This window comes from Murimonas intestini (genome assembly GCF_024622195.1).
GTDB classification, from domain to species: domain Bacteria; phylum Bacillota; class Clostridia; order Lachnospirales; family Lachnospiraceae; genus Murimonas; species Murimonas intestini.
Genome location: NZ_JANKBI010000007.1, coordinates 1 through 57,671 on the forward strand (window position 1 = coordinate 1; position 57,671 = coordinate 57,671).

The 57,671-nt window shown below is 47.1% G+C and carries 43 protein-coding genes and 2 tRNA genes (1 of these 45 running past the window's edge); 5 read left to right on the forward strand and 40 right to left on the reverse strand.

What is annotated here, in order from left to right; translation table 11 throughout:
• Nucleotides 1-243: 243 nt before the first annotated feature.
• Nucleotides 244-3,714: a hypothetical protein gene (locus NSB28_RS11885; protein ID WP_109626687.1), complete on the reverse strand. Its 3,471-nt coding sequence runs from the start codon at nucleotides 3,712-3,714 to the stop codon at nucleotides 244-246.
• 115 nt (nucleotides 3,715-3,829) lie between these two features.
• Nucleotides 3,830-5,629, reverse strand: coding sequence for a hypothetical protein (locus tag NSB28_RS11890; RefSeq protein WP_109626688.1), 1,800 nt, complete (start codon nucleotides 5,627-5,629; stop codon nucleotides 3,830-3,832).
• 261 nt (nucleotides 5,630-5,890) lie between these two features.
• On the opposite strand from NSB28_RS11890, the gene NSB28_RS11895 reads away from it, so the two are divergent.
• Together NSB28_RS11895 and NSB28_RS11900 are read left to right on the forward strand one after the other, a co-directional pair.
• A complete protein-coding gene (locus tag NSB28_RS11895) occupies nucleotides 5,891-7,930 on the forward strand; it encodes a type 1 glutamine amidotransferase family protein (RefSeq protein ID WP_109626689.1) in 2,040 nt (679 codons plus the stop codon).
• Nucleotides 7,931-8,018: 88 nt separating this feature from the next.
• Nucleotides 8,019-9,083: a hypothetical protein gene (locus NSB28_RS11900; RefSeq protein ID WP_109626690.1), complete on the forward strand. Its 1,065-nt coding sequence runs from the start codon at nucleotides 8,019-8,021 to the stop codon at nucleotides 9,081-9,083.
• Nucleotides 9,084-9,222: 139 nt separating this feature from the next.
• On the opposite strand, the gene NSB28_RS11905 is transcribed toward NSB28_RS11900, so the two are convergent.
• On the reverse strand, nucleotides 9,223-9,666 hold the full coding sequence (locus NSB28_RS11905; RefSeq protein WP_257497725.1) for a hypothetical protein: 444 nt from the start codon (nucleotides 9,664-9,666) through the stop codon (nucleotides 9,223-9,225).
• Nucleotides 9,667-9,738: 72 nt separating this feature from the next.
• Here NSB28_RS11905 and NSB28_RS11910 point away from each other — a divergent pair, with 72 nt between their 5' ends.
• Nucleotides 9,739-12,090, forward strand: coding sequence for a heavy metal translocating P-type ATPase (locus NSB28_RS11910; RefSeq protein WP_330665371.1), 2,352 nt, complete (start codon nucleotides 9,739-9,741; stop codon nucleotides 12,088-12,090).
• 189 nt (nucleotides 12,091-12,279) lie between these two features.
• On the opposite strand, the gene feoB is transcribed toward NSB28_RS11910, so the two are convergent.
• The 33 genes from feoB to NSB28_RS12075 all read right to left on the reverse strand — a co-directional run bounded on the left by feoB (nucleotide 12,280) and on the right by NSB28_RS12075 (nucleotide 47,750).
• Nucleotides 12,280-14,613 carry a ferrous iron transport protein B gene (gene feoB, locus NSB28_RS11915; RefSeq protein WP_257497688.1) on the reverse strand — a complete coding sequence of 778 codons (2,334 nt, stop codon included), beginning with the start codon at nucleotides 14,611-14,613 and terminating at the stop codon, nucleotides 12,280-12,282.
• Between the two features lie 176 nt (nucleotides 14,614-14,789).
• Nucleotides 14,790-15,419 carry an MBL fold metallo-hydrolase gene (locus NSB28_RS11920; protein ID WP_109626694.1) on the reverse strand — a complete coding sequence of 210 codons (630 nt, stop codon included), beginning with the start codon at nucleotides 15,417-15,419 and terminating at the stop codon, nucleotides 14,790-14,792.
• Nucleotides 15,420-15,567: 148 nt separating this feature from the next.
• On the reverse strand, nucleotides 15,568-17,847 hold the full coding sequence (locus tag NSB28_RS11925; protein ID WP_109626696.1) for an adenosylcobalamin-dependent ribonucleoside-diphosphate reductase: 2,280 nt from the start codon (nucleotides 17,845-17,847) through the stop codon (nucleotides 15,568-15,570).
• A 117-nt stretch (nucleotides 17,848-17,964) separates the two neighbouring features.
• Nucleotides 17,965-18,858, reverse strand: a complete 894-nt coding sequence (locus NSB28_RS11930) for a hypothetical protein (RefSeq protein WP_257497689.1) — start codon at nucleotides 18,856-18,858, stop codon at nucleotides 17,965-17,967.
• Entirely contained in the window at nucleotides 18,839-21,085 is a 2,247-nt protein-coding gene (locus NSB28_RS11935) for a hypothetical protein (protein ID WP_109626701.1), read from the reverse strand. Before NSB28_RS11935 ends, NSB28_RS11930 begins: the two co-directional genes overlap by 20 nt.
• Nucleotides 21,054-21,746 carry an ABC transporter ATP-binding protein gene (locus NSB28_RS11940; protein ID WP_109626703.1) on the reverse strand — a complete coding sequence of 231 codons (693 nt, stop codon included), beginning with the start codon at nucleotides 21,744-21,746 and terminating at the stop codon, nucleotides 21,054-21,056. Before NSB28_RS11940 ends, NSB28_RS11935 begins: the two co-directional genes overlap by 32 nt.
• Before the next feature lie 23 nt (nucleotides 21,747-21,769).
• Entirely contained in the window at nucleotides 21,770-22,675 is a 906-nt protein-coding gene (locus NSB28_RS11945) for a hypothetical protein (protein WP_243134816.1), read from the reverse strand.
• The gene (locus NSB28_RS11950; protein WP_109626705.1) at nucleotides 22,668-23,384 is read right to left on the reverse strand and encodes a hypothetical protein; all 717 of its coding nucleotides are present in this window, start codon (nucleotides 23,382-23,384) and stop codon (nucleotides 22,668-22,670) included. The genes NSB28_RS11945 and NSB28_RS11950 overlap by 8 nt, the downstream gene beginning before the upstream one ends.
• Before the next feature lie 21 nt (nucleotides 23,385-23,405).
• Nucleotides 23,406-24,884, reverse strand: coding sequence for a DUF6034 family protein (locus NSB28_RS11955; RefSeq protein ID WP_109626707.1), 1,479 nt, complete (start codon nucleotides 24,882-24,884; stop codon nucleotides 23,406-23,408).
• A 25-nt stretch (nucleotides 24,885-24,909) separates the two neighbouring features.
• Complete coding sequence (locus tag NSB28_RS11960; RefSeq protein WP_109626709.1) at nucleotides 24,910-26,583, reverse strand: DUF6034 family protein; 1,674 nt, start codon at nucleotides 26,581-26,583, stop codon at nucleotides 24,910-24,912.
• Nucleotides 26,584-26,622: 39 nt separating this feature from the next.
• Nucleotides 26,623-28,158, reverse strand: coding sequence for a DUF6034 family protein (locus NSB28_RS11965; protein ID WP_109626711.1), 1,536 nt, complete (start codon nucleotides 28,156-28,158; stop codon nucleotides 26,623-26,625).
• Nucleotides 28,159-28,326: 168 nt separating this feature from the next.
• A complete protein-coding gene (locus tag NSB28_RS11970) occupies nucleotides 28,327-29,745 on the reverse strand; it encodes a HAMP domain-containing sensor histidine kinase (protein WP_109626713.1) in 1,419 nt (472 codons plus the stop codon).
• Nucleotide 29,746: 1 nt separating this feature from the next.
• A complete protein-coding gene (locus NSB28_RS11975) occupies nucleotides 29,747-30,406 on the reverse strand; it encodes a response regulator transcription factor (RefSeq protein WP_109626715.1) in 660 nt (219 codons plus the stop codon).
• Between the two features lie 121 nt (nucleotides 30,407-30,527).
• Entirely contained in the window at nucleotides 30,528-30,701 is a 174-nt protein-coding gene (locus tag NSB28_RS11980; protein ID WP_257497690.1) for a hypothetical protein, read from the reverse strand.
• Between the two features lie 97 nt (nucleotides 30,702-30,798).
• Nucleotides 30,799-31,413, reverse strand: coding sequence for a Maf family protein (locus tag NSB28_RS11985; RefSeq protein ID WP_109626717.1), 615 nt, complete (start codon nucleotides 31,411-31,413; stop codon nucleotides 30,799-30,801).
• A 56-nt stretch (nucleotides 31,414-31,469) separates the two neighbouring features.
• On the reverse strand, nucleotides 31,470-31,943 hold the full coding sequence (locus NSB28_RS11990; RefSeq protein ID WP_109626719.1) for an acyl-CoA thioesterase: 474 nt from the start codon (nucleotides 31,941-31,943) through the stop codon (nucleotides 31,470-31,472).
• A gap of 72 nt (nucleotides 31,944-32,015) precedes the next feature.
• Nucleotides 32,016-32,097, reverse strand: a tRNA-Tyr gene (locus NSB28_RS11995).
• A 74-nt stretch (nucleotides 32,098-32,171) separates the two neighbouring features.
• Complete coding sequence (locus NSB28_RS12000; RefSeq protein ID WP_257497722.1) at nucleotides 32,172-34,223, reverse strand: glycoside hydrolase family 13 protein; 2,052 nt, start codon at nucleotides 34,221-34,223, stop codon at nucleotides 32,172-32,174.
• 324 nt (nucleotides 34,224-34,547) lie between these two features.
• Nucleotides 34,548-36,341, reverse strand: coding sequence for an ATP-dependent zinc metalloprotease FtsH (gene ftsH, locus NSB28_RS12005; RefSeq protein ID WP_257517593.1), 1,794 nt, complete (start codon nucleotides 36,339-36,341; stop codon nucleotides 34,548-34,550).
• A 52-nt stretch (nucleotides 36,342-36,393) separates the two neighbouring features.
• Nucleotides 36,394-36,915, reverse strand: coding sequence for a hypoxanthine phosphoribosyltransferase (hpt, locus tag NSB28_RS12010; protein WP_109626723.1), 522 nt, complete (start codon nucleotides 36,913-36,915; stop codon nucleotides 36,394-36,396).
• Nucleotides 36,916-36,918: 3 nt separating this feature from the next.
• On the reverse strand, nucleotides 36,919-38,361 hold the full coding sequence (gene tilS / locus NSB28_RS12015; protein ID WP_257497691.1) for a tRNA lysidine(34) synthetase TilS: 1,443 nt from the start codon (nucleotides 38,359-38,361) through the stop codon (nucleotides 36,919-36,921).
• A gap of 14 nt (nucleotides 38,362-38,375) precedes the next feature.
• Entirely contained in the window at nucleotides 38,376-39,863 is a 1,488-nt protein-coding gene (locus NSB28_RS12020; protein WP_109626727.1) for a SpoIIE family protein phosphatase, read from the reverse strand.
• Nucleotides 39,864-40,086: 223 nt separating this feature from the next.
• A tRNA-Met gene (locus tag NSB28_RS12025) sits at nucleotides 40,087-40,160 on the reverse strand.
• A 44-nt stretch (nucleotides 40,161-40,204) separates the two neighbouring features.
• Nucleotides 40,205-40,507: an FtsB family cell division protein gene (locus NSB28_RS12030; RefSeq protein WP_243134818.1), complete on the reverse strand. Its 303-nt coding sequence runs from the start codon at nucleotides 40,505-40,507 to the stop codon at nucleotides 40,205-40,207.
• 32 nt (nucleotides 40,508-40,539) lie between these two features.
• Entirely contained in the window at nucleotides 40,540-40,986 is a 447-nt protein-coding gene (gene yabQ / locus NSB28_RS12035) for a spore cortex biosynthesis protein YabQ (RefSeq protein WP_109626730.1), read from the reverse strand.
• 3 nt (nucleotides 40,987-40,989) lie between these two features.
• On the reverse strand, nucleotides 40,990-41,274 hold the full coding sequence (gene yabP, locus NSB28_RS12040) for a sporulation protein YabP (RefSeq protein WP_109626732.1): 285 nt from the start codon (nucleotides 41,272-41,274) through the stop codon (nucleotides 40,990-40,992).
• Nucleotides 41,275-41,372: 98 nt separating this feature from the next.
• Nucleotides 41,373-41,612 carry an RNA-binding S4 domain-containing protein gene (locus NSB28_RS12045; RefSeq protein ID WP_109626739.1) on the reverse strand — a complete coding sequence of 80 codons (240 nt, stop codon included), beginning with the start codon at nucleotides 41,610-41,612 and terminating at the stop codon, nucleotides 41,373-41,375.
• A gap of 137 nt (nucleotides 41,613-41,749) precedes the next feature.
• Nucleotides 41,750-42,025 (reverse strand): HU family DNA-binding protein, encoded by a 276-nt coding sequence (locus NSB28_RS12050; RefSeq protein ID WP_109626741.1) that lies wholly within the window; start codon nucleotides 42,023-42,025, stop codon nucleotides 41,750-41,752.
• A 167-nt stretch (nucleotides 42,026-42,192) separates the two neighbouring features.
• Complete coding sequence (locus tag NSB28_RS12055; RefSeq protein ID WP_109626743.1) at nucleotides 42,193-42,672, reverse strand: MazG nucleotide pyrophosphohydrolase domain-containing protein; 480 nt, start codon at nucleotides 42,670-42,672, stop codon at nucleotides 42,193-42,195.
• 1 nt (nucleotide 42,673) lies between these two features.
• Nucleotides 42,674-44,407 (reverse strand): phospho-sugar mutase, encoded by a 1,734-nt coding sequence (locus NSB28_RS12060; RefSeq protein ID WP_109626745.1) that lies wholly within the window; start codon nucleotides 44,405-44,407, stop codon nucleotides 42,674-42,676.
• 68 nt (nucleotides 44,408-44,475) lie between these two features.
• The gene (locus NSB28_RS12065) at nucleotides 44,476-45,459 is read right to left on the reverse strand and encodes a CotS family spore coat protein (RefSeq protein ID WP_187374241.1); all 984 of its coding nucleotides are present in this window, start codon (nucleotides 45,457-45,459) and stop codon (nucleotides 44,476-44,478) included.
• 93 nt (nucleotides 45,460-45,552) lie between these two features.
• Nucleotides 45,553-46,911 (reverse strand): CCA tRNA nucleotidyltransferase, encoded by a 1,359-nt coding sequence (locus NSB28_RS12070; RefSeq protein ID WP_257497692.1) that lies wholly within the window; start codon nucleotides 46,909-46,911, stop codon nucleotides 45,553-45,555.
• Nucleotides 46,912-46,925: 14 nt separating this feature from the next.
• A complete protein-coding gene (locus tag NSB28_RS12075) occupies nucleotides 46,926-47,750 on the reverse strand; it encodes an undecaprenyl-diphosphate phosphatase (protein WP_109626751.1) in 825 nt (274 codons plus the stop codon).
• 332 nt (nucleotides 47,751-48,082) lie between these two features.
• On the opposite strand from NSB28_RS12075, the gene NSB28_RS12080 reads away from it, so the two are divergent.
• Nucleotides 48,083-48,283, forward strand: a complete 201-nt coding sequence (locus NSB28_RS12080; protein WP_109626754.1) for a cold-shock protein — start codon at nucleotides 48,083-48,085, stop codon at nucleotides 48,281-48,283.
• 91 nt (nucleotides 48,284-48,374) lie between these two features.
• Here NSB28_RS12080 and NSB28_RS12085 read toward each other — a convergent pair whose 3' ends face one another.
• On the reverse strand, nucleotides 48,375-49,547 hold the full coding sequence (locus NSB28_RS12085) for a uroporphyrinogen decarboxylase family protein (RefSeq protein ID WP_109626756.1): 1,173 nt from the start codon (nucleotides 49,545-49,547) through the stop codon (nucleotides 48,375-48,377).
• 308 nt (nucleotides 49,548-49,855) lie between these two features.
• Here NSB28_RS12085 and NSB28_RS12090 point away from each other — a divergent pair, with 308 nt between their 5' ends.
• Nucleotides 49,856-50,740 carry an AraC family transcriptional regulator gene (locus tag NSB28_RS12090; RefSeq protein WP_109626758.1) on the forward strand — a complete coding sequence of 295 codons (885 nt, stop codon included), beginning with the start codon at nucleotides 49,856-49,858 and terminating at the stop codon, nucleotides 50,738-50,740.
• On the opposite strand, the gene NSB28_RS12095 is transcribed toward NSB28_RS12090, so the two are convergent.
• The 3 genes from NSB28_RS12095 to NSB28_RS12105 form a co-directional block, all read right to left on the reverse strand.
• The gene (locus NSB28_RS12095) at nucleotides 50,714-52,114 is read right to left on the reverse strand and encodes a subtype B tannase (protein WP_109626760.1); all 1,401 of its coding nucleotides are present in this window, start codon (nucleotides 52,112-52,114) and stop codon (nucleotides 50,714-50,716) included. The two genes, NSB28_RS12090 and NSB28_RS12095, sit on opposite strands and share 27 nt — an antisense overlap.
• Before the next feature lie 193 nt (nucleotides 52,115-52,307).
• Complete coding sequence (locus NSB28_RS12100; RefSeq protein WP_257497693.1) at nucleotides 52,308-56,978, reverse strand: PAS domain-containing protein; 4,671 nt, start codon at nucleotides 56,976-56,978, stop codon at nucleotides 52,308-52,310.
• Between the two features lie 271 nt (nucleotides 56,979-57,249).
• Nucleotides 57,250-57,671: the final stretch of a ribonucleoside triphosphate reductase gene (locus NSB28_RS12105; RefSeq protein ID WP_109626764.1), read on the reverse strand. Its footprint extends 1,960 nt past the window's final position; 422 of the gene's 2,382 nt are visible here — the last part of the coding sequence; its start codon lies beyond the right edge, outside the window — the gene reads right to left on this strand; it ends in the stop codon at nucleotides 57,250-57,252.

Consider the following 57,671-nt stretch of genomic DNA (forward strand, 5'->3'; position numbering starts at 1 on the left):
TTGCATCGGCAAACGCACCGAGTTTCCGGCCGCTTTTTGCGGTTCGAGCGGGGCACGGAGCCTTAGATTTTCACTCCACAGCGGTCGGACAGAACAACGAACCCCACTGCTCCCCTTCCTGATGGCTCACTGCCTCCCGCACAAAGCGTCCTGTTACTCCCCTAAACAGCAATTTACCTGACTCAAGATAAAAACGGAATCTCAGCAGTAACCTCCCATGCTTCCTTCAGCTCACTCTTTTCTTTAATCGTAATCTTCTAAGAATCCATATGATACAAACTGGGCGATTGCTCCCCCTGCCCCAACCAGGGTTCTGCCAATAATGATCCCTCCCCATAAATATCCCTGAAAGTCTACACCGCATTCGGCCAGAAATGTAATCACTGCATCTGTAATGCTTTTCAAATCGTCGAGTATGTAGCCAGCCGCTTCTGTCAAATATATCTTTTTGTCTGTGAGCTGTTCATCTCCATTTACTTTGAAATTCCTGGCCTTATCCAGTCCCATACTTTCAAACACCAGCGCTGTCAGGCAAAGAGCTGCTGAGATTCCGCTGAAAGTCAATTTAAACACTTTTGCTGCCGTAATACCCTTTCCTGGCTTGTCACCTGAAGTCTCTTCTTCTGTCTCCCCTTCTACTACACTTTTTTGCATCCATTCTGAAACAAACGTGGTAGCAGAGCCGGCAGCCATGGAACAAGTTTTCGCATACCACAAATCTGTATATATTGTGGTCTCCGTGAATTCATCATTCATAGGGGAGTATAAATTTCCACTAACCATTGAACATACAAAACCAACTAAAGTAAAACAAAAAGAACATCCTGAACTTACCATATTTTGTTTATGGTTTGTGCTGCCTGCCATGCCATAGGCGCCATAAAAATATGCCTGTGCGATTACCTCTCCCACCGAGAAAAGTCCCAGCAGCCATTTCATTGCTTTCACTGTGCGGCCGGTTTTACCCCTGGGCAGTATTTTATCTGAAGCTTCTAAACAGGCTTGGCCGGCAGACACCAAACTGTTGTACTCAAAATTCTCCACGCCCTGTAAATAATTTATAACACTTTGAATAGAATCCGCATTCTCAATAGCATTGTAAAGATCCTCATCGATCAGTGGAGCATCGGAAACTAATTTATAGATCAGGTTTCCTGCAAAAGCCGGCACCATCAGTATAACATCTAATATTGAAAACTCTTCAATGCCAAACAATGCGAATACCTGTGAAACAAAAGGTATATGCAGGGGAGTATCAATTAATCTTGCCATATATGCAATGGCATCTTTTAAAAAGTCCATAATAGCATCTATAAGCGTTTTTGCTATATTAAGGCCTTTGACCGCAAAGATTCCCACAAGCTTTTTTAACAGATCCAGCAGATTTCCTGCTGTACTGCCTGATATTTCAGCTATCTCCTCTGCCAATTCAGTAAAGAGATCCTGAAAATTGTCAAATCCTGGAGTTACAGCTATGCAGTCAGAAAGTTTTTTCATTGAAAGCCGTAATTCATCCGGAGGGGCTATATCAGGCAAAACTGCTGAAAAAACTGCCCCGTTTTTAAAAATCAGGTCTGATAAATACATGTTAGCCGGATTCTGAAACATTTTGTATTTTTCCATGCCTGTTGTTCCCGGTTCAGGCAAATCTCCGCTGATACCCGCCCAGTCTTCTACTTTCCCAATCGCATCATCCAGGCCGGCTATCATCTTCTGTTTCCAGCCATCGATTGAATTTTCTATTTCCTTTTCACCCAGCATTACCAGATTCTTGCATGCATTCTTAATCCTTACTGCCCCGTCAATGTCTAAAAACGCCTTTAACCAATCCAGCAGCTTGTGGACAGGAATCCCAATAAATTCCAAAAGTTTTACTGCGCAGGCAACAATTTTCCCTATCGTATCCAAAACAAAAGAAAAAATATCTTCACCGATTCTCACAATAAACTTCCAGACTTCCCCAACAATTGTAATTGTAAAGCTTACAAGTTCTTCGATTCCCTTCTTAATAAGATTGAATACATCCTCTATACTGTAAAGAATATCATCAAATATGCCATTTATCTGCATGGGATGTTCTAACTGAGTTATAATAACACCTTCTGCTGTAAACTGTACCGTTACTCCGTTTGGAAAAGCCGATGCAGATGACGCCCGCAGTCCGTTTAAAGAATTTCTGGAGTTCTGCAGGGCTGCTATACCTGCCGCAGCCGCTTCTATCTTCTGGGGATTCCCGTTTGGCAAAAGCAGCGTTTCCTCTCCGTGTATGTCCTTTATCTTGGCTGTATTGATTTTTTCTGCCGTATCCAGGCTCAGGACCTTCTCCCGCTTCTCCTCCGCAGGATTGACATGAACAGTCTCGTCCCCCGCTGTCACATCAAATTCCACAGGATTCATATCATCAGCCTGTTGGACTATATTCACACATCCCATATAATCAGCCTCAGCTGTAATTGTATGGAACCTGTGGAAAATCCCCTGCACATACAATCCGGCACGGTCCTTACAGGATAATTCTATCTTAACTTTCGTCCCTGCTCCTTTCTCAATATAGATCTTTGTACAGTATGAAAAAACTGAATCCACTTCTTCCAGCCCCGTGTCAATCCGGATTTCACTCAGCTTCCACAATCCCGTATCAGCGTCCTTCTCTCCTTCCATAAAAGTATCTTTTGTGCACAGAAACATTTTGTCGTTTAGAATTGTAAAATCATAGACCCCTTCTCTGAAAGGAATCGGTTCCGTAAATTCTCCCGGCTCCCCATCGGCCAATTCCGCAAACGTGTAACTAAGGACACCGCTGCCATTTAGCGCCCAGACATAAAGCCGGTTTCCTTCAATATAAGAAATCATCTGTCTGACTTCTTCCAAAAGCTCATCTGTACATAATAGAACAGGTACTCCTCCCCCCGTTTTAATCACATCTGTCTGACTGCGATATGGATAATAATAAAGCTTTTGTGCGCTGCATATAAAAAGATGGGTTCCTTCCCTTTTCTCTAACATACATGTGCATATACGATCCACATTTCCGTCAGGTGCCTGAAACCTGACAGGAGCCGGCGGCGTGCTGCCAAAAACGTTCATGACAGGCGTGTACAGCAATGTATCTGTATCTCCATAAGTTCCATATGTATACATACCATCTACATACTGACCTGCCGCTCTCCCCAGAATAGCCTGTCTGACTTCTGAATAGTTGGCCGCAAGAGGAAAATACTCCAGCCTCTCCATCTTTCCGCTGCTTACCATTGCTGTAAATTGTTCGATCCTGCCTGAAGCATCCTTCATCTCAATACCTATCGTGACTGTCTCATCCAGGGCATTTAATATCACTCTGTTTGGAATCAGAGTCTTTCCTCCCAACACTCCGCTGAAATCTATTTCTAAAAAACCGTCCTCATCAAGGCTTTCTGGCTTTTCTGTCACTGCATAACGGACCTTTCCTGCGGAAATCAGCGCTATTATAAAGCTGTCAGAGGTTCCTACACGGACAGCCTGAAAATGATCCACCTGTTCAAATATCTTTACTCTTTTCCAGCGCACAGCTTCTTCTGTACATTCATATGTGAGATACATATTTTTGTCATCTCCGATACTGAAAACCCCCATAAAGCTGTCTGAATAAACAAATTCGATATCCTGCTCCGGCGTCAGTACAGACATTGGTACATAATAGTCTAACAACTCTGTGGATATGCTGATATTTTCCATCTCTATTTCCTCCTTCTGTGTAAGGTAGCCTCTTCTCAATGCCAAATCGGCACAATTCACAGCCCGGCAGTACTGTGGCTGTGAATTGCAACCTTTTAACTTTCAGGCTCTAAGATTATTCCTGTATATAGTTTACATAACTGTAAAAATCCTTTCCAGTTGAAAATCCTTCTCCTGTATATGTAAAAGTCCTGTTGCCAGGCATAACCCACTGCGTTGATGTGTTGTAAGAAGCTGCAAAATTATCGACTGCATCATCTTTAAAACTATCCAGGATATTATTCATCTCAGATTTCATGTCATCTACTACATCAGCAATGGAGCCTACTGTACAAAATTTTGACCAGCCGCTCACATCAATACCAGCCGGTTTATTATCCGTTACTGAGGAGTCAGTAAGGAACTCAATCCCTCCGTCTGACTTAATTTTTATACCTACTTTGAAATCAACGGTTTTATTAAAATAGATGCCATCCGAATGACCACTGTCATAGATAAAATCCGCCCCGGATCCGATACACGTTTTGAAGTTAATCGATGGATACGATACTCCATTTTCGACTAATGTTCCCAAATTTGCTATACACATTAATTTATAACAAAGTTTAAACTGGGCATCAGCCCCAAGGAACGGAGGTATATAAAAACTTTTTTTTCCCGTATCAGAATTATGCTCATAATTATAATAATACGTCTTATCATCCAATGTCCTAAATTGTTCTTGCTCACTTTCATCAATTGGGAAGCTTGCCGAATACTCACATTTTGCTACTCCTACATTTAGTTCAGCAAGTATTTTAATACGAAGATACCTTAATACATTTGTTCTAAATACTTCCATCACTATCTTTAATAATTTTTCGCTGCTGATACACATTACCCCATTGCGTACATCCGACTGTTCCATCCAGTTCCATGAAAATTTCCTGATTTCCGGAAATTCTCCGTCATCAAACATAATGATGTAGTTTAAAGTATTTTTTGAAACAGTAAACGTATACCTCTTTGGTGTGAATAAATATCTCGTATTGACGGGTGAAGGCTTTGGGATTATTACGTGTCCGAAAATAGTCTCGCCAGCTTTTTCTAGTCTGTCAAAGTATCCCGTTATAATATCTGTCTGGATAATTTCTCTCGCTTTATTTGATACGTTTTCAATAACCGGAACAACTACTGTGGACAGAGTCTGCATATCAAGAACAAGCTGTGAGATTTCAAAAAGCGTATCTGGATCCTGTACCATGGACATCTGTCTGATCCTCTCCTTGATCTCATCCGGAAGATTGCTGTATGAGCCTCCAAAAAAGTTCATCTGAATATCAAATTTAAAACTCCAGGATTCATCCTGCGGCTGGCAGACTTTATTAAAATGAAGGCCCCTGTTTTCGTATAACTCCACAATCACGAGATTTTTAAAGAACTGGTTAAAATTGACCCTGTCACCATTTTCCTGGAACTCGACCACTTTAAAAAGGGTATCCGGGTTAAAGTCAGGATTTTTTATTTTCTCACTTATCATCTTGTCGGTCATATATTGTGGAATTCCATCTTCAATCAGAAATGCATAGCCTAAATATAAATCATAATAGGCCTCTTTTACCTCATCTGTGATATCCCCCTCTTTTATTTCAAAAAGCTTTAATTTTTCAAATTCCTTAAAAAGAGAAGATCCGGTGCTTTTTATCTGCCGTACCCGTTCCCGGAATTCAGCAGGAAATGAATCAGGAATATCTTCTTCCCTAGTCTCTGAATCTACTTTAAAATAAGTATTATTACCATCATTTAAATAGTAAACACTATTCTTTACCGTGGTTTTAGAAAGAAACTGCCTTAACTGTGAATTACACGCCGCCTGTGTTATTGCCGTCACCATATGATACCCATATTCTGATAAGTTTGATTCTGTTACCGACATAATAGACTTCCTCCTTATTGTATAAATTGTTATTTTTCATTATAACATTTCGAAAATTTCATTCAATAGTTTATGGTGAATGACATTTTATATGAGGTGAATAACGAAAATTGTCATATAGTGGGAATTTATCTGACTGTAAATGGACAAAACAAATCCCATCAGCTATACTAAAAATTAATCAAAAGTAAACAAATTACTTGACACCATCCCCACCTTCCGTCATTAGTATACGGAAGCCAACTAAAGAAAGAGGCCTTTATGCTATATCCAAACAATCAAACTGCCAGTCTCCAAAAGGAGTTGTTTCAAACCCCCACCAGTGAATACAGAGGCACCCCTTTTTGGGCCTGGAATGGGAAACTGGATCCTGAAAAACTAATAAGCCAGATCCATATCTTCAAGGAAATGGGGCTGGGCGGCTTTCATATGCATGTGCGTACAGGCATGGACAGCCCCTACCTCAATGAAGAATTCATGTCATATATCAGGCTTTGTATCGAAAAAGCCAGGGAGGAACAAATGCTCGCCTGGCTGTACGACGAAGACCGCTGGCCCTCCGGAACTGCCGGGGGGCGTGTCACTGCCGGAAAACCAGAAAATGCAAGAAAATCGCTGCTTTTTACCACAGAGCCCTATCCTCAGCCTCCCATTTTTCGTTCTGGACAGCCGGAGCCAGGCCGGGGCCAGGAAAACATCAGACAGGAAAATGGTATTCTGCTGGCTGTGTATGATATTGTTCTAAATGAAGACGGCACTTTAAAACAGGCTGACCGCATAAAAGGGGAAACACCCCTTAGTGAAGGTGCCATCCGCTGGTACGCTTATATGGAACACACCTCGGAGGACCCCTGGTTTAATAACAGTTCATATTCAGATACTCTGAATCCTGATGCTGTTTCAGAATTTATAAACCTTACACACGAGGCCTACTACAGAAATGCAGGAGAGTTTTTTGGAAACACGGTACCTGCCATTTTTACTGATGAGCCGCAGTTTACTCCAAAGCAGCCCCTGGGATTTTCACTTGAGAAAAAAGATGTCTTTTTTCCGTGGACTGCTGAATTTGCCCGGTTATATCAGCAATCATACGGCGAGGATATTCTGGATAGTCTGCCTGAGCTTTTGTGGGAACTCCCGGGCGGTCAGCTCTCCCATGTCCGCTGGCGCTTTCAAAATCTGCTCACAGATCTTTTCGTGGAAAATTACTGTATGCAGATCGGCGGCTGGTGCAGAAATCACGGTATATCGCTCACAGGCCATGTAATGGGGGAAGGCTCCCTCTACGACCAGACCCAGGCTGTGGGGGACGCCATGCGCTGTTATCGTGCTTTTGGCATACCAGGCATTGACATGCTCTGTGATTTCCACGAATATACTACAGTTAAACAGGCACAATCCATTGTCCGCCAGACCGGCGGTGAAGGATTGCTCAGTGAATTGTACGGTGTCACAGGCTGGGATTATGATTTCCGGGGATATAAGCTCCAGGGTGACTGGCAGGCAGCGCTGGGAGTCACTGTACGTGTTCCCCATCTGGCCTGGATGACTATGAAGGGGGAAGCTAAACGCGATTATCCAGCTTCAATCGGATACCAGTCTCCCTGGTGGAAAGAATACCGCATGGTAGAGGATCATTTTGCCCGCCTGAATACCGCCCTTACCCGCGGGAAAGCCGTTGTCCGGGTAGCTGTCATCCATCCCATTGAGAGCTACTGGCTTTATTGGGGGCCCAACGACAAGACTGCGTTAAAGAGAGCGGAGCTGGACCGGCAATTTTCTCATCTGGCAGAAACACTGCTGTTTGGCTGCATTGACTTTGACTATCTGTGTGAGGCAGAACTGCCCGCTCTGTGCAAAAAAGGAGGATATCCTTTACAGGTGGGACATATGGCTTATCACACCATCCTTGTGCCTCCTGTATGCACCCTGCGTTCAACTACTCTTGTACTTTTGCAGGAGTTTGTCAACGAGGGAGGAAGATTGGTTTTTCTGGGTGACTGCCCAGCTTATGTGAATGCCATGCCTTCTCAGGCTGTAAATGAACTGTACAGTTCTGCAATACATACGGGGCTGCTCGATTCCTCCATTTTGTCAGCTGTGGAAAATGAACGCTTCATAGATATACGCAGAGAAGACGGTGTCATGGAAAACAATCTGCTGCACCAGCTGCGCCGGGAGAAAAACGGAGATCTCTGGCTTTTTATATGTAATGGCCGGAATCCTGAATCACCTGACGTAGATCCTTCCCCCCCTTCTGCGTTTTGCCCTGAAGGGCTGCTATCATGCGGCCTTATATGACACTATCACAGGAGATATCCGGGAATTTCCTGTCCATTATCAGGGCAGCAGCACTGTATTTGAGCGGCGGTGGTACATCCATGACAGCTTGCTCCTTCTTCTGCATCCAATTACAGAGATACCAGACAGGCCGCACCTCGGCTCTGTATCATGCCCTTCTGACCCTGAAAATGACTGGGATATTCTTCTGGGCAAGGTCCCTGTCACGCTCAGCGATCCGAATATGCTGCTTCTGGACATGGCCGAATATTCTTTTAATGGAGGCGAATTTTTTTCTGAAGAAGAACTTCTCCGGATTGATAATCATGTGCGCCAGCAGCTGGGTATCCCTGTCCGCAGAAAAGAGGTCGTGCAGTCGTATCTTCTGGAACAGGAAACTCCGGCTGATTTTCTCAGGCTCCGTTTTCGCATTACAAGTGAAAGCGCACTCCATGGCCTGGAGCTGGCCCTGGAAGAGCCGGATACGGCTTTAGTCTGGCTGAACGGGAAAGCTGTTCCCAGGATAGTGAGTGGCTATTACACAGACAGAGATATCCAGACGGTTCCACTGCCGTATCTCACAGCCGGTGAAAATATTTTAGAGATCCAGGTGCCGGTTGGCAAACGCACTAATCTTGAATATTTTTATCTGCTCGGCAGCTTTGGTGTACGCATCAGCGGCACCAGAAAGATTCTGACTTCACCGGTGTCCAGTCTTGGATGGGGCGACATAGTCCCGCAGGAACTGCCTTTTTATACAGGAGAGCTGACTTACCATATGCGTATCCTTTCGCAGGGAGATTTTACTGTGAGGGTTCCCCAATACCGGGGAGGTCTTGTGAAAGTTCTGTTGGACGGTCATGACTGCGGAAATATCGCTTTCTCTCCCTATTCGCTCACAGTCCATGCCAAGCCCGGAGAGCACCAGCTGTCCTTAAGACTCTATACTACACGCTACAATGGATTCGGGCAGCTGCATCACACCCAGGGAGTTTATTTTTATCAAAGTCCCAACTCCTGGCGAAGCGCCGGGGACTTATGGAACTATGAATACCGTTTCAGACCTTCCGGCATACTGACATCTCCGTGTCTTAAGGGCGCCGTTTTTCTGGATGAAGCCGGGAAAAGCCGCAGGAGCGGCTTAAAAGCATTCCATATCACAGACAGAAGTTAATTTATATTACCTTTCTCTTGACAAATGCTTTATAATGTGTTTATATTTATATATGAACAATAATTCATATGTTTGAATAATATATATCATATCAAAAGTATTACAGGAGGGTTAATGTATGAAAAATCAAGATCATGATTCATGTTCCTGCGGCTGCGGACATGAACACAATCATGAAGAACCTAACAATGAACAAGAAGTTCACCTTCATGAACACTGCCACGATGACAATTGCTCCTGCGGACATGAGCACGGCCACGAACACTCTCATAACGATCATGAGGCTCCCGGCCATGAACACTGCCACGATGACAATTGCTCCTGCGGACATGAGCATGGCCACGAACACTCTCATAACGATCATGAGGCTCACAGCCATGAACACCGCCACGGTGATGATTGCTCCTGCGGACATGAGCATCACCATGAACATCACCACGAACATCACCATGAGCATCACCATGAACACTCTCATCCTTCTTCTGAGGTTTCTGTTAATTCTGAACCTCAGCCTGATGAGCTTTATATAAGCAGCTATCACGTCCCCGGACATCCGGAAGGATGCCAGTGTGAACGCTGTCATCCTCATTCTCAATATTGTGATGTCTGCGGTGAGAGTCTGGCTAACTGCGTCTGCAGAATGCCGGACGACGGTGTGGAGAAGCACGTATATATCCTTGAAAATCTGGGATGTGCCAACTGTGCCGCCAAAATGGAAACTAAGATCAGGGATATCCCGGCAGTCAAGTATGCCACAATTACTTATGCTACCAAACAGCTGAGGGTGGCTGCTGATGACCAGAAATCCCTGCTGCCTGTGTTCCAGGAAATCTGTGCCTCCATAGAACCTGATGTGCGTGTATTGCCGCGTCGGCGCTCTCCTGGTCCTGTGAGGACTATTATCTACACAGTAGAGAATCTGGACTGTGCTAACTGCGGCGCTAAGATAGAACGCCGCATGAATGAAGTACTCCAGGGACGCGCCTCTGTTACCCTCACATATGCCACTAAACAGCTGAGGGTGACAGGCGGAAGTCCTGAAAGGCTGCTGCCCGAGCTTCAGGATATCTGTACAGCCCTGGAGCCGGACGTCCGTCTTATACCCCGCAGCGCTTCCGCTCCCCAGGAAAAAGCAAGCGCTGGCGAAAAGCCTGAAAAGAAGCTGTCAGATAATGCAAAATCCGGGATCAGCATAGGCGCGGGAGCTGTGCTTTTTATAGCCGGAGAGGTTCTTGAGAAGTACTTTCCCACTGCATCCATGATTATTTTCCTGGCAGCCTATGTGGTGCTCGGATGGAAGATCGTCTGGACCGCTCTTAAAAATATCCGCAGGGGACAGATCTTTGATGAAAACTTTCTCATGAGCCTTGCAACCATAGCCGCCATCTGTATCCAGGATTACGGCGAAGCTGTCGGCGTCATGCTGTTTTACAGAATTGGTGAACTCTTCGAAGCTGTTGCTGTAGAGCGCAGCAGAAACCAGATCATGAGTGCCGTGGATATGAGGCCTGAGACAGTCAATCTGGTAATCGGGGAGGATGTCCGTGTCATACCTGCCGGCGAGGCACAGATCGGTGATATTCTCCAGGTACGCCCCGGTGACAGGATTCCTCTGGACGGCGTTATCCTGGAAGGCGAGAGCAGGATCGATACAAGTCCTATAACAGGAGAACCTGTTCCTGTGAAGGCAGGCTTCGGGGACAACGTGACATCCGGCTGTGTAAATACCTCAGGACTTTTAAAGATACGTGTTGAGAAGATACTGGAAGAATCCATGGTAACCAGAATCCTGGATTCTGTTGAAAATGCTGCTGCAAGCAAACCAAAGATTGACCGTTTTATCACGAAATTTGCCAGGATCTACACTCCTTTTGTAGTCCTTCTGGCACTGGGAACCGCAATTATACCTTCACTTGTAACCGGAGACTGGAACCACTGGATCTATACTGCTGTCACCTTCCTGGTAATCAGCTGTCCATGTGCTCTTGTACTTAGTGTACCGCTCTCCTTCTTCTCCGGTATAGGCGCCGGTTCGAAAAAAGGCATACTTTTCAAGGGCGGAGCTTCTCTGGAAGTTCTGAAGGATGTAAAAGCCGTTGTCATGGATAAGACAGGAACGATCACAAAGGGTAATTTTGTTGTACAGAACTGCCTCCCTGCCGGTGAAATAAGCCAGAATGAGCTGCTTGCTCTCTCTGCCAGCTGTGAAATGACATCTACCCACCCAATTGGAAGCAGTATTGTCAATGCAGCCAGAGACAGGGGCTTAGATATTGTACGTCCTGATAACGTGACGGAAATATCAGGCAAGGGCATCAAGGCATCCCTTCCCCAGGGCGAGGTGCTTTGCGGAAACAGAAAATTGATGGAAATGTTCCAGATAGATCTGTCAGATTACAATAATAAACAGTATGGCACAGAAGTCCTCACTGCTTTAAACGGCAAATTCATAGGACATCTGGTCATCTCGGATACTCTGAAGGAGGATGCAGTTCCCGCTATCGCTTCTCTTAAAAAATCGGGGATCGTTACGGCTATGCTCACAGGTGATGCCCAGAACAGCGCTGATGAAATAGCGAAAAAAGCCGGGATCGATGAAGTCCATGCAAAGCTCCTTCCCGAAGATAAGGTGAATGCACTGCAGAAGATCCGTGAGAGACATGGTTCAGTTATGTTCGTGGGAGACGGCATCAACGATGCTCCTGTGCTGGCCGGCGCTGATGTGGGGGCAGCCATGGGCAGCGGAGCTGATGCAGCAATAGAAGCGGCCGATGTAGTATTTATGACCTCATCTGTGGAGGCGATCCCGCAAGCCATCTCAATTGCGCGCTTCACGGGCCGTATAGCCATGCAAAACGTAGTATTTGCACTGATAATCAAGGCACTCGTCATGGTACTGGGCCTTGCCGGCTTCGCTAACATGTGGATGGCAGTTTTTGCAGACACAGGCGTTGCAATGCTGTGCGTATTAAACTCCATCCGCGTACTCTACAAAAAGCAGCAATAGACTCTGTGATTTTTAACCAGCTCACAGGACCTGTATATTAGTTCAAGATGTAATCTTAATACTCAGGGAGCCGTCCGGCTATACTCAGCCGGACGGCTCTTGTTTTATCTTGTTTCAGTATACTCCTGTACTGTAAATACACTGCTGTAAAAAAACCTTACCGCAGATGGCAGATGCACAGGACATATTTTAAACCCGCCATATAAGTCTGGCCACAGACGCAAACAGAAAACAGCTCACGATCCCAGCTATTGTAGGCACTGCCAGAGACAGCAGCGTCCATCTCATTTTGCCGCTCTCCTTTCTGATCGTCAGAAAGGTGGTAGAACAGGGCCAGTGCATCAGTGCAAAGAGCATTGTGGACACAGCCGTGATCCAGGTCCAGCCGTTCTGGACAAACAGCTGGTGCAGTACACCCATATCCTGGATATCCACAAGGCTGCCCTGAGCCATGTAGGACATGATAATGATGGGGATGACGATCTCATTGGCCGGAAATCCCAAGATAAAGGCCAGCAGGATCACGCCGTCCATCCCAAGAGCCCTGCCGAACGGGTCCAGGAAACCTGACAGATGTGCCAAAAGCGTCACATCCTGGATACTCACATTTGCCAGTACCCAGAGCAGCAGGCCTGCCGGAGCAGCCACAACAACAGCCCTTCCCAGCACAAACAGAGTCCTGTCAAATACAGACCTCACTATAACCTTGCCTGTCTGAGGCCTCCTGTAAGGAGGAAGCTCCAGGGTAAACGAGGAGGCTTCCCCGCGCAGTACAGTCTTTGTGAGGATACGCGATGTAAAAAATGTCATCAGTATGCCCAGAAGTATAAAAAGCGCCAGCAGCGCCGCGGACAAAAATGAACTCCAGAAGCCGGCGGCCCCCACAAAGAAGATTGAAATCATTGTGATCAGGATAGGCAGCCTCCCATTACAGGGGACAAAATTATTTGTTATCATGGCTACCAGCCGCTCCCTTGGGGAGTCAATGATCCTGCAGCCCATGACGCCAACCGCATTGCAGCCAAATCCCATGCACATAGTAAGCGCCTGTTTTCCGCATGTATGGCATCTCTGGAAACACTTATCCAGATTAAAGGCCACACGGGGCAGATAGCCAAAGTCTTCCAGAAGCGTAAAGAGCGGAAAAAATATAGCCATGGGCGGCAGCATGACAGATACAACCCAGGCCAGCACCCGGTATACACCCTCTATCAGCGCCTCACATACTATATGGGGCAGATGCAGAAATTCCAGCAGGCTCCATATCCTGCCTTCCATCTCAAAAAAAAATGTGCTCAGCAGATCAGATGGATAATTTGCTCCTGTTATAGTCAGCCAGAAGATTCCCATAAGCACAAGAAACATTATGATAAAGCCGCTTCCTTTGCTTGTAAAAAGCCTGTCGAGCTTCCTGTCTCTGTCCGCATATGATTTATTCTCAAAGCTTACAGTTTCCGCGCATATACGCTGGGCCTCCCAGATAAATGTAGACGCAATATCGTCCTTCATCTTCATTACTGTTACATCTGCTTCTTTTCTTACCCTTCCCAGCTCTGCAAGCGCCTTGTGTACGCCTTCATCCTGCAGGATCTGTTCCATTGCTGACTCCCCCAGATACTCTTTCATGGACCTGCGCATGCTTTCATCCAGGTCAAGCAGTCTGGCGCACAGCCAGCGTACATTTTTAAAGCCGGCTTCACCGCAGCATTTGCTGACGGCAGGTTCCAGTTCCCCTATGGCCTTTTCTATATAATCCGGGTAGTTTATCCTGAATCTTCCTTCAGGCAGCTGTCCATTCTTCAGGTCTGCCATTTCCTGCAGCAGCTTCTGCAGTCCCTTTTTGCTTCTTGCTGCTGTCCCCACCACAGGAACTCCCAGCATATCTCTCAGTTTATCCAGATCAACCCTTATTTTCTTCTTTTCCGCCTCATCCATAAGATTGACGCACACAATGACCGGGACTTCTGTCTCTATGATCTGAAGCACCAGATTCATATTCCGTTCAAGGCAGGTGGCGTCACATACCACCACTGCCGCGTCAGGAGCCTCAAAGCATATGAAATCACGGGCCACTTCTTCCTCTGCAGAATGGGCCATCAGTGAATAGCAGCCCGGAATATCTACCAGCTCCATCTCTATCCCTTTAAAGGAACATCTTCCCCTGGCGCTGGCTACCGTTTTTCCGGGCCAATTTCCCGTGTGCTGCCTCATGCCAGTGAGCTGGTTAAAAACTGTGCTCTTCCCCACATTCGGATTTCCTGCCAATGCCACAGTCAGACTGCTGCTTCCGCCAGGTTCCACCAGGATTTTTTCGGAATCTTCTCTGCGCAGAGCCATCACGCTTCTTCTCACCATATAGGCTCCCGGATCCCCGAATGGACTTTTACCCACACATTCTACGGGTGTCCCCTCCACCATGCCGATATCCTGAAGTCTTCTGCGCATTTCATCTGTAAATTCCAGCGCTCTGACTGTTGCGCTCTGTCCTCTTTCTAAGTCTGCCAGCTTCATTATATCTGCCATGACATCCTCCGCTCACTTTCTTTCCGCATATAGGCGGACTTATACCTGCTCCCTCCCCCGGAACAGCGGAAGGCCGGGTTCTTACTCCTGACTGCCTATGTACAGATATAATACTATATGCAGGGTACGGATAAACGTGAAAATGAGGATGCCGCATTATACAGCATCCTCACCTGTCAGACCGTCAGCACCCCTCCGGCCGCTATGTAATCTGCATGTCCGTGCAGGCTTTTTTTAATTTCTCTGTATATCCCTTTGCTGCAGGAGCCTGTAAACAAATATGTTTTCCCATTCTCCCGGATGACCATACTCATCTCATGCATGAAGTCCTCCGCCCTGCGCCAGGGCTCATTTACTGTATGCGCCATCCTGGCCGTGGGACGCCTGCCCTCTGGTTCTGTAAACAGTTCCACAGATTCATCCAGCTTCTGGTACTTGTCCACAAATGTTATCCTGTCATAGTCACACAGGCCGTTTTCTGCTCCGTAATAATAATTCAGTTTATTGAACAGCTGCGTATAATAGGGGCTAAAAGTCTCCTTTTGTATATAAATCTTCGCTTTATGATTTTCCTCAAACAGACATTCCAGCGCTCTGCCGTGATCTGAATAGCCGTGAGAGATCACTACCATATCCACCTTAGAAATGTCTATCCCCAACTTTACCGCATTATCCAGAAAAAGGCGGTCTTTGCCAAGGTCGAACAAAATATTGTGTGTTTCCGTCTGGATATGCAGTGACATGACTTGTCCGCAGTCAGACTCATTTGTAACGGGATTATTCCCAACTAATACAGATATTTTCATAACAAGCCTCCTCCCATACATGAATATTATATCCCTTCCATGTAGTGAAGTCCACTTTCACTTGTGAAATACCTGATAATTTTATCGATAATCCGCATTGTTTTTCGACATTATCTATTTTGTTTCTGCGTTGCCTGACTTTTAAGTCTTAATAACATTTGCTCCATCCGCAGCTTTTGCATACATTGCAGCCGCCTTCAAAAGCGAGAGGTTCCCCGCATTCAGGGCAGAGTATCTTCTTTTTTCCCACGCTGGATATAGCCCTGGGCTTTGGCGCCTTCTTCGGAGGCACATCCTTGTCCTCTTCCCTGCTCTCCCTGAGTGCGATCTCAGCCTTTACTTCATTGTACATATCCAGAAGCGCATTCCCCACCGCCATAGGACAGCAGGAGCCTTTGCTCGTATCCTTTGTAGTGGCTCTGCGGACTGTATATGACGGACAGGAGCCTGTAGAATTAAGCTGGTCTATGATGGTATAGAGATCAATACCGCCTCTTGCGCTGATGGATATCATACGCGACAGCCCAATCATGAAATTATTGCAGCCGCCTGTAGAACCTTTGCTCAGATAAGTCTCCAGGAGCGCCCCTGTGTGGGGGTCAAACAGGGCTATACAGTGGAGGCTTCCGCAGCCTGTGATCAGCTTTCTCTTCTTGCCGACCACATCATCATTTACAAGAATGATCTCTCCGCGTCCCAGTCCGTCTCCTGCAGTCACACCCTTCTTCTCCTCTTCTGTGCTCAGCACGCCTACACGCTTGCAGCCATCCCTGAATATAGTTATTCCTTTCAGGCCCTTTTCATAGGCATAGAGATAGAGGCTCTCAGTCTCTTCCACTGTAAAACGGTTTGGCACATTTACAGTGGAACTGATGGAAGCATCTATATGCTGCTGCCAAACGGACTGCATATTGATCCTCTCATGATAATCAAGTGTCATGGCTGTCACAAAATAATCGGGAAGATCCCTGTCATCTTTTATTTTAAAGTCTTTCATATATTTATCCACGATCTTCGTGTAGACTTTGTAGTACACATCACTTCCGTGCAGCGACTCTGTTTTGCGCTCGTAATAGTTGGCAAATATAGGCTCGATCCCTCCGGATATCCCCAGCATTGTGGAAAGCGTTCCCGTAGGCGCTATTGTCAGCAGCTGAGAATTGCGGAGCCCGTATTTCTTCACAAGCTCGATGGTGCCGTCAGAAGTATTTGCCTGGAAATATGGAGTGCTGATGATATCTTCAATACTGCATTTAGGATATGCCCCCAGCTTCTTTGCCAGTACGGCAGAGGCCGCTATGGCAGTATCCGCCATGGCAAATCCTATCTCATCACAGAGGCTGACTGCATCATCCTCCCCGTAAGTGATGCCCATCTTTATCAGCATATCAGCAAGCCCCATGATGCCAAGTCCGATCTGCCTCCAGTCAGCCACGCTTTCACGCTGCTCTTCCAGCGGATGCAGAGGCAGCCCTTCCTCCAGCACTTCATTAAGCGCTTTCACAGATGCTTTTACACACGCTTTAAAGCCATCAAAATCAAAGGATGCATGGTCTGTAAAAGGATCACAGACAAATTCTGACAGGTTAATGCTTCCCAGAAGGCAGCTTCCTCCTGCCGGAAGCGGCTCTTCCGCACATGGATTGACACCTGCATAGGAAAACTCTTTTGTATTGCTTAAAAGATTCCAATCCTTCACCCTGTCCCAGAACAGGGCGCCCGGCTCCGCATAGTCCCAGTTGACCTCGGCTATACGCCTGAACAGTTCCTTTGCATCCACCGCTTTTTCAATCAGCTCACCTGTGGCTTTTCTCAGATAGTGGAGCTTAAAAGGCTTGTTCGCTTTTACGGCTTCCATAAAGTCCCCGCTGATCCTCACAGATATATTCGCTTTTGTAACCTTGTCCAGATCTGTCTTCAGCTCAATAAAATTTTCCACATCCGGGTGTGAGCAGTCAATTGATATCATCAGCGCTCCCCTGCGCCCATTCTGTCCAATCAGCTCTGTCACAAGTGAATACAGCTCCATGAAGGAAACGGCGCCGCTTGTCTCCTTTGCCGCATTGTTGATCCTTGCTCCCTTAGGACTCAGCTTTGAGATGTCAATTCCGCAGCCGCCCCCGTAGCTGTAAGTGCGGGCCAGCTTCTTGGCACACTCAAAGATGCTTTCAATCTCATCCTCAGGCGGAGCGATCACATAGCAGTTGGAAAGACTCACTTTCCGTCCCTCGTTTTCCAGACCTCTGTTTGAAAGTATTCTTCCACCGAATAAAAATTTCTTTTCCTTAATGAGTGAAGCGATCTCCTCATTTCCGCCGCTGATCCTGCCCAGCCAGCTTTCAAAATCCTCACCGTGATTACAGTATTTATTAGTCCAGATATCCATCCCTAACTGGTTCTCTTCACCCAGCCATTCTTGTACGTTCATAATGTTCTCCTTTTGTTCTATATCTAGCATGCAGTAGTAATTATATTACAACATGTAGTATCGTGCAAGAGGAATTTTATCGTTACCAGACGTTACTTTTCCCTCCGTGACCAGTAACTACCAGACTACCTTTTTCAAATACAGCCCCGAAAACAGCAGAAGCAGCCCCGACATGCCAAAGTATATCCTCAGGTTTTTATCTGTCTCGCCCTGTTCTTCAATCCTGCCGCGGTAGGGATTTTCACCTTTAAACCCGATTCCGTTTAAGGTGTTCAGCACTTCAGCTGCATCCTTCTTGTGATAAAGCCCAATGACCAGGCTCTTAGGAGTATCTTCCTCACCCATCATCCGGCAGAATCTCTGTATCTGTGTGATGTCCACATATATTCTGTTGTCCTGACTGTCCCCTGTCTGCCTTAATATGCCAGACATCACGGCTGACTGCACGTTCTGCGCATCTTCTGCCCCGGCGGCTGTCCCCGTACTGCCATCAGCTGAGTAAGCTTCTCCGATCTGAAGTTTCATCTCTCCCTCAGACAGCTTCTGAAGCAGAGTCTCTCGCTCTGCATCACTTACTTTTCCCCCGTCCTTTTTCTGAAATTCCTTTGGGACCTGGCTTCCAAACACCATCTGGACAAAACTGCTCCCGGACATCCTTCCGGCTGCCGCATATTCAAACGGATAATTTTTTATATCTATTCCCGTTATAGTTCCCGTATAAATATAGTTTTCGATTTCAATACTTCCCTGAAGTTCTATGACAGGCGCAGCAGACCTTACAGTTTTCAGGGTTCCCAGATAGTCTAAAAGCTCCTGCGTCACAACTGTTTTCGTGCCGTCAGCCTTGATCTGCCCCCTGGAACGTCCATAAGCTGATCCCTGTATCCCTGTTATACAGATCACTACAATACAGACAGCAGAAAATATCATGCCTGCTGCTCCCAGCAGGGCAGAGTTCTGTCTTTCATAGGCTTTTCTATATATATTTATTTCAGAAGTTCTTTCCAGCATAATCATCAGCCTTTCTTAAAAACAGCCTTCGCACTCCCAGGACTCCCAGTACCAGCGCGATTCCCCCGAAACCCGCAAGTACAGATATCCACCACTGTCCCGCCGTCTCCGGCTCTTCCTTGGGGATTACCGGCGTCAGTATTTCCGGCTTGTTGATAGTTGTTTGAAATGGAATTTCCTTTGTGTATACCTCTCCGAACTCGTCCTCATAGCTCAGCGTGACCATCCCGCTTGTAGGCCCGTATTTTTCTTTTTCACCGCTTCCGTCTGAAGCAGCTGCGCCGTTTCCACCGCTCTCTGTCTCTTCCGTCTCTGCTTCCCCGCTCTTTGTACTGCCCCTTTCCGGTGAACCGGCGGCATCCTTCATATCCTTAGTCCCAATAAATATCTTCGCTGTGCCTTCTGCCGCACTCCCTGCTTCCATATTTCCCACAAATGCAGTTTCCAGGGGAAGAAGCCCTTCCGCCTCTATTGTGTACCTTACATTATATATCCTCGTTCTGCTGAGATTCATTATCTTCATTGAAACAGGTATTGTCTCCGCTGCATAGACCTTTGACGGAATATCCAGACTCTCCGCCTCAAGCTCTATAGGCTGGCTAAGCTGCAGCAGAATATCCTCTGTCTCTGTTATAGCCTTTGCCTCTTTATCCTCATACTCAATTGTAAAAGTGAGCATATCTGTGTTTTCCACTGTATCCTTAAGTACCTCAGCTGTAAATGAGACCTCAAAAGTTCCCCTTGCGTCTACCTTGTCAATATAAAAGTTTTTTCTGTTAAATTTCAGTGTATTATTCTGAACTCCCACCTTAACTTTAATATTCTGTATGTATGCTGACTTGTTTGTATTTATAAATGTGGCTTTTACCGAAGCCTCTTCTCCGGCAAGCATAGGAACCTGGCTGATGTAATAGTCCTCCAGCATAACTTTAGGCTGAGACTGGGGGCCTTCTGTGCCTCCGCCTGCACCCCCGTCACCGCCTCCTGCATATCCCCCGCCAAAGTCCTGAGGCTGATCACCCGGATCATCTCCGTCTGCCGGCTCAGTCTCCTTTTCTTTACTGGCTGCAGGTTTAACCGTCACGTAGAATGTCCTCTTCTGGGAAATTTTCCTGCCGCTTTCAGTCTGTCCTGTGATGGTTATTTCCACAGGATAGGAGCCTGCCTGCATATCTTCCTTCAGCTCCAGAGTCAGTTCCAGCAGATATGCCTCCGACGACGAAGCCTCCCCCTCCACTGCCTTTCCCGTTACCGGCTTTTTCTCCTTATCCAGCTGCACATTTCCTATGAAATCATACTTCTCTTTTTTGACCGTAGTATTGTAATTCTTAAAAATAAAAGGCGCTGTCTCTGTATTTCCCAGATTGACACCGGCCTGTAACTGGTTCTCTTTTATCTGTGTCTTCTCCAGAAACGGAACGACCAGCAGTATCTTCTGCCCGTCCTGGATGGGGGTATAGCCTTCTTTGAAGGTTTTGTCCATTCCTCTGTAAATACGCCCGTTATCGATCTCAAGAAAGGGCCCCTCCTCCTTTTTGTCCTCCTTATCCTTCTCTCCCGGCTTCTCACTGTCCTGCTGGTTTTTATCTGTATCCGTTTCACTTTGATCTGTGCCGGGCTGTGTCTGGCCTGTACCTGACTGGTTCTGATCTGTGCCGGGCTGATCCTGCTCCGTCCCCGGCTGTGTCTGACCTGTTCCCGGCTGGTTCTGCTCAGTCCCTGCCTGGGTTTGGCCTGTACCCGGCTGGTTCTGCTCTGTACCTGCCTGGGTTTGGCCTGTTCCCGGCTGGTTCTGCTCTGCACCCGCCTGGGTTTGGCCTGTGCCTGACTGGTTCTGATCTGTTCCCGGCTGACTGGTATCCTTCCCTGCCTGTGTCTCATTTTGATCAGTATTTCCCTGCTGCTGGCCTGGTTCTCCCTGTGTCTGATCCGACCCGGCCTGTCCCTGTACCGGCTCTGTTCCTGCCTGTATCTGGTCCGCCTGGGGTCCATTACTCCCCGGATCTGCCGGCGCCTGCGTCTGGCTCTGATCTGCCCCGGCCGGGTTCTGTCTTGGCTCCTGGGATATAACTGATGCCTCCGTGACGGCTGTTTCGGTCTGCGGCTGGCCTTCTCCTGCCGCCAGGACAGTCTGTCCACATATCATCACGAGAACCGCAGCCATTATCCACAATTTTTTCTTTTTTAACCCCGAATTATTCACAGCCTGTCCTCTCCATTCGTTCATCTATCTCCTGCTGGCTTTCCAGATGCAGACTCCTGACTGTCTGAAGCACACCTCCGTCCATCTCGCATACTGTATCACACAGTTCGTCTATATCCTGCCCATTGTGGCTTGCAAGGATGATCGTCTTATTTTTCTCCTTCAGCTCTTTTAAAAGGTTCCGGATATCCGCTGTCCCCTTCTTGTCAAGCCCGTTAAAGGGCTCGTCCAGGATCAATATCCCCGGATCCTCCATGATGGCCTGGGCAATTCCCAGACGCTGCCGCATACCCAGGGAATATTTCTGGACTGATTTTTTCAGTCCGGGATCCAGTCCCACTCTCTTTAATACTTCATCTATTTCCCTGCCCATTATTTTCCTGTTCAGAGAGGCCAGGATCTGCAGATTCTTTCTGCCTGTCAGATTTCCCAGAAAACCCGGAGTCTCAATGATCACCCCCAGATCCTTTGGGAAATCCATATCCTTCCCCACTTCCCGGCCATCCACCAGTACACGGCCGCCGGACGGTCTTAAAAAACCGCAGATGCATTTCATCATCACAGTCTTCCCCGAACCATTATTGCCCACAATGCCATGTATCTTGCCTTTTTCAAATGTATGGCTGACATCCTTTAATACAATGTCTTCCCCAAATCTTTTTGTCACATGCTCCAGTGTTATCATACTTTCCTCCGGCTGAATCGTTTTTATTTTGAACTGACAAAAGAAAAATTGTACATTTTTATTAAATACAGCGCCAGTAATCCCAGCAGTAAGATCAGTCCTCCAAATACCATATATGACTGTTCCAGTGTGGGCAGCCTGTCATAGCCAAAATTGTGCATCTTGTAAGTGGCATGGTTAAGAGGCGATATCCATCCCAGAATGACATTTGCCCGAAACATCTGTTCCTCGGGTATCTTCAGCAGAGCCGCCACTGTGTCCGGACTCAGAAGCAGCCCATACAGGCTGTAGAGTATCCCGCCTGTGATCCCTGCCCTCTTTCCCCATTTCAGGTTCAGTACCAGCATCACCAGGACCATGCTGATACTGTATAAAAGCATCAGGAGGATGATCTGCAGCATGCACTCATAAGGTGTGATGAATTCCATCACTTTTACCGCTATTGGCAGATGAAGATTCTCACCCAGCCCGGAATATCCCAGAATAGCGCCTGTAGCGCTCCACATATTTCCCGGAAAGCAGTTCTTTGCGCAGATGACAGCCGTGGAAGCCAGCACAAATAACATGTACAGAGCCGTTACAGTGCACACATAGGCGATCTGCCCCAGTATCCAGCGCCTCTTTGTGGTCCTCATCAGATAAAACGGAACACCTGCATTCAGCATTGGAATATCAGAAAACAAAAGTATAAGGAGCATTGATATGATCATAATGGAACCTGCATCTCCAAATGTCCATATGAATGGCTCCGCCGCCTGCATTGATTTTGCATATGCGGCGGAAAAATCCAGCGCCTTGTCACTCAGGAGAAAACATACTGTAAATGACAGAGCAAATGTCATAATAATCCTGGGATTCTTTTTCCACTGCCTGTAATTGTATCCGGCTACCTGCATGATCTGCCGCACGCCATCTGCTGCCCTATACATCTTCCAGCCTCCTGTACATCATCCTGACACAGACAATACCTAAAAAAAGCGTCCATGCTATAAAAAAAAGTGTAAGCCCTATGCTGCCGTCACCCCAGTAATGCTCCGGCGCGATCCATTCCTTCGGGTAAATGCAGTAGATCCCCTCAAAATACCGCTCCTTCAGCATGATCAAAAAATAGTAGATGACAAAAGGCGCTATATACGCCATATAATTGGACATCATCCATACTGCCAGGCAAGTGCCTAAAAGAGCCAGCAAACCGCCTGTCATTCCCAGGCGGATGGCCTGGGCCGCAAATTCTCCCCATATGCCGCCCCCACCAGCAGCTTCCATAGGACTGAAAATGAGCCAGTAAATAAAACTGTTCAGAAAAGCTCCTCCCGTCAGCGCAGCCGCAGCGCCAATCCAGGCCCCGGCAGCCTTTCCCGCCACATAAGAAAACCTGTTGGTGCGGAGCAGGCAGAATTTTCCGAAGCCGGAGCTGACTTCATCTACAAAGGCAGTAGTATAAGGCAGGACGGCAATAATTGGAAGCATAAAGACCGTTATGTCACTTTTCATTGCTTCCATGAGAATCTTTAAATGGCTGTCTGCCTCCAGCTCCCCGCTCCAGACAAATTTTGTCCCCATGGCCAGCACTGCGCTTGCAGCCAACATGGCAGTCCAGAAATTTCTGCCCCCAAGAGCCCTCTTTATGTCTTCCATGTCATATCCTTCCACTGTCCCTTAATATCCAAAGTCGCGGTCGATCACTGTCCCGTCCATGGCATTAATTGTAAACCAGCTGTTATAAGGCCCGTCTGCCACATCCCTGATCTCTCCTGCCTCTGTCTGCCTTATCATCACCCTGCTGCCAAAAAAATCCCAGACAGGAACAAGGGTCCCCACGTCACTGTTATTTTTCTCTTTGATTCTCATATAACCCAGCCTGACCTCTTTGATCTCAAATTCCGTATGACTGTCTCCTTCCGGCAGGAATGCATATTTTGCAGTCATCATTTCCTCGAAAATTTTTTCTATTTCTGAAAAGGGCAGAAGAAATACATATTCCTCCGATATATCTTCGAGTTTATAGGGATCACCCCAATAGAAACTGGCAAGCCCCCCGTCATCATATATGAGATACAAACCCTCATAGGGCCATGCAGGTGAGTAATCGGCCTGTCCCTCGTCGTGTTCTGATGTGCCGCCGTCAGCGCTTGTGTAAGTGACAGGAATCCCCTCTGTAACCCTTGTATAATGAACGCCATAGCCTACCTCTCCTACAGGCGCAGCCTCGCCTGGCTGTATCTCAACACCCACTGTGAAATACTCTCCCCCGGCCCGCTGCATTTCTGTAAAACCAAGCTTTGTCACGATCTCATCACTCTGCTTTTCAATATCTTCCACAGATATCTTCAGTCCCATCTTCAGCTCATCAATTAAGCTTTCCCCGTACACAGGCATATAGTTGCTGGACAAATCCATTCTGATCACCTGCAGCTGTATCCATTTCCAGTCCTCTGTCCTGTGATTGTCCAGAAATATCCCGTAGTCTTTGCCATCTACTGTAGCTGTGGCGGAAATTCCTCCGGCCTGCGCGCCTCCTCCCCCGGCCTCAGCGGCGGTCGCCAGCTTTCCGTCCAACAGTTCAGTCTCACATGTCTCCGGGGCAGCTTCATACATGGCCCGCAATTCGTCCAACGACTCCTCATAGGGCATGTCCTCTGTGCCGAAGCTCTTATATGCCCCTCCGCCGGCCTCTGCTTTTTCAAGTTCTACTATCATTTCTTCAATCTCGGATTTAGTATAGCCTCTGGCAGGGTCATTTTCCTTATATACCTTGTTCCACAGCTGAGCATTTCCCGTCAGAACTTCTCTGACCTTGTCCAGATCCTCCTGTGTAAAATCCCTTGTCTCTACTTTTTTAAGCCTGAACCCCTCCGCGTCGGGCACCACGACCCTGGCATCCGCCCTGACCTGGATCTGGCCTGTGCCGTCCTTAAAAGATGCTGTATATGTATCAGGCGCCTGCACCTGCTCCGCTATGGTCAAATTTGAGTCTTCCGGCAAAGTCTCTGCCTCCCCGGCGGATTTCTTCTGCTTTACGATCTCCACCTCAGGTGTCTCCTGGCATCCGGCAAAAACGGCTGTCACAAGACAGATGATAAGTGATGCAGAGGATATCTGCCGCAGCCTCTGTTTTATCCCCCAAATTTTTTTCATCTGTTTCTCCCCTCTCTGCTTCCTGCTAATATCCCCTGTCAACGTCCACAATAGTGCCGTCCATGGCATTTATGGTCAGCAGGCTGGTTCCCGGTGTGATAAGATTTGGCTGTTCATAGGAATCCCCCACTATATGATATGTTCCAAAAAAATTCCATACAGGGATCAATGTGGCATCGCCCCGGGCACTGTCTTCCCATATCCTCATATAGCTCAGCGTGACCTTGTCCACATTCATTTCTGTCACAATTCCCTGCTCTGCATAATCTGCATTCTTTTTCAAAATGATACTTTCAAATATATTCTGTATTTCAGAGAAGGGCAGAAGAAATACATATTCCTCCGACAATTCACTGACCTTATATGGTCCCGTCCATTCAAAACTCAGAAGGCCGTCCTTATCATAAGCCATGGTGATCATTTCGTAAGGCCAGTACAGCGTATATGGGATAGTACCCTGGATCTCCACTGTATTGCCATGTGAAAATGTATAGCCTGTAGGAAAATTATCAATCGTCCTTGTGTATACAAATACATATGCACTTTCGTAACCTTGATTCTCTATTCTGGTGCCGGTTGTAAAGTCAGACTCAGAATATCTTTGTGAGTATCCCGCGTCCGTATATGCCAGTTCCATATCATCAAGACCCATGGCCCTGACAGTTTCATCTGCCATTTTCTCAGCTTCCTCTAAAGATAAGGTCTGTTCGACATTTATCTGATCATCATCGCTCATCATCCACAAACCGACATAATCAGCACCGTCTCTTTGTACGCGCATGTTAATATATTTATTATATTCTGAGAGGGAATTTCCTATATTGATAGCATACTGCATACCGTCCATTTCAAAATTTGCACTTTGATCATTATAAGTTTCTGTTTCAGCTTCCTGCTCCTCCCCTTTCCCCACAACTTCCTCTTCCGCAGCACTGCTGTTCACTGAACTATTATTCACGCTATTTTTTTCTTCCTCTTCAGGCAGCTGTGCATCGTCCCGGCCCACAGTTCCTGTTATTTCAGAGCTCAGCGCTTTCCTTTCCTCCTCACTTGAAACACCATATGCATACATATACCACTGCCTTTTGGCTGCATCTTCACTGTATGTGATAGTTATATCAACCGGCTCTGTCTCAAATACTTCCGGACCTGAATCCAACAGACCATATAAATATTTGAGCTGTTCTGTCACACTGTCAATCGAGTACTTTGACAGCATATCTGCATCACCGCTGAGCAGCTTATCGGAAATCTTCTCCAGTTCCTGTGCTTTTATCACAGCCTCTTCTCTTGTCATGGGAGGCTCTCCGGTTTCCGGATAGTATCCTCCTGTCCATGTCCCGGCGTTATGCATGACCGCCTTATGGACAGCGTCATAATCTGCCTGCTCAAACGGCCTTGCTTCCACCCTCTTGATCCTGACGCCCTCAGCGTCCGGGATCTGGATACTTGCATCCACATTGACATACATCATATTGTTCTGGTCATGCAGGTTTGTCCTGTATCTCTCCGGGGCAGCCACCTGGGATCTGATATTTTCAAATTCACCTGCTTCCACCATCCTGGCTTCTGAATCCTGGGTCTTATACCTTACAATTTCCGTATTTGTAGTCTCGCCGCAGCCCGCCGTTCCTGCCAGCACAACAGCGGCTGCCGCCGCCAATGCAGATCCTTTTTTTAATAACAATAATTTTCCCATAATAACATCTCCTGCGGTAAAATATCCGGACCTTTCTTTTTAATATCCCCTGTTTCTCTCTATAATGGTCCCATCCATGGCATTGACAGTGAGAAAGCTCATATTCGCCTGATCCTCAGTGTAAGGCTCAGTCCCTCCATCCTGATAGATATCCCTGCTCCCAAAGAAATCCCATACAGGTATCAGTTTTCCTTCATCCAGATTGTCTTTTTCTCTGACTCTCATATAACTGAGCCGGACATCCGTGATACGCATATCAGTCCTTGATTTTTCTTTATCATCGCTTGTATATTTATTAATGATCATATTTTCAAATATTTTCTGTATTTCTGAAAAAGGCATCAGATATACATTCTCATTGGAGGACTCGCTAATTTCGTATGGATTCCCCCACCAGAAAGCGGCAAGGCCGTCATCATCATATATCAGGCTGATCTTTTCATAAGCCCAGACAGGCGAAAACTGATTGTCAGCGCTCATCTCTGAGTAGGTTCCCTCATCTGGTGTGTAGATAACAGGAATGCCGTCCACCATTCTGGTATAGTACATCATGTATCCCTGCTTCTTAGGAGTCCCGTCACCGTCTCTTCCGTCTAAACCTGCTACTCCGCTGTAATTTTCATATAAAACTATGTCCCCCGCTGAAAACGCCATATCAGTAAACCCAAGTTCCTGCATAAGGGTATCTGCCTCCTGCTTTAACTCATCCAACGATTTTTCCATTGGTTTGGCATTCTGCAGCTCTGCATTGCTGAAGGGACGCTGATATGTACCATCATTACAGCATATATCGAAGTATGTCCATTTATATTCATCACTCAGGTTATTACTCACTCCTACAGAATAAGTCCTCCCGCCCATATTAAAATTTGCGTAAAAATAATTGGGATTCACCTCTTCTTTTGTCTCCTCACCTGCCTCCTGTCCGTCTTCATCTGTAATATCAACAGGTTCCGGATTGATTACAAATTTATCCGCATACTTTTCTGCCGCCTTCTCATCATACTGTATCTTCGGCTCCACGATCTCAGTCTGGGGAGTCTCAGGGGCATCCGCATATGCTGCCTCACATTCTTCTATAGAAGCATCCAGGTCCATTCCTTCATACAGCTGCTTAATCGTTTCATCACCGCTGGCAATCCGTTCCTTGATTGACTTAAAACTGACAATCTGTTCTTCTATCTCTGATTTTGTCATTCCTGACAGGCCGCTGCCATAATTCCTGGTCCACAATTCAGTTTCTTTCATCACCGTTTTGTAGACAGCATCCATGTCAGCCTGTGTATAAGTTCTGGCTTTGACAGTCATAAGCTTTATCCCCTGAACATCCGGCACTGTCACAGGGGCATCCACTGTTACCTTGAGGGATCCTGTGGGATCTTCAAGAGATGCTTTATATTCATCAGGAGCAGCCACCTGCTTTTTAACATTTTCGAATTCATCCTGCGCTACAGTCTCTGCCTGCTCAATATCTGTTTTCTGCCGCACGATCTCCTCATCAGGCGTCTCCTGGCATCCTGCAAGACTTGTGACAATTGCTGCTGACAACAGAACAGCTCCCAATCTATATTTCATGTATATACCTCCATTTTCTTTCTGCTGTCTGTGCAGATAGGCACAGACCTGCCAACTTTTCATTCTTAATTTACTATAACTGAGAATCAACGTTAAAGTATACATAGAAATGTAAACAATTTGAAAATGCCGCACCCGGCCAGGCAGGCCGCTGCGGCATTTCTTCACTTATTTGTACTGGTCCTGTTCTTCATATCCCCTGCTGTTATCATCAAAAATAACATGGATGCTTGTTCCCACGCCCTCAGTGCTCTCGATCTGCAGCCGGGCATTGTGGAGATATGCTATCTGCTTACATAACGCCAGACCAAGTCCGATTCCTCCGGCTTTCTTGCTTCTGGATTTATCTACCATATAGAAGGCTTCCGTGATCTTAGGGATCTCATCCGCGGGGATCCCCTTCCCGCAGTCTCTCACCACGATCTGATTCCCCACTGCAATGACATCTATCGTATCACCCTCTTTGCAGGCTTTCATGGCGTTGTCGATCAGGTTAACCATCAGGCTTTCCATCAGATCCACATCCATCAGGAGCTCTCCCATGGAGCAGGACATCACCAGATACATTCCCTTTTCCTTTAAGTGGTAGCCCTCCAGGACTTCTACCCTTTTAAAAAGCTTTTGCACAGGATAATATTCCATTGCCACAGTCTCATTATCATACATGCCGATCAGGTTCATCAGTTTTCCCGAAAGACGTTCCAGACGCTTGCATTCTGAATTAATATGGACCAGGGCCTTCTTCTGCTGATCCTCACTGATCTTCACGTGCAGAAGTGTGTCAGAATATCCTATGATGGAGGTCATGGGGGTCTTCAGTTCATGCGTCAGGCTTCCCAGAAGCTGTTTACGCCTCTCAGAGACATCCTCCAGCTCTCTGACCTGGTTCTCTACCTGTTCTGCCATCTGGTTGAACGCGGTGCCGACCATACCCAGCTCATCCCTTGATTCCACTCTCACCCTTCGGTCCAGCTCACCGCGGCTTATGCCTGCTGCAGCCCTTTGGAGGCGTTTCAAAGGCCTCAGAGTCCTGCGCACCATAACAGAGACAGCCATGGCTGCCGTCAGGGCAACTGCCAGATATATTCCTATAAACAGAAGCGCCTGCTTCGCTATATCCTCGTACATGGAAGAAATATCGCTTACCATCAGCAGCTGATAATCACCGGACGGCTCCACTTTAATATTTCTTCCCATGATAAGGATCCTGGCGCCTTCCAGGTTCTGTATGACATGAGTCACATCATCTGACGTCCAGCGGCCTGAATCCTTTTCCACCAGTTCAAAATCCGTCAGATTACAGACTATCTGGCCTTCCTTTATCATAATATATTTATTGCTTCCATATTTCTTTAAAAGATAATTAATAAATGATTTTCTGGTAGCCTCACTGTAAGTGAGCAGTTCATTGTCAGACATCTCCTGACCCAGCGCATATGAGGTAGCGCGGACCTGCTGCTCATAATTTTCTATAGTCTGCTCCAGGCTGTAGACCGCCGTCCTGTATATAACAATAGCACCGAAGATCCCAGTCGCCAGCAGCAATGTCACCACAGTCACCAGGGAAATCTTCGTTGATAATTTCATCTTAATCCTCCAGACGGTATCCTATTTTAGGTATTGTCTTAATCACATCTGAGAGATCCAGCTTCTTCCGGATCTGCCCTATATGAACATCTATGGTCCTGGTTTCCCCCAGATAATCACTGCCCCATACCTGGTTAAGCAGCTGGTCTCTGGTAAATGCCACATTCTTATTTTTTGCCAGAAGCACTAAAAGGTCGTACTCCAAAGGTTTCAGGCTGACCTGCACACCGTTTTTAAGCACCTGGTGTTCAGACAGATTGATCTCCACTTCTCCCACAGAAATAATATCTCTCTGCTTGCCTGTCCTCTCCAGCACCTTCTCTACCCTTACTAATAGTTCCAGCACTTCAAATGGCTTTACAATATAATCCTCAGCCCCAGATTTTAATCCCTTGATCTTGGAGCCCACATCTGACTTGGCAGTCAGGTAGATGACAGGTACATTATGTATCTTCATGACATCCATTAATTCAAATCCATCTTTCCCCGGAAGCATCACATCCAGCAAAGCCAGATCAAAGGCCCTACTCTCCTCCAATATCTTCTCTACACCGTCCCCTTCATAGACAGGCACTGCCTCATAACCTGCCACAGTCAGGTTCATGCAGATCAGCTCCGATATGGAGTAGTCATCTTCCACTACTAAAATTCTGTTTTGCACAGCATACTCCCTCCTTGCAGTGATTCTAGCACAGTAAAATGCGAAAAAAAGCATCAAAATGTAAATTATGATACCTTAATACATTATACTTCCCTTTCCTGCAGGGCACAATGGGATTTTATTACTTTAAGTGCCATGCCTCCCAGCTGGCGTACTCCATCCGCATGTCAACCTCAGCCTGAACCTCTGTCACAGGCTCTTCATATTTTTCTGATGTCCGGCCGCAGGAGGCAGCTCCGGCGCCTGCCCCAGCTATCAAACATAAAACTGCACAAAATAAAGCCGTTCTTTTCATTTTCCGAACCTCCTTAAGGCAATCTGCCTTTTCTATTAGGATATCCGTAAAATGTAAAAATGAACGGCTTTTTCATGTAAAATTTCTGGTAATTTTTCTACAGCTTTTTGAATTTTTTCATCTCCTGATAAAGCCTGGCTATGGGCAGGCCAACTACATTATTATAGTCCCCGCATATCCTTTTTACAAATACACCGGCCCGGCCCTGTATCCCATAGGCCCCCGCTTTGTCCATAGGCTCTCCAGTTGCAATATACTCTCTTATCTCTTTATCAGACATTGGATACATCTCCACCTCAGTACATTCTGAAAATGTGTGATATGCCTCTCTTGTGCCTTTCCTGATATAAAAGGTGACCCCGGTATATACATGGTGGCATCTGCCCTGGAGTGATTTCAGCATTCTGGCCGCATCAGCCTCATTCTCCGGTTTGCCGAGAATCTTTTCGTCCAAGGCAACTACAGTATCAGCGCCGATGACAAGTATGCCTTTTTCTATCCTGCCGGCCACGGCCTGAGCCTTCTGGAATGACAGCTCTTCCACCACCTCATCAGGGTTTGTCTTAGTTATGGTCTCCTTTACGTTGCTGATTATAATACGGAAAGTAATACCAGCCTGACGCAGCAGCTCCTTTCTTCTGGGCGAAGCTGACGCCAGGACTACATCTCTCTCATTCGTATTTTTTATCTCCCAATCAAGTGTCTCATCCATCTTATACATGCCTCCTGTATCCGCCGGCTTTGCCCTCTTTGCGGAACCATAAAATTTTAATAGCCTTCATTTCTGCGCAGCTTCCTGAGTTCACTGCGTTTTCTGCCGCCTTCCCACTCAGCCCTTTCATTCTCATTCTCCAGGATGAGTCCGGGCACTTCCACCGGCACACCTTCTTCATCTATTGCCACCATCACCAGATATGCCCTGTTTATCACATGACGCCTGCCATCCAGGCCTTCCACGTAAGTATCCACCCTGACTTCCATTGAGCTGCGGCCCACGTATGTGATTTTTCCCCGCAGGACAAGCATATCATTTATTTTGGCCGCTGACTTAAACTGCAGGTTATCAACTGCCGCTGTGGTTGTCTCCATCCCTGCATGGCGTTTTGAGACGATCCCTGCCATCTCATCGATCCACTGCATAAGCTTGCCCCCAAACAGCCTTCCATATCCATTAATGTGGGCAGGCATGAGCAGATATGAATTTTCCGTCTGAGAATCAGCGACATATTTCATTTCTCTCATGGTCATTTCTCCTTATTTTCTGACGGTACGTCTAAGGGGGTGCTGCGAAATGCAGCACCCCCTTACCGGCAATGGATGGAGGTGGATTCGAACCACCGAAGCAATTTGCAGCAGATTTACAGTCTGTCCCCTTTGGCCACTCGGGAATCCATCCATTTAAACAGCAGTACTAAATAATCCTGCTGACAAGATATATTTATATCATATCCTGTCAGAAATTGCAAGACCTTAAGCTATGCTTTTTGACAGGTAGACAGCAGCAGACCTGGGAGGAAGTGAAATAATGAAATCTCCCCTCTCTGTGGGGAAGGATGCATTTTCTGTGGTAAAGCCATCAGCGTCCGTCTGTATCAGCCTGGTAAGCTGCGCCCCGCCCGGCACCTGTGCCTCCCATACAGGAACCTTAAACTGCTGCTCCTCCTGGCTGTTGTTAAAGATACATATGATCTGCTCCTCCCTGTCAAACCGCCCATAGCTCAGGCAGCTGTGCCTGGATGAGAGCAGTTTGATTGAACCGTGTGCAAAGACCCTGTGCTCTTTGTGTATCCTGATCATCTCCCTGTGAAAATCCAGAAGCTCTCTGTTCTCTTTCCCCCAGGGGTATGTCCTCCTGTTGTCCGGGTCAGTAAATCCGCAGACTCCTGCTTCATCACCATAATAGATGGTAGGCGCACCCGGCCATGTCATCTGCATGACTACAGCCTCACGCATCACGGCAGGGTCCACGTCCTGGCTGGCCGCTTCATATCCAAGGTGTGCCACCCGCCCCACCTTGTGGTTCGTCCTGGTGAGAAATCTGGAGTGGTCATGGTTAGACAGCTCGTTCATGGCTGTCTGGAGTGAAGGCCCCAGGAAATTGCACATGTGATGGCTCATAGCGCCTATGAAACTCTCTTCATTGCCCAGCATATCCTCCCTGTACTCATCACTGTGTTTCTCCATGCCTGTGAAAAACCAGGTGAGCGGCTCCATAAAAGCATCGTAGTTCATGACAGTGTCCCACTCATCACCCTTCAGCCACGGGCCTGCATCCCCATAGTGCTCTGCCAGTATCAGCGCATCAGGGTTGGCCTCCTTTACAACGCTCCTGAAGGCTTTCCAGAAACGGTGGTTGTATTCCTCTGAGAAACCCAGGTCAGCAGCCACGTCAAGTCTCCAGCCATCTGCATTATAGGGGGGAGAAACCCACTTTTTTGCCACGTCCAGGATATAGTCACACAGCATGGGGGAATTCTCGTATGCCAGTTTCGGCAGGGTGTCATGTCCCCACCAGCCGTCATAGAAAGGATTATAAGGCCAGTCATGCTCATTGTTGAACTTAAAGAAACTCCTGTAAGGGCTGCTGCTGTCCACATAGGCGCCTTTTTCATAGCCGGGCTGGTTCTCATATATCCTCTCCCTGTCCATCCACTTATTAAAAGAGCCGCAGTGGTTAAAGACACCGTCCAGGATCACCTTCATGCCCCTCTTATGTGCCTCCTCCACAAACTCAATAAAGAGCTGGTTGCTTGCCTCCAGATTTTCCCTGTCAGTCACCCTTCTGATATATCTGGTGGCATGGGTATTATCTTTGTCACCATAGTTAAGCAGCTCCCCCTCGTCACGGACGATCCTGCCATAATGGGGATCCACATAATCATAGTCCTGTATATCATATTTATGGTTCGAAGGCGACACAAAGATAGGATTAAAATAGATCGCCTCAATCCCAAGGTCCTTCAGGTAGTCCAGTTTATCCATGACACCCTGGATATCTCCGCCGTAGAATTCTCTTACTCCCATCAGCTCAGGATATTTATTCCAGTCCTCTACCCTGGTGACAGTATCATTTATATAGCTGTACTCTCCGTTCTCCACATCATTTCCATGATCCCCGTTGCAGAAACGGTCCACAAATATCTGGTACATGACTGCACCCTTAGCCCACTGGGGCGTTTTAAAGCCCGGTGCAATGGAGAATGAGTAGTATTCCTTCAGGTCATGGGATACTCCCCTTTTATTATAGAAGCATCTCGCCTTTCCGATCTTTACTTCAAAATAATAATGAAGCGTTTTATCGTCCAGCTGCACATCTATTTTATAATAATCAAAATTACCTTCTGTATTGTCATATTCCATCAGCAGCCTGTCTGCTCCGCTTATAAAAAAAACAGCGTCCACATTATCCTTGGCTGTACGGAACCGGATCGTCACCACATCCCCGGGCTCAGGCTCCATTGGCGTCACATAATTTGAGGTCTCATCGCTGAACAACGCATTAGGCTTAAAAACAGGCCTCATCTGCATTACATACTTTTGCTCTTTAAGCAGTTGTTCTAATTTATTGGGATCCATAAAATTCTCCTTTACTTGCCCTTTTGCAGGCACCGCATAACATATTACTATTCTATACCATATAATTCTAACCTACAACCCAATTTTAACACCGTTCACGCCTCAAAACAGTTTTTAGACGGAAAAAAGGCAGCCTACGAACAGCTGCCTTTTTTGGAGAAGGTATTTCTTCTTATGGGGTGTAGCAAAAACTATATAATGTATTGGGGGGGGTTTTACGATGATTATTATAGCATCATGTCCCCAATAAGTGTGCACAAACTTCACAAATTACTCAATCACTTTTTGTTCACATTCCACAAAAAGAGCTTCAAACTCTTCTCTTCCTATCTTTTCCTTTTCTATCAAAAGTGCGGCACAGCGGTGGAGCACACTCTCATGTTCCTTGATGATGGCTCTCGCCTTATCGTGGCACTCATCAATAATACGCTTGATCTCACTGTCTATCAGGCTGGCCGTCTGCTCACCATAGCTCCTTGCGTGAGCCAGGTCCTTGCCGATAAAGACTTCATCCTCATCGTTGTCATAGCGTATCATACCAACCTTCTCAGACATACCATACTGGGGCACCATGGCTCTTGCCAGCTCAGTGGCCTGCTTGATATCCTGTGACGCCCCTGTGGTCACATCGCCGAACTGCAGCTCTTCAGCCACACGCCCTCCGAAGGACACCACGATATTCTGGAGCATCTGGTTCCTGGTGTTGAACATTTCATCCTTCTCCGGCAGAGGCATAGTATATCCTGCCGCGCCCATCCCTGTAGGAATGATAGAGATCGTATGGACAGGCCCCACATCTGGGAGCACCTGGAACAGGATCGCATGGCCTGACTCATGGTATGCCGTGATCTGCTTTTCTTTGTCAGATATGATGCGGCTCTTCTTTTCGGCACCGATACCGACCTTTACGAAGGACTGCCTGATATCCTGCTGGACTATATAGCTGCGCTCTTCCTTTGCCGCATAGATAGCTGCCTCATTCATAAGGTTTTCCAGATCAGCCCCTGTAAATCCTGCTGTAGTCTGAGCCACCTCTTTCAGATCCACATCATCGCCCAGGGGTTTCCCCTTTGCATGAACCTGAAGGATCTCTTCACGCCCTCTCACATCCGGCTTCCCTACGCCCACTTTCCTGTCGAAACGGCCGGGACGGAGGATGGCAGGATCCAATATATCCACACGGTTGGTGGCTGCCATGACTATGATTCCTTCATTGAAACCAAAACCGTCCATCTCCACAAGGAGCTGGTTCAGCGTCTGCTCCCTCTCATCATGTCCGCCGCCCATTCCTGTTCCCCTGCGCCTTGCAACGGCATCGATCTCATCGATAAAGACAATACAGGGAGCATTCTTCTTGGCTTCCTCAAAGAGGTCACGGACTCTGGACGCGCCGACACCTACAAACATCTCTACAAAATCAGAACCTGAGATAGAGAAGAAGGGCACTCCCGCCTCCCCAGCCACCGCTCTGGCAAGAAGTGTCTTGCCTGTTCCCGGAGGGCCTACAAGCAGCACACCTTTTGGGATTCTGGCGCCCACCTGCAGATATTTTTTCGGCTCTTTTAAGAAATCTACGATTTCCTTTAAATCATCCTTTTCTTCTTCCAGACCAGCCACATTTTTAAATGTCACCCTCTTTGCGTCAGGGCTCATCATCTTGGCATGGCTTTTTCCGAAATTCATCATTTTATTATTTCCGCCGCCTGACTGCCTGTTCATAAACATAAACAGGAAAGCCACAATGCCTCCCATGATCAGTATTGGCAGAATTGTTGTGAGAAACAGGCTCTGTCTCTGCACATCGTAAACAAAATACGGAATATTGTCACCCTGAAGCTTCAGCTGTGCTTCACTTACATCGGGGACATATATCTTTTTCGCCGATCCGTCTTTCATATGGATGATCAGCTGGCCTGTGGGCACTTCTGCATTCTGGTGTATATCCACAGAAGCCACATTTCCCTCTGAGACAGCTGTCTCAAACTGCTGATAGCTGTATGTCTCCTGGGTCACAAAACCCTGTCTGAAAATCATAAAACACAATACAACCGCCAGGGCAATCATTATATAAAAGCCCGGACCCCTTGAATTCTTATTCAATGTAAGAATCTCCTTTCTAGACTTCCACTACTCCAATGTATGGGAGATTTCTGTATTTCTGCGCATAGTCCAGGCCATAGCCTACCACGAATTCGTCTGGTATATTGAAACCTGCATAATCTACCTTTACGTCAGTGACACGGCGTTCCGGCTTATCCAGAAGCGTGCACAGGGAGAGGCTTTTAGGCCCTCTCTTCTTAAGTATCTCTATAAGGTAGGCAAGTGTACGACCTGAGTCAATGATATCCTCCACGATCAGGACATCCTTTCCCTCCAGAGGTTCATCCAGATCCTTCACGATCTTGACCACACCGCTTGACTTTGTTCCTGCGCCATAGCTGCTGACAGACATGAAATCCAGAGTTACAGGGACTGTGATCCTCTTTGCCAGTTCACATGTAAAGAAAATGCCGCCCTTTAACACGCAGATCAGATGTACAGACCGTCCTTCATAATCCCTGCTGATCTGTTTCCCGATCTCCTCGATCTTTTTATCCACTTCTTCTTCTGATAACAGCACGCGAATCTTATCTTCCATCTCTTAAAACTCCTCCATCACTTGTACTTTTAAAACTGTTTTTGTTCTTTCTGATATTTTATATGCTTCACTGATACGGTATCCAACAGCCCAGAGGATTTGGGAGCCTTCTGCCAGAAGCAAAACCTGCCCCCTCTTTTCATGAGGCACTTTTTCATCTATGAAATAATCCTTCAGCTTTTTGTGCCCGCCGTCCTTTGTGACAGAAAGACAGTCACCGGGCAGGCGGTTCCGCACTTGAAGTTTATTCCTTATTGTATCATAGTCGAACCATTTCGTATACTTATTTTCCGGAATTAATTGTTTTTTCCAGGGCTCTAGAGAAAATTTTACTGCTATATTCCCAATTTTTATGCAGGAAGGGATTAAAATATCATATTTTTTCTCTATATTCACAAAAATAAGGCTGTCTTCCCCGTCTGCGGCCATATCCGGGCTCAATTCAGCATTGATCAGGCTGAGTCTCCCTCCCTGCAGCTGTGCCGTCAAGTTCCCGGGCAGGGACAGGCTCTTCCTTCCGCAGGAGGCGGCCAGCTTCCTGATATCATCGATATGGCCTGAAGTGACATTCTTAAGGCCTGCGCCTGTCCGCTCAATAGCTGCCCTGAGCATATATTCCTGGAGGATCTCTTCTTCACTGCAGAACAGGGCTGCATCCAGGCTGACCTTGCCCGCCCTCTCAGAAGCCATGCAGGCCTTCAGCGCCTTATCTGCCTGGCGTTCCAGGTAATCCTGCGCCTTTGCCAGTTTGCCCCCCGCCATGACTATGTGCCTGGCCGCCTGGTGGTTACACTCCTTCTCAAGCACAGGCAGAACCTTTAAGCGCAGCCTGTTGCGGGTATAGTCTGTCTCCAGGTTAGTGGCGTCTGTCCGCCAGACAGCGCCCTGTCCTCTCAGGTAAGCCTCTATCTCCGCCCTGGTACATTCCAGCAGGGGCCTTATGATCCCATCCCTCACAGGACGCATGCCGCAGAGGCCCTTTATGCCGCTGCCCCTCACCATGTTCCACAGGATCGTCTCAGCCTGGTCATCCGCATTGTGGGCTACGGCAATGTGTACCCTCCCATGTATCCCGGAAGCACATTCCCCTGCTATCTCCCGGAAAAATCCATATCTGATGCGCCTTCCGGCCTCCTCTGTGGATATCTTTTCCTGCCGGGCCATCCCCCGGACATCTGCATGGCGTATCCTCAGGGGTACGTCAAGCTTCCTGCAGAGCTCTTCCACAAACGCTGCATCCTCCAGGCTCTCCTTCCCCCTGATCCCATGCTCCACATGGGCTGCCATAAGGCCAAACTTTCTCACCCTGCTCAGCCTGTACAGTACAAAAAGCAGGCATACAGAGTCCGCGCCTCCTGATACGCCTACTATCACACAATCCTGTTCTTCTATCATGCGGTACTCATCTATGAGATGGACCACCTTTTTCTCGAAACTGTTCTCCACTGCTCTCGCTCCTGTTATTTTTTCCAAAGCCCGCCTACCAGGATCGTCATATCATCAGAGGCCCTGCTCTGCTGGTACGACAGTACCTGCTCCAGCAGCTTCCTCGCCATATCCCTGGCATTGCTTGTCTTTATCTGCAGTATCAGCTCTTTCATCATATCCTGGGAATTCCTGCCCGGCAGGGCATCCAGGACACCGTCTGATATCATGATTATAAAATCCCCGGAATTCAGCTTTTTCTTTGTGCACTCGTAATCAATATTCTGGAGCATTCCCAGGGGAAGGCTTGTAGAAGTCACTGACTCCACCCAGTCCTGTCTTTTTACAAAGGTTGTGGAGGCCCCTACCTTCAGAAGTTCACACTCCCCGCTGTAAAGATCCACTGTACAAAGGTCCACTGTTGAAAATATCTGTCCGCTGTTCTGCATCATCATGGCTGAGTGGATCATCTTCACAGCCGTCTCCTTGCAGAATCCTGCATCCAGAAACTGTTCCAGCAGCTCAATCACAAGTTCGCTCTCCTGACATGCCCCAAATCCTGAGCCCATGCCGTCCGCCAGGCTCATCACAGCCTGTCCGTTTTCTTTAGACAGGAATGCGAAATTATCCCCCGAGACAAGCTCCCCATCCTTTGTGACCCTGGCTACGCCGTTTAACAGACAATACTCAGGCTCTGTCACAAACATCAGGGTAGCATACTCCTTATTGACGATCATCCTGCTGTCTTTTCCAGGAACGATAGGCCTGCCGCAGGCTTCAGACAAAACCTCTGCGACCTCCTTTGTGGGGACGCATCTTCCCTTTTTCGTCCTGGCATTCATAAATATCTCCGGGCGCTCCGGGTCATTTTCTGATATCCATACCTCTTTTACAAAGACGCCCCTGAACTTTAATTTCAAACGCAGCTCCTGAAGCACTGATCTTTCCAGCTGCTCCACATCATAGATCGTATCAGCCACATGCTGCAGCGTCAGTCCTGTCTCATAGAGCTGTTCCCCCACTGCCGCCCTGTTTTCCAAAAGCCTGTTGCTCCAGGTGAGGTTGATCTTAGCCTGTCTGAAGGCCATGTCCAGCTCATTTAAAAATTCCCGGGGGGTCACACAGAATTCACCGAAGGCTTCCTGTCTCCCTGTATTTAACTCTTCCCCTTCTTCCTCGATACTGTTTAACAGGCTGTAGATACGCCTGTACGTCTTATAGTAGTTTTCCTGCCAGCACAATGCGCACTGCGGGCAATTCTGGCATACCTTCCCTTTCACCATCCTGAACATGTCCTCAATATCCTGCTGCGAAAGACACTCCTTTTTTTCAGGCATCCTTCTGAAAGTCTCAGACAATTTAAAAAAGGACTGCGAGTATTTCAGCATCTGCTCCCTTCCCGGCTCCTTAGCCACCGCAGCTGCCGCATCCTCCCTGGCACTCTCCCCCAATACCAGCTTCAGCACGTCCCATGCTATCCAAAGAACGCTGACGATCAAAACAGCGATGATAAATTCCCCCATCAATTTCCTACCTCCCTGACAGTTTTGCTAATTGCTTATTATAGCCTGCCCGGATGGAAATGTCTGTCAAACCAGCGCCCTAAAATGAAAAAGTTTTTGACAAAAACTGCGCTTGTTTCAGCGAAACAGTCAAAGACCTGCTGTATGAATATCCACCCGGCCCACTGCCCGGGGGAATAACTAAAAAGGATGCTGCACACTGCAACATCCTTTCTGTCTGACATAGCGGAAGGGAGATTTGAACTCTCGACACCACGGGTATGAACCGTGTGCTCTAGCCAACTGAGCTATTCCGCCACACAGTTCTACATTATAATAGGCTTTTCGCCTTTTGTCAAGGTCTAATCTTCCGATTTGAATAATATTTCATCTTTATATACCAGTCCCAGCTTGTCCTTTGCCACTTCTTCAGCATACTCATCCGTTTTCATGTAGTCTTTCATAGCTGCAATGTCATCGGATCTTTGTTTCTCATCCTCGATCTGCTGTCTCAGTGATTCCTCCTGCGCTGCATAATCCGCATTTTTTTCCTTCAGGGAGTTGCTCTGTACCGACAAAGATACAAGCAGCACCGCCACGATCGCAGAAATACAGAGCATCCCCTTCTTGTTGCCTCTTTTTCTCCGTTTTTTCTTTCTAGCCATTATTACCCTTCCTTAATTAACATTATCCCCTATTAATGTCTACGTAAGGCCATTTTAAACCGTTTTGTCCAATTTTTCAATGTTTTCGGCAAAATTTCCCGGGTTTTTTTGAATAAAAATGAAAACGGAAGGAAAATCACGTGAAAAACCCGCTTAAAAAGTCGAAAAATGGCGGTTAATGCGGTTGACAGCCCTTTCACCAGGTATTTACTGATACTCTGATTGTACAGCAGCATACCCAGCAAAACTGCAGCCAGGCTGAATCCTCTTAAGCTTCCGCTGTTCTTCGTAAAAATCATGTAAAAGATCAAAATGCCGGCCGCACACCAGTAAAGCAGGTCCTCAATGCCCACCAGTACGGCTCCTCTTGGAAACACCCTGCGCAGCACGCGCAGAAGATCATATACAAATAAAATAAGGACCCCGGTGGAAGCAGATATCAGAAATAGCAGGATTTCTCCATGTATGACCTCGCTCATATGCTATTTAAACAGACGGCCGATAAGGGATTCACCCTGGCGCCGCCCGCCCCTTCCATCCGAATAAGTGAGGCTGTCGATATTCCCGTCCAGGTCCACCTCTCCCTTTTCGAGATTCAGACGGCTGACATGCAGCTCCGTACCCTTTACCATCAGCATGCCCTGCTCTGTTTCCAGCACGACTTCATTGACATCAAAAGAGAGCACATCAGCCACCCCGCTGATCGTGCCATTTCTTCTTCCGGTAATGGTCACTTTATGTGCTCCCTGCGTTTGTTTTTCTTCCATTAGGACATCCCCAAGATTGTTCTCTCTTTAATATATTATGGGATGGCTCTCTTTATGATAAATCATTTCCTGCAAAAGCCCGGATATACAACCCGTTTTTACAAATATCGGAACAATTCCTTTGCTTCTTCCTTTTTCACTGTCTCCTGTACATCCAGCACCTCTACCCTGACGGACTTGTTGCCGAACTGGATCTCAATGACATCCCCTTCCTTTACCGAAGCGCTGGCTTTTGCCACCTTGTCATTAACCAGCACACGTCCGCCGTCACATGCCTCATTTGCCACAGTGCGGCGCTTGATCAGTCTTGATACTTTCAAAAATTTGTCCAGTCTCATGTCTTTTCCCTCCCATAGGCAAAAGTGTGTTTTTCAGTCGCTATCCACACTTTTCCAACTGTTTTTTCCTGAAAACAAGTCAGGGGATGCTGTATATGCAGCACCCCCCGCTAAAGTCTTATTCCTGCGAATCAAAATTATTCGTTGATAGAATCTTTCAGAGCTTTTCCGGCTTTGAACTTCGGAGCCTTGGAAGCAGCGATAGTCATAGTTTCACCTGTCTGAGGATTTCTTCCTTCCCTTGCAGCTCTTTCAGATACTTCAAAAGTGCCAAATCCAACTAACTGGATTTTTTCACCTTTCTTTAATTCTTCAGCAACTACTTCCTCAAAAGCTTTGAGAGCCTTTTCTGCATCCTTTTTAGATAACTCTGTCTTCTCGGCAATAGCTGCCACTAATTCTGTTTTGTTCATGGAATAATTCCTCCTCTGATTTCTCTCTTTGTTCGTTATATGAAACAAAATTCTGTTTTTATAGGAACCACACCTGCTTAAATCCAATGGTGCCGCGTTCTCTACGTTTATTTATAAGCTTTTACCTATCATTTGTCAAGGAATTTTATTGACTATTAAGATAAAATTCATAAATCACTTTCCAGATACTGGAAGACCTCTATTTTAGCCGCTTTTTCGGCATCTTTCAAGGTTTTTTCATGCTCTTTGCTCCTGCCGGACTTCTCTTTTTTCTTGATCTCATCCCACCTGGCCAGCAGTGCAGAATCACTTCCCGGGGCCTGTCCGGCGAACACATGCGGGTGGCGGCGTATCATTTTTTCACACAGCCCGCTTATGACGTCTTCCACATTAAAAAGCCCTTCCTCTTCCGCTATCTGGCTCTGAAGCAGGACCTGAAGCAGCACATCTCCCAGTTCCTCACAGAGGTTTGTCCCATCGCCGGTCTCTTTATAGATATTGATCCCCGCCACTGCCTCCACCATCTCATTTATCATGCACGGCTTAAGGCTCTCATGGGTCTGTTTCTTATCCCACGGACAGCCGTTCTCGCCGCGGAGCGCGGCTATTACGGACCGGAGTTCTTCAAAATTGTATTTCTTGTCCATCTTAGAGCATCCCGTTGATCATTTCCAGGATTTTCTCTCCCATGGCCGCTGACTTAGCGTCAGCATCCTCCAGAGAAGTTCCTTTTATTCCATAATAGAATTTAACCTTCGGCTCTGTGCCTGACGGGCGCACGCATACCCACGCGTCATCCTCCAGATCATAATAGAGCACATTGGAACCCGGCAGCCCGGTGCTTGTCACTTCGCCCGTTGCCATGTCCCTGATAGTATCTTTCTTGTAATCTCTTGCTTTAAGCACCTTGTAGTCCCCGATGCTCTCCGGGGCATTATTCCTCAGAGTCTCCAGGATCTCCTGGATCTTCTGAAGCCCCTCGATGCCTTTAAGGGTGATAGACTGTATGCTGTCTTTGTAATATCCATATTTTTCATACATATCGATCATGACATCCCAGAGCGTCTTACCCTGTGTCTTATAATAAGCTGCCGCTTCACAGAGGGCCATGGTCGCCACGATGGCATCCTTATCCCTGGCATGCGTACCTATCAGGCAGCCGTAGCTCTCCTCAAATCCAAAGAGGTATGTGCCCTTTCCTGATGTCTCGAAATTCAGGATCTGCTGTCCGATGAACTTAAATCCTGTCAGGACCTCAATACATTTTACACCGTAGTATCTGGCGATCGCAGAAGCCATATTGCTGGAAACGATGGTGGTGATGAGCGCACCGTCCTCAGGAAGTCCGCCGTGCGCCTTCTTCTGTCCCAGCTCATAATCCGCCAGGAGGCAGCCTGACATATTGCCTGTGAGAGTGATGTACTCCCCGCTCTTTGTGTCCTTTACATAGACTCCAAGCCTGTCTGCATCAGGGTCTGTGGCAAGCACAAGGTCTGCATCCACTTCCCTGGCCAGCTTCAGGCCCAGTTCAAATGCTTCCGCAGCCTCTGGGTTCGGATAGCTGACTGTGGGGAATTCCCCGTCAGGAAGCTCCTGCTCTTTTACAACATATACATTCTCGAAACCGATCTCTTTAAGTACACGTCTGGCAGGTATATTTCCTGTGCCATGGAGAGGTGAATACACGATCTTCATATCCTTCTGCACTTCTTTGATAGCATCCCAGTTAATGACCTGGCTCTTCAGCTCTTCAATATATGCATCGTCTATTGCCTGTCCTATGACTTCATAAAGTCCGGCAGCCTCCGCCTCTTTCTTATCCATAGTCTTCACTGTGTCAAAATCTGTCACATTCTTAACCTCTGCCATGATCCCTGTGTCATGAGGAGGCGTGATCTGCGCACCGTCCTCCCAGTATACCTTGTATCCATTATACTCAGGCGGATTGTGGCTGGCCGTGATATTGATGCCCGCTATACAGCCTAATCTGCGGACTGCATATGACAGCTCCGGGGTGGGCCTCAGGGATTCAAATACATAAGCCTTTATGCCGTTGGCAGCCAGGCAGAGTGCAGCTTCGTCTGCAAATTCCGGAGACATCCTCCTGGAGTCATAAGCGATGGCAACTCCTCTGCTCTGTGCATTCACGGCAGCTATGTAATTGGCAAGTCCCTGTGTGGCTTTGCGGACTGTATAGACATTCATCCTGTTTGTCCCCGCTCCGATAATGCCGCGGAGTCCTGCTGTACCGAATTCAAGTTCCGTATAAAAGCGTTCCTTTATCTCATTCTCATCATCTGCGATTGACTTCAGCTCTGCTTTAGTAGCCTCATCAAAGTATGGGTTAGAAAGCCACTCATCATAAATTTTCTTGTAGTCCATCGAATTACCTCCCTGTGTAATTTTTATATTAGTTGTATTATATAATAAATTTTCGCAAAAAGGAATACTTACTCCAGCATTTTTAGAAATAGATTGCGCCTTTCCTGCTGATGTACCAAAACTTCCAGTTTTTCGACATTTTTTCCCGGAATCCAGGCCTTGTTCCTGCCATAATAGTGGTTTGCCAGCTTCCAGAATTTTTCCGGATATGACAGGCGCAGGCGCAGGTTCTCCCACTCGGATGCGCTTAAAGGCCTCACCTGCTCATATGCATTTAATATGGAGCGCCCCAGCTCCATGGACCAGTTCTGCTTCTCCAGTATCTTTCTCAAGAACTGATAGAGATCACTGACCTGGACGTCATAACGGCACTTGATAAAGTTTGTGGTAGCTATCCCGTCCCGGCAGAACAGTACCTGATGCTGGTTATAATCCCCATGGCAGAGCAGGCCGTCCTCTATGCTCCTTTTCTGGAGCTCCTCCTGATTCTGGCTGCCCAGCTGTTCTGTAGCTGACAGAGCCTGTTCGAAAAACATGGTGAAATAATTCAGATACCCTGTCTCAAAAGGATTCTTCTGATGCCTGCCGCGTATAAATGTGCGCACCTTCTTTAATTCCCTGTTCTTCCTTACAAAATCCTCTTCCAGGGAGACTGCCTCATATTTTCCTGCATCCTCCGGTCCCGGCGCCATCCTCATTACCTGATGGAGCCTGGCCAGATTGCGCACGGCCTCCAGGATCTCCCCTTCATTTTTTGTATCGCACTCTCTGCCGGCATACCAGTCCTTTACCACATAGCGGTTTTCCTCCCAGTCTTTGCAGTAAAGCTCGCCCTCTTTATTCGGCATTACTACATCTACCTTAGTAAATCCCTCTTCCCGCAGATGGTACAAAACACGGTTCACAAAAGCCAGCCTGTTTGAAGAGCCTGCGAAGTCTGTGAATAGTTTCAGCCCCTTATCTGTTTCGCAGATATAGGAGCCTCTTCCCCTTCTCGTACCTTGCACCTGCAGGTCATACTGTTCCAATAATTTTAATCCCTTATCATTCAACTCCATTCCCCCCACTCGACTACTCCCTCTATCTTATGCACAGGGCAGATGAAATATGAAGCTCCCGGACATGTTAATACCCCGCAGCCTGGCTTACGGGGTATTATACTGGCGGCGCAGCTTTCTGGCTGCATCCAGAAGATATTCTTTTGTATTGTGCTCCGGCTCACTTAGTACGTCATCCAGCAGGCCCTGCAAGACTTGTCCCAGTTCTCTGCCCGGGGCCATTCCATCCCCGATCAGGTCTTTTCCGGTGATCTTCAGGTCCTTTAAGGAAAGGCAGTCACTGTCTCTTAATATGTCCTGATAAATTTCCTTCAGTTTTAAGAGGGCTTCCAGTTTTTCCTCTCTCTTATATGTGCTCTGGGCCCTGATATCCGCTTCCTGGACAAGCAGCAGGGATAAAAACAGCTCATTTCCCACCTTATGGACAAGCCTTCTTACATTTGCCGGTTTGAGGACAGGATGAGTGTCATGGTACTTGACAAGCCTGCATACCTTGCCTATGGTATCATTGTCAAACCTGAGCCTTCTCATAACCCTTCCTGCTATCTCCTCACTTACGTCGGGATGGCCATAGAACCTGTCTCTCCCCTCTTCATCTGAAGAATGTACGAGGGGCTTTCCCATGTCATGGAAAAGCATGGTCAGGCGCAGCACCTTGTCAGGCTTTACAAGCTCCATGGCCTTTAAGGTATGGCCCCCCACATTAAAACAGTGATGGGGGGTATTCTGTTCCTGTTTCATAATGGCGTCAAATTCCGGGAGTATAACTGCTGTTATCCCCAGCTCCCAGGCATCCTTCAGATACTGGGGATTATCAGAGAGCAGAAGTTTTACAAGCTCCGCCTGTATCCTCTCTGCGCTGATATGCTTCAGGTTTCCGGCAAGGGAAGAGACTGCCTGCCTTGTAGATTCCGCGATAGTGCAGCCCAGCTGGGCCGAAAAGCGCACGGCGCGCAGAATTCGCAGCGCATCTTCACTGAACCGCTCCATGGCGTCTCCCACGCACCTTATTATCTTATCCTTTAAGTCCTGCCTGCCGCCAAATATATCTACGATCCCGCACCTGTCATTATAGGCCATGGCATTGATGGTAAAATCTCTTCTTTTCAGATCTTCTAAAAGGCTGGCAGTAAATTCCACTTCCCTGGGATGGCGCCCGTCCTCATACTCTCCGTCTACCCGGTAAGTAGTGACTTCATACCCCATCTTATCCATAAGGACTGTCACTGTGCCATGCTGGATACCAGTATCCACCGTCCTCGCAAACAGAGCCTTGACCTCACCGGGCTTTGCCGAGGTGGTGATATCCCAGTCCCCCGGTATACGGCCGATAAGACTGTCGCGCACACAGCCTCCCACGGCATAGGCTTCATAGCCTGCCTCCTCCAGTTTCCCGATGATTGCCTGCACATGCTCCGGCAGATCAATCTTTAGTCCGACCTCCACACTATCTCCTCCTTTTATGCAAGGATAAAATAAGCCAGCACGACAGCCCCGAGTACGATCCTGTACCATCCAAAGACTTTGAAATCGTGCCTGCGTATATAGTTCATCAAAAATTTAATAACAAGGATTGAAACCACAAATGCCACAGCCATTCCCACAATAAGCAATATCAGCTCACTTCCTGAAAATGCAAAGCCGAATTTCACCAGCTTTAAAAGACTGGCTCCGGCCATTACAGGCACTGCAAGGAAAAATGTAAATTCCGCGGCTGTCGTCCTGGACATCCCGATCAGTATCCCTCCAAGGATCGTAGCCCCGGATCTGGATGTACCCGGGAAAACAGCGGCTATCAGCTGAAACAGGCCAATCAGCACAGCAGTCTTCCATGTGATCTCAGCAATTGAATTGATCCTGGGGGACACACCCTTGTTCCTGTTTTCTATAATGATAAACAGCACGCCAAAAACTATAAGCGCCGCCGCCACGGACTGGTAATTATAGAAAAGTTCATTGATCTTGTCATCAAAAGCCAGACCTACCACTGCGGCCGGTATACATGCCGCCAAGATCTTGAACCACATGGTGAAGGTATCCTTTTTGATAAAGTACTTTTCCTTTGTGCTAAACGGCCACAGCTGGTTCCAGAACAGTACAACAACAGCCATGATCGCTCCCAGCTGTATCACTACCAGAAACATATCCAGGAATTCCTTTGGGACATCCATTTTTATGAATTCATCCAGCAGGATCATGTGTCCTGTACTGCTGATGGGCAGCCACTCCGTAATTCCTTCCACAATCCCAAAAAGGACTGCCTTTAGCATCTCTAAAAAATCCATTCTTCTACTCCTATCTCTGTCTCATATTTCCCCTTCCCCCGCCTGCACGGCACTGTTTTCCTGTTCTTTTACAGGCATGACAGGGCATCCGGATGGGTATACTCTATGTTAATATATCCTGCCGTATTACACAAGGAAAAAATACTGAATTTTTTTTAAAAAGTCTTGACATTTTATCTGCTAAAAGCTATAATCAGAAATGTATCAAGGATGTATTGGATGTAAAGTAATTCACTAGTTATTAGAGATTATATTTAACACCTATATAATCTGTAGTAGCTGGTGAATTTTTTATTTTCAACCAACTAATTTATTTAATGGAGGTACCGGAAATGAATAAGGGTACAGTAAAATGGTTCAACGCAGAAAAAGGTTATGGATTCATCACTGGAGAAGACGGAGCTGACGTATTCGTACACTTCTCAGCAATCCAGGGAGACGGCTTCAAGACTCTCGATGAAGGACAGGCAGTTACTTATGATTTACAGGAAGGCAACCGCGGAATGCAGGCTGCTAACGTAAACAAAGCATAAGTTAATATAGCTTTAGACCGTGCGCAACTAAGAAAACAGATCCTTTCCGGAGATACCTTATCTCCCTGAATGGATCTGTTTTTAATTTATCCTATATAATATCTGCCCCGGCCTGTTTCATCATTTCTTTCAGCCTGCTTATGTAGTACAGGTAGTTCTCATAAGATGCGGACGGCGCCACCTGGTGGTCAGCTCCCGGAAGGTAGCCTCCCTGGCGGATCACCGGCAGGATTCTGGCAAATTCTCTGTCTATAGCCTCTTTTCCTTTATCTATCTCCAGCTTATTAAATGCCCCGATGAATTTTACCCTTGGGAACTTTTCCCGCACCTTTACAATATCCATTCCCGCATTCACGTCCATGGGCAGGAAGCCGTCCACTCCGGCCTTCAGAAAATTCGGGATCAGAGCCTCAAAATCACCATCTGTGTCAATAAAGACATTCTTAACCCCATTTTCCCTGAGCAGAGGGATCAGCTCCTTATAATAAGCCCCCACAAACTCGTCAAACAAAGCAGGCGAGATCATAGGGCCTGTGGAACCGCTCAGATCCTCCTCAAACAGAATGACCTCAGGCTGCAGGATCCTGGCGATCTTCCCCAGATATTCCTTATAAATATCCAGAATAAATCTGTTAATATCGTGCATCAGCTCCGGCATGTCATAGAAAGCATAGAGATGCTCTTCTGCGCCGAACAACTCTCTCGGTGTCCAGAAAAAGCCTGAAGCCCGGAACCTGACAGAGAATTTGCCCTTTTCGTGGTCTTCCCTGTATTTTCCATATACTTTTTCCATGTTTTCATCCGTACACCAGATGCGCATCTCCTCCAACGCCCGGGCCTTCAGGCTTTCCCAGTCCTCCTCACAAGTCACCACAGGGCGCACATGCTCTACCAGCTTTCTCTTCTTGTGATGCCTTCTCTGCCACCCATCTGTATCCAGGCTGAGGATATAGTCATCTGTCTCCTCAATCACTTTTTCCTCAAAAGATTTAAAGGGGATCCGAAAGGACATTCTCTTCACTCCGTCATAGCCCAGATACTGCTCATACTCGTACACAGGGTCCGCCATATAATCATTATAATAATCCTGATATCTCTCTCCTTCTGCACGGTAAAGCTTCCTGCTGGCAAAACGATCCGGCAGTCCCTCTAAAACCCAGCGGTCCACCGACAGGTCCCAGGGAAAAAACGTCTCCGCAACAGCCCCTTCCCCATTCATATTCTTAAACCCCAGTGTGCCCAGCAGCCTTTCTGAATCATTCATACTATTTGCCTCCTCCGCAGTATTTTTATATGTAATAAACAATACCAGAAAAAGGACATTTAATCTTGTACCGCCGGATATCATATGTGTAAAATACAAACATACTAAACCACAGGCCGTGCCGGTAAAAGAAAGAGGTAAATTTCAGAAGATTATGATATTATTCACTAAAACCTGTGTTATAATATACACAGAAAATCATCAGAACATACCGTGATCTGACAGCCTCCATGGGTAAAAAAAGATCACTCAGTATAAAAACAGTCACTGGTCACCAAGTGAACAGCAGCTAAAAATGAGGTGAGATATTGGCACAAAATAAATTGATCACAAATAAGGAAGTATTTAAGAACGGATGGAACAGCCTCTATACAGAGTCCTTTCATTATCCGGCCGCTTATGAGATATCAGAACACTCCCATGAATTCATGGAGATCGGTGTCACACTGGACGGGACAGCCCGCCACACATCCGGCAGTTCTTCCCGCCTGCTGTCTCCCGGCTCTGTCTATCTCATCGCACCCATGCAGTCCCATAGCCTGCAGGCTTCTTCCAGGTGGCATGTACAGAATATCTATCTGCTCCCCAAGGCACTGGCACGCCATTTTCCGCCGGATCTGAAGCAGTTTCTGACACTGGCAGGCTCACCGCTCATGGAAAATAAAATGTTCTGCCAGCTTACCGGGCAGAACCTGAAGGCAGCGGGCAGCCTGCTGGAATCCTATTCAGGATACTCACCCACTGCTTCTTCGTCCATGGACGCATTCCAGTATCACTGCATGATCGCACTGCTCTATATCATCTGTGATACTTTTAAGAGCGCCAATCCTTCTATATCATTTCAGGCGGACGACCGTGTGCTCACCATCGTCCGCCTGATCGAGAGGCATCTCTCCCTGCCTTCCTCTGAGCTGACCTCCCTCATCTCCTCCGGACTCTCACTCCACCCCCAGAGCCTGAACCGGCTGATCAAGAGAGATCTGGGGATCTCCCTCAACCAGTTCATTCTGGAAAGCAAACTGGAGAACAGCTGCGGCATGCTGCTTGAGGGTGTGCCAATCACTAATGTGGCAATGGCCCTGGGTTTCTATGACCATTCCCACTATAATAAGTACTTTCTGAAATATTTCGGGATCACACCATCAGAGTACAGGAAAAAATACCGCTTATCCACAGATTCGATCCACCCATAGGAACAGCTCCTCCAGGTCATAGTCTCCTGCATGGCCATATCCCCAGGGAAGGGCAAAATCCACATCACATCCCTGTTCCCTCAGCTTTGCGGCCAGGATCACCGGTACTGCAAGGGAGGTATCCCTGTCCACCGCCCCATGCCGGATCCTCCAGAACTGCGCTGTCCTGGCCTTCTCATTATCTATGTAATTCATGGGGTTCATCATTTTTATAATGAGACTCTCAGCCAGCGTATTTTCACGTACATCTTTCATCGCAGAATATTCTGAAAAATGCCTGTATTGAATTTTCTCATTGCCAAACAGTTCATTTTCAGGTGTGTTCATTTCCATAGAATCAAAAGCCAGTGCAGCCTTCATCCTTCCTGCATAAGCTGTATACCTGTCAAAATCAATGTCACAGGGCACTCCCTCCTTCCAGGAGATCCAGGAATATTCCTCTCCTGTAAGGTCTTCCCCATTTTCAGCTGCTTTCCGTGCTGAAGCGGTGACAAATGATTTCACATATTCTTTAAAACTGCCATCTCCGTTCTCATCCAGTGAAAGCCGTCTGCCATCCCCGCCCTTTAATTCCAGTCCGTTCAAATATCCCGGAAATAACTTTCTCACCTCCCGGGAGTCTTCTATCTGCTCTTCCGTCATCATGCCATCATAAGCCCTGCGCTCAGGACCCTCGTCTGTCATCTGAAAAATCATCCGGTGGAAATCATGCTGGTTGTGGTACATCCACTCATACGCCATATCTGCGTGATCCAGATTTGTGATGGGACAATAGCAGGACGCCGCAAAGATATCGTCCCTCTCATCTGCTGCTCCCAATGCCTTCAGATAAGGCTCATAATCAGCGCTGTTTCCCGTGGCTCCCATAAGGGCTGACAGGGCTCCACCTGCGCTTGTGCCATTCGTAATGATCTTCTCCATATCTCCCGGCAGGTCCTCTGATATGTGGCGCAGATATCTTACCGCCGCCTTCAGGTCCACTATACACGCCGGGGCATTGCCTGTATAACTGCCCTTCCCGTCAGTCAGCCCTCTGCCGCGTGCTCCTGGAGCTGCCACCACATATCCCCTCGCCAGTGCTTCAAACACCGCATTTAATTTATTCGTGTGCCGGTTCACTCCTGGCTCTTCAGGAAGCCCCGGCATATAGCCGCCCACTGTATTGGGCATAAATACAGGTGCTGACGCGGCTGTGTACATCCCCACAGCCTGTCCATGATAATATGCCTCCGGCACATAGATATTCATGGTCTGATATTTCTCATCTGCTGGAGCAGCCACGTAGCACAGATTCCTGTATGCCCTGAACCGGATCGTCATTCCCTGCCCGGTCATTGTTTCCTTTTGAAAATTATTCTTGTCAAAACTTGTCATACTGTACCTCCGACTTTTTATTTCCATGCTTATATGGTGAGTTTAAATATTCACATAACCGTTCTATACTTTCCCAGTTGAAAATATTCTAGCATGCCGGAAGAAGCCGGGGCAATTCGTTTTCTGGTTGGATATATTCTTTTCGGGAATATATCCAACCAGCAGCCTCTGAATTTACCTGTATTCTGTCTCTTTATAATTCTTCCCCTATATCTCTTCCATATATAAAATTATAAAGCGTCCGGTAAAGCTTCGGCGGATCGATAGGCTTAGCCAGATGCATATTCATTCCTGCCGCCTTGCTCTTATCGGCATCCTCGTCAAAGGCATCTGCTGTCATGGCAATGATCGGGATGGTCTTGGCATCCTTGTTGGACAGGTGGCGTATGTTCATGGATGCCTGCAGACCGTCCATGATAGGCATACGTATATCCATAAGGATGGCATCATAGTAACCTTCTTCTGTCTTTGAGAACATTTCCATGGCCCGGAGCCCATTTTCAGCTGTTTCCACCTGAAATCCCACATCTTCCAATATCATCTGTGCAATCTCTGCGTTGAGCGGCTGGTCTTCCACAAGAAGGAGTCGTCTTCCCCTGAAATCATACTCTTCCACAGGGATCTCTTCCTTCTCTTCCTCCTTCTGGTCAAGAGCCTTTGAAAAGGCTGAGATCAGGCTGGATTTAAACATGGGCTTGCTCATAAGCATGTTGACTCCCACTGCCTTTGCCTCCTGCTCAATAGCAGACCAGTCGTAGGCTGTCATAATAATGATGGTCACATCAGGTCCCACGATTTCCCGTATGCGCCTGCTCGTCTCTATTCCGTCCATCTCAGGCATTTTCCAGTCAATGAGGATCATGTCATAATACTGGCAGTTCTTCCATTTCTCCTGTACTCTGTTCACAGCCCTCCTGCCGCTGTCTACCCACTCAGCCGTGATTCCTATTTCTTTCAGCGTAAGGACAGCGCTTTCGCAGACAGTGATATCATCATCAACCACAAGTGTCTTCAGATGGGAGAAGTTATGGACGTGCTGCTTTTTGCTCCGCTGCTTTTCCTCCTCCGTGATGCCCAGCTTGACATCCACTGTGAATTCTGTCCCCAGGTCCTTGATGGACCTCACCTGGATCCTTCCATCCATCAGGTCCACTATGTTTTTGGATATGGCAAGTCCCAGCCCGGTTCCTCCATACCCCGAGGTGATCCCCATTGACTCCTGCTCAAAAGGCTCGAACAAATGTGGAATGAATTCCTCACTCATGCCTATTCCTGTATCATTGATCACGAAACGGAGAGTTGCATCATTTTTAGTCTTTTTTCTCTGGCTGACTGCAAATGTCACCTTACCCCCGCTGCTGGTAAATTTCACCGCATTTCCAAGGATATTTACAAGAACCTGCTGCAGTTTCATGGCATCCCCGATATAATAGTCGTCCACCACCGGATCCACGATACATTCATATTCCACATCCTTTGCGGCAGCCTGAGTATGGCAGATCGTATTGACTCCTGTGATAAACTCTGCGAAAGGAATCTTTTCTTTCTTCAGAAGCATCTTCCCTGATTCTATCCGGCTCATATCCAGGATATCATTGATCAGGGAGAGAAGGAATCTGGAGGATATACCGATCTTGCTGATACAGTCAGACACCTGGTCATCATTTCCGATGGATCTGGCCGCAATGGCTGTCATACCAATAATGGCATTCATGGGAGTCCGGATCTCATGGCTCATTCTTGAAAGGAAATCTGATTTAGCAGCATTCGCCTGCTTAGCCGCAGTAAGGGCGGCTGAGAGCACCTCCTTCTGGTGCTGCTCCTGGCGGTGTGCTTCCGTAATATCACTCCTGTAGCATAAGACCTTCATATGATGCTTATCAAACCAGTTAAATCCCCACAGCTTATGCCTGAGTTCCTCCCCGCCCTGCTCCTGAATATCACTTGAAATAGAATAGGAACCGTTTTTGTCCAGCTTATCCGTAATATTTTTTATGGTAAAGAGAGGCAGATATTCTTCTCTCTCCTCCGGCAGGATCTCTTTAATAAGCGCTTCTTCCGCAACATCCTCATACTGCCGCCCATCAACACAGCTTAAAAATGCGCCTGATTTATCAATTGTCTTCTCTATTTTGCCTGTGATCGTATTAAACAATATCAGATATTCGAAGTTCGTATCTACCACGCGGTCCACTATAATTTCCGCTGTCTTCTTGTCCTCGATATTATATGTATACATAAAGCTCATAAGATCACCGGTCTCAGGGTTCTGATAGATCCTGACTGTGGTGCTGGCCCAGAAAAGAGTTCCGTCAGCAGCCTTCCTCTGATAATCCACTGTATAATAATTTTCGCCGCGGGCGTAAGACTCAGCAATATTTTCAGGCTTCAGTATGCGGCGGAGCTCTTCCCGCTTCTCTCTCTCCACAGCTGCATCCGCAAGGTGTTCTGCCGCTTCCTCATAGCCGGCTCCCGGAACAGTTACAGCTGCATTAATATCACTTAAATATGAAGTAACAATTCCTTTTGTAATATTACACTGTGCCTTGTTGATCAGGCTGGGTTCTTCCAGACCGGCTGAATACTCCAGCTCCTGCTTAAATTTCTGCTCCAGCATCACGTGCTCATGGATATCGATAGAGGAACCTATTGCTTTTACCGGAGTTCCCCCCATAGACCTCATGACAGTGTAGGACACTCTGTTCCATCTGTAATTATCGTTGACTTTAAGCCTTATATTAAATGAGACATTGCTCGTTCCCTTTTTTAGCTCCACTGATTTTTCCCAGGCTGTCTTTACATCATCCGGATGCAGTATCCCGGTCTTTCTTAAATCCTCTGCCGTACAGCAGGATACTGTTCTGGAGACCTGCAAATCCCTGGCATCATTATCATTAAAGGTTATCGTGCCATTCTGCATATCCAGAGTCCATACACGCACTCCTGTGAGTCTGGCCGCCACAGTAAACTGCTCTTCTAACTCCTTGTACCTGTCTATCCGTTCAGCCGTGGCAAATGCACGGACAGCATGTCCCTCCTCATCAAAACTGTTCGTATAATGTGCCAGCAGCCAGCAGTAGTCCTCCCCCGGCATCTTCACCCGGTACTCCAGCATGGCATCTTTTTCTCCCCCCTGCAGCTTCCTGTGCAGCAGCCGGAAGGACTCCCTGTCAGAGGGATGCAGGATATCAAGTTTTATAAATGATTCCGGAAAATCTTCCATTATATGCGGCACATGATAACTCTGCTGAGAAAATTCACTCATATATGCCACGCCGCTTTTAATATCATACTCCCAGAACTGGATCCCTGCATGACGGACAGCTGTTGCCAGTCTTTCCTCCCCCAGTTTCAGCTCCTCCCGTGCTTTCTTCTGGTCTGTGATATCACTTAAGTATTCTATCACAACGTCTTTGTTCATCCATCGTGATTCTTTCTTTGTCATAGTTATTGTCTTGTCAAGCCGGGGGATGTATATTTCTTCAGGCTTCATTATATTAGTATGCAGTATGCAGTTTTCACAGGGGTGTTCCAGCTTTTCAAATACTTCATAACATTTTTTCCCCATATAATCACCCACAGGGCGTCCCTTGATGGCAAATACAGCCTCATTTGCAAGACACAGTTCAAATGTCCCGGCGTCAATCACACAAATGCCGATATCTGCCCCGTCCAGGATATTATTCTGCAGTTCAAACTGTTTTGACATGGAGGTAAATATACAGCGTATCAGTGGTTCACCGTCCTCATCCCCCATCTTCTGAAAAATGCCCGTGACCCACACGTAATTCCCGTCTCTGTGTCCTGCACGGAATGTCTCCTCAGCACCTTCCTGTCCCTGCTCCACCCTTCCAAGAACTGCGGACAGCTTATCTTGGTCCAGGGGATGCACTAATGACATCGGGTCCTCCAAGACTATTGTTTTCAGCTCTTCTCTTGTATATCCTGTGATGCTGCCCATGCCTGCTGATAAATAGAGAGGGATATACTTTTGTCCGGATATCCTGCATATCATCGTGCCGCCGTTCATGGCCTTGATCAGGCTTTCACTCTGCTGTTTTTCAAAAAGCTGTTCAGAAATATCTGTACACACAGATAAGATAGCAGTCCGCCCATCTTCGGCCGTAATCACCCTGCCGATGTCATGTACATAGATATAGCTGCCGTTTTTCTTCCTCATGCGGTATTCCACAGTATATTCGTCATTCTCCGCCAGCTGGCTGCTGACAGAAGCATCCACCTGACTCCTGTCGTCAGGATGCATACAGTTGGATATATATCCGCCGATATCCTGTACAAATTCTTCTTCTGATCCATATCCAAGATGTTCCAGCATTCTGTCATTAATATAATAAAAGGGAAATTTATCCTCCAGATATCCTCCCATCAGCCCCCCTGCTATACTGGATGATAAAAGCTCGTGGCGGGCATCGTCGATCTGCCTCCTGACAAGTGTAAGCGGATAGTGTTCTCCCGGCTCCTGCTGGGACGCGGGTACGGCAAAATGTATATGGCATATCGTCCATCCGTCTTCCCATGCAGTCATTGTCATGGTACTGTGGACATGCCATCTGTAATCGCTGTTTCTCATATCAAACTCAAGTATGGCTATACCAGTGTCCTGTTTAATAAGGTTCGCCTGACCATCTGTAAAATTAATTTCGAAAGGAGTACTGATCTCATCTATATCCTGCCGTATATATTCGCAGACCTCTTCTCTCCCAAAGGCTTTCTCGTCCTCACCAGTCCCCACAAACGAAACATCCTCTGAGAGGAACCGGACTGCCTGCTCTATATCAAGCTTTTCGAACCATGCCCGGCAGAATGACTCTGCAGTATTCAGAAGCTTTCTTTTTTTATCCATCCTTTTTCCTTTCCCGGCCTGCACAGATCACACTCCGGCCTCCTTCCTGGACGGTCTCTTTGACCGGCAGGTACATATTAATACAATTGTAACTGTTCAGCACCTTCACAGTTATATACAATTATACTACATAATTCCATCTCTTTCATCAGGCATTAGCAAATATTTCTAATAACAAAAAAACAGAGACGCCTTAAACCTGACATCTCTGTTCTGTCTCTCATCAATAAAGCCTTAACTGCTCTGCAGCATTAAAAGTCTGATATCCTGCTTACCTGCAGTTGGGTCCGTGGCTTGTATCCACATATTTCTTAATATTGGATGCATTTACGTACTTCTTAGTTTTTTCTCCGTTCACTACTACAAGGGTGGGCGCCTGCATAACACCGAATTTTTCTACAAGATCCTGCTGCTCTTCCGCATCGATCACCTGATAATCCTCGTCCCTAAGCATCTCTTTTGCAATCTTGCAGTTCGGACATGTCTTTGTTGTGAACAGATATTTGATAGAATTCTGGGGCTCTATTTTCACATCCTCATCAGACACAGTCACGATACTGCTCTGTACCTTGTGCATACAGGAATTCTGTACATCGTAGAGCTGGCGGTTCTTGTATTCCTGGCTCTTGCCGTCATTCCAGTTCTGGACAGGACGGTAGTAGCCTGTGATACGGCTGTAGACCTCTGCTCTGG

Excerpts from the sequence above, each read along its gene's own strand:
- NSB28_RS11885 (WP_109626687.1), bottom strand. The coding sequence starts at position 3,714 with ATGGAAAATATCAGCATATCCACAGAGTTGTTAGACTATTATGTACCA.
- NSB28_RS11890 (WP_109626688.1), bottom strand. The coding sequence starts at position 5,629 with ATGTCGGTAACAGAATCAAACTTATCAGAATATGGGTATCATATGGTG.
- NSB28_RS11895 (WP_109626689.1), top strand. The coding sequence starts at position 5,891 with ATGCTATATCCAAACAATCAAACTGCCAGTCTCCAAAAGGAGTTGTTT.
- NSB28_RS11905 (WP_257497725.1), bottom strand. The coding sequence starts at position 9,666 with ATGACAGCGTTCACACTGGCATCCTTCCGGATGTCCGGGGACGTGATA.
- feoB (WP_257497688.1), bottom strand. The coding sequence starts at position 14,613 with ATGGCAGATATAATGAAGCTGGCAGACTTAGAAAGAGGACAGAGCGCA.
- NSB28_RS11920 (WP_109626694.1), bottom strand. The coding sequence starts at position 15,419 with ATGAAAATATCTGTATTAGTTGGGAATAATCCCGTTACAAATGAGTCT.
- NSB28_RS11925 (WP_109626696.1), bottom strand. The coding sequence starts at position 17,847 with ATGAACGTACAAGAATGGCTGGGTGAAGAGAACCAGTTAGGGATGGAT.
- NSB28_RS11930 (WP_257497689.1), bottom strand. The coding sequence starts at position 18,858 with ATGCTGGAAAGAACTTCTGAAATAAATATATATAGAAAAGCCTATGAA.
- NSB28_RS11935 (WP_109626701.1), bottom strand. The coding sequence starts at position 21,085 with ATGAACGAATGGAGAGGACAGGCTGTGAATAATTCGGGGTTAAAAAAG.
- NSB28_RS11940 (WP_109626703.1), bottom strand. The coding sequence starts at position 21,746 with ATGATAACACTGGAGCATGTGACAAAAAGATTTGGGGAAGACATTGTA.
- NSB28_RS11945 (WP_243134816.1), bottom strand. The coding sequence starts at position 22,675 with ATGTATAGGGCAGCAGATGGCGTGCGGCAGATCATGCAGGTAGCCGGA.
- NSB28_RS11950 (WP_109626705.1), bottom strand. The coding sequence starts at position 23,384 with ATGGAAGACATAAAGAGGGCTCTTGGGGGCAGAAATTTCTGGACTGCC.
- NSB28_RS11955 (WP_109626707.1), bottom strand. The coding sequence starts at position 24,884 with ATGAAAAAAATTTGGGGGATAAAACAGAGGCTGCGGCAGATATCCTCT.
- NSB28_RS11960 (WP_109626709.1), bottom strand. The coding sequence starts at position 26,583 with ATGGGAAAATTATTGTTATTAAAAAAAGGATCTGCATTGGCGGCGGCA.
- NSB28_RS11965 (WP_109626711.1), bottom strand. The coding sequence starts at position 28,158 with ATGAAATATAGATTGGGAGCTGTTCTGTTGTCAGCAGCAATTGTCACA.
- NSB28_RS11970 (WP_109626713.1), bottom strand. The coding sequence starts at position 29,745 with ATGAAATTATCAACGAAGATTTCCCTGGTGACTGTGGTGACATTGCTG.
- NSB28_RS11980 (WP_257497690.1), bottom strand. The coding sequence starts at position 30,701 with ATGAAAAGAACGGCTTTATTTTGTGCAGTTTTATGTTTGATAGCTGGG.
- NSB28_RS11985 (WP_109626717.1), bottom strand. The coding sequence starts at position 31,413 with ATGGATGAGACACTTGATTGGGAGATAAAAAATACGAATGAGAGAGAT.
- NSB28_RS11990 (WP_109626719.1), bottom strand. The coding sequence starts at position 31,943 with ATGAGAGAAATGAAATATGTCGCTGATTCTCAGACGGAAAATTCATAT.
- NSB28_RS12000 (WP_257497722.1), bottom strand. The coding sequence starts at position 34,223 with ATGAGGCCTGTTTTTAAGCCTAATGCGTTGTTCAGCGATGAGACCTCA.
- ftsH (WP_257517593.1), bottom strand. The coding sequence starts at position 36,341 with ATGATTGCCCTGGCGGTTGTATTGTGTTTTATGATTTTCAGACAGGGT.
- hpt (WP_109626723.1), bottom strand. The coding sequence starts at position 36,915 with ATGGAAGATAAGATTCGCGTGCTGTTATCAGAAGAAGAAGTGGATAAA.
- NSB28_RS12020 (WP_109626727.1), bottom strand. The coding sequence starts at position 39,863 with ATGGGGGAATTTATCATCGCTGTTTTGATCGTCAGCGTTCTTTGGATA.
- NSB28_RS12030 (WP_243134818.1), bottom strand. The coding sequence starts at position 40,507 with ATGGCTAGAAAGAAAAAACGGAGAAAAAGAGGCAACAAGAAGGGGATG.
- yabQ (WP_109626730.1), bottom strand. The coding sequence starts at position 40,986 with ATGAGCGAGGTCATACATGGAGAAATCCTGCTATTTCTGATATCTGCT.
- yabP (WP_109626732.1), bottom strand. The coding sequence starts at position 41,274 with ATGGAAGAAAAACAAACGCAGGGAGCACATAAAGTGACCATTACCGGA.
- NSB28_RS12045 (WP_109626739.1), bottom strand. The coding sequence starts at position 41,612 with ATGAGACTGGACAAATTTTTGAAAGTATCAAGACTGATCAAGCGCCGC.
- NSB28_RS12050 (WP_109626741.1), bottom strand. The coding sequence starts at position 42,025 with ATGAACAAAACAGAATTAGTGGCAGCTATTGCCGAGAAGACAGAGTTA.
- NSB28_RS12055 (WP_109626743.1), bottom strand. The coding sequence starts at position 42,672 with ATGGACAAGAAATACAATTTTGAAGAACTCCGGTCCGTAATAGCCGCG.
- NSB28_RS12060 (WP_109626745.1), bottom strand. The coding sequence starts at position 44,407 with ATGGACTACAAGAAAATTTATGATGAGTGGCTTTCTAACCCATACTTT.
- NSB28_RS12075 (WP_109626751.1), bottom strand. The coding sequence starts at position 47,750 with ATGGATTTTTTAGAGATGCTAAAGGCAGTCCTTTTTGGGATTGTGGAA.
- NSB28_RS12080 (WP_109626754.1), top strand. The coding sequence starts at position 48,083 with ATGAATAAGGGTACAGTAAAATGGTTCAACGCAGAAAAAGGTTATGGA.
- NSB28_RS12085 (WP_109626756.1), bottom strand. The coding sequence starts at position 49,547 with ATGAATGATTCAGAAAGGCTGCTGGGCACACTGGGGTTTAAGAATATG.
- NSB28_RS12095 (WP_109626760.1), bottom strand. The coding sequence starts at position 52,114 with ATGACAAGTTTTGACAAGAATAATTTTCAAAAGGAAACAATGACCGGG.
- NSB28_RS12100 (WP_257497693.1), bottom strand. The coding sequence starts at position 56,978 with ATGGATAAAAAAAGAAAGCTTCTGAATACTGCAGAGTCATTCTGCCGG.